Origin of the sequence: Achromobacter sp. SD115 (assembly GCF_017355315.1) — a bacterium.
Lineage (GTDB): Bacteria > Pseudomonadota > Gammaproteobacteria > Burkholderiales > Burkholderiaceae_B > Achromobacter > Achromobacter xylosoxidans_B.
Map to the genome: position 1 here is coordinate 166,199 of NZ_JADIJM010000003.1, position 55,911 is coordinate 222,109.

Below are 55,911 nucleotides of genomic sequence, written 5' to 3' on the forward strand. Positions count from 1 at the left end.
CTGGTGATCACGCGCGGCCCCAATGCGCGCAGGCAGAACCTGGGCATCTACCGCCAGCAACTGCTGGGTCCCAACAAGCTGATCATGCGCTGGCTATCGCACCGCGGCGGCGCGCTCGACTTCCGCGACCACGCCCTGGCGCATCCCGGCACGCCCTTCCCCATCGCCGTCGCCCTGGGCGCCGACCCGGCCACCACGCTGGGCGCGGTCACGCCCGTGCCCGACAGCCTGTCCGAATACCAGTTCGCGGGCCTGCTGCGCGGTTCCCGCACCGAGGTCGCCCGCGCGCTGGGCAGCGACCTGTCCGTGCCGGCCTGGGCCGAAATCGTGCTGGAAGGCCATCTGCTGCCGTCCTCCGACCCGCGCGCCATCGCGCCTGTCGTGCCCGAAGGCGTCAACCCGCCGCCGAATACCGATTACGAAATGGCGCTGGAAGGTCCCTATGGCGACCATACCGGCTACTACAACGAGCAGGACTGGTTCCCCGTCTTCACGGTGGAGCGGATCACGATGCGGCGCAATCCCATCTACCACTCCACCTACACCGGCAAACCGCCAGACGAGCCCGCGGTGCTGGGCGTGGCGCTCAACGAGGTCTTCGTGCCGCTGCTGCGCCGCCAGTTGCCGGAAATCGTGGACTTCTACCTGCCGCCGGAAGGCTGCAGCTACCGCCTGGCGGTGGTCTCGATCCGCAAGCAGTACGCCGGCCATGCCAAGCGCGTCATGTTCGGCCTGTGGAGCATCCTGCGCCAGTTCATGTACACCAAGTTCATCGTGGTGGTGGACGAGGACATCAACCCGCGCGACTGGAAGGAAGTGGTGTGGGCGATGACCACCCGCATGGATCCGGTGCGCGACACCTTGCTGGTGGAGAACACCCCCATCGACTACCTGGACTTCGCCTCGCCGGTCTCCGGCCTGGGCGGCAAGATGGGCATGGACGCCACCAACAAATGGCCCGGCGAAACCAATCGCGAATGGGGCACGCCTATCGCCATGGATGCGGACGTCAAGAAGCGGGTGGATGAGATGTGGGGGCAGTTGGGCCTTTGAGTTCCGGGCTCGCACCATAAAAAACCCGCCTGCATGGCGGGTTTTTATTGGGCAAAGCCGCAGCGTCAGCGTTGGCCGGCCGCCGGATCATCATCGCGACGCGAGTTCTGCCAGGCCTTGAACAATTGCCAGCCGACAAAGGCGCCGCCGGCGATCTTCAAGAGCTTGGAGCGCTTGCCGCCGCGCATGATCATGGCGGACAGCGATGAGCTGACGATGGGATAGCGCCGCGCCAAACTGATTGCCTGCAAGGCCCAGCGCGATGCGCCGCCCGAGGCCAAGCCCGGCAGCAGTCCCTTGAGGAGCGCGGCAGGTTCCAGCTTGCGTCCGGTTGACGCGATGCTTTGCGCCAGCGATTCGCGTTCGATGGCGGCGCGGGCGCGCAGCAATTCGATGCGCACGGCGCGGTCGACGGTGGGAGACCTTTTCGTCATGCTTCAGCCCTCCTCGCGCCGGCGCGCCTGCGCTTCGTCGTCGTCCTGCGCGTCGCGCACTCGCTCCAGCAGTTCGGCGTCGCGCCCGAGTTCTTCGAGCGTAGCGGCGAACGGCGGCGCGCCATAGACCAGCCCGTGGCGCACCGCCACCAGCAAGGCCACGCCAACCAGACCGTAGAAACCCGCCAGCAGGCCCAGGGCCAGATAGCGGTCTTCAGTGGGCCAGAACGCCACCGCGACCGTGACGGTGAAGACCAGCACCGCCAGCGTCAGGAACAGCAGCGCAGCAAACGCCATGCCCAAAAGCTTGAGCAGGCGCGCTTTTTCGTCCGCCGCTTCCAGCGCCAGCAATTCCAGGCGCGTGCGCAACAGCCCGACCACGCTGGAGGCAACGCCGAAAACAGATTTTCGTAGACCCATGGCTGAAAAGGACGCCGGGCGGGAAGCGCGGCCTTGCGCCCGCGCCGCCCGCCCGGATGTCCTGCCCTATCAGCGGCGGCTGATCAGCAAGCCGAGCAGCAGGCCGGTCACGCCTGCGATGCCGATGGCTTGCCAGGGATTGTCGTGCACGTAGTCGTCGGTCGCGCGGGCGGCCTTGCGGCCGCGTTCCAGCACGGCATCCTGTGCTTCGTACAGGGCTTCGCGCGTGCGCTTCAGGGACGTCAGCGCGCGGTCGCGCAATTCGTTGGCCTTGTCGCCCGTGCTGCTGGCGGCTTCGCGCAGCAGGCTTTCGGCGTCATTCAGGCTGGACTTGACACTGTCGATGAGTTTTTCTTTTGCGACTTCTTCGGATTTTCTCGTGGCCATTATTTGAGCTCCTGTTGTGTGTCAATGACGGAACCATCATACCAGCCGCCATGCGGGACACACGGCGCGCTTGCTACGGGGTGCTACTTGATTTGCGTAATCTCAACGGCGGACTTGACGCCGCCCTGATCGATGTCCTGCTTCATCACCAGATTGATCGCCGGACAGTACCAGTCCGTCACGGTGGTGTTCATGCCCGGGATGGGAATGGTCAGGCCCTGGAACGTGGCCATGGTGGGATCGGAGTTGCGGGTGTAGGTGATCGGATGGCAGGACTGCGAGCCCAGGGCCGTCTTTACCGACGTCTTCTGTCCCACGGTTTTCTCGCCGATGCGCACGGTGGTGCTGGGCTGGCCGCCCACCGGCGCTTCCTTGCCGATCTTCAGGCGGAAGGACGAGCCGGGCAGCTTCTGGCCGGCGCTAAGCTGGCCGTCATAGGCGAAGAGGCCCAGCATGCGCAGGTCGAACTGGCCTTCGGAAGGCTTGGGCGCCTCGCCCGCGCTGGCATAGCGCAGGAAGGTGGCCTGGCCGCCCTTGACCGTCATCAGGTAATCCAGCTTGGACTTGCCTGGCGGCAGGCCGGCATAGCTGAACGTGGCCACGCCCTGCACGCGCGCGCGGCAGTTGTCGCCATTGCTTTTTGTAACTTCGGCGAAAGTCAGGTCGGCGCCCAGCGCCAGGTTGCCGGTGCCGGTCAGTTGCACCGCGCCGCCGTCATGCATGAACTGCGCATCGCACACGCCGGCCTGCGCCGCAGCGGCCGCGCCCAGCGCGCCCACCGTAAAAACCAGGGATGCCATTTTTCGCATCGTCACAAGCCACTCCATGAATCCGGAAAAAACCGCCCGCGCCTGGCGCAGGGTTGGCTTGATACTACACCGGTTGCAAAGCCCGGCGCGTGTCGGAACGTGTCGGCGCGGCCGCGCCAGCAGCGGCTACGCAGGGGTGCCAGCAAGCGCGGCGCGGCCGATCAGCGCCTGGATCTCCGGCACGCAGGAACCGCAGCCGGTGCCGCAGCCCAGTGTGGATTTCAAGGCCGCCAGATCGCAGCCTTGACCGATGCCGGCCAGGATCGCGGCCTCGCTCACGCCGTTGCAGACGCAGACCGCGCGCGAGCGCGCCGCCCCCGCGACCCGCCCCGTCAGCAGCGCCGCCACGCTGGCCGGCGCATCGCCGCCGCCGGCCCAGGACAGCAGCGCATCCTGCGCCCGCAGGTCGCCGGCCAGCAGGAAGCCATGCAAGGCGCCGTGCGCCACCCTGACCCTGCGCATCTGGCCGCGCGCAGGGTCGTCGAAAGCCACATCGGGCTCGATCAGGCCCAGCGCATCCGCCATCGCTGCCAGCTCCTGTGCCGGCGGCGCGGCGCAGGCCGCCAGGCGCATGCGCACGCCGCCCGCGCCCACCGGCAGGACCACCGCGTAGTCGAAGCGCCGCAGCCAGGGCGCCAGCCGCGCGCGCAGCGCGGCGCCGTCGCCCTGCAGCCAGCCGGCGGCCTGCCACGCCAGGCCGGCCGGTTCCGCGGACACGGCACAGTGCTTGAGTTCAGGCTGGCGCGAAATGGGATCGGCGGCCGGATTGGTCAGCGCATTCACCCCCTGCCCGGCCATGTAGGCGCTGCCCCAGTGCATGGGCAGGAACACCTGTCCCGCTGCCAGTGACTCGTCCGCCTGCACGGGTAGCACCACACTACCCCGGCGCGAAGCCACCCTGGCCAGCGCGCCGGGCGCCAGCGCCAACCGGCGCATGTCCTCGGGATGCATGGACACCCACGGTTCCTCGACATGCTGCGTCAGAGCGCGGGCCAGGGAGGTGCGCGCCATGGTGTGCCAGTGATCGCGCAGGCGGCCGGTGGTGAGCCGCAGCGGATACTGCGGCGTAGTGGCTTCGGCGACCGGCCGGTAGTCCACGTCGCAGAACCGCGCGCGTCCGCTGGCGGTGGGGAACACCCCATCGGCATACAGGCGCGCCGTGCCTTGCCCTTGCCGGTAGGGCCATTGCTGCGGCCCGTGCGCGTGCAGTGTCGCGTAATCCAGCGCGCTGTAGTCCAGGTCCCGGCCCGCCGTCGTACGGACGTGCTCGGCAAAGACTTCGCTTTCATCCCGGTAGGCGAACAGCGCCGCCTTGTGCGGGGCCATGCGGGCGGCCAGGCGCAGCGCGACCGCCTGCGCCAGGCGCCAGTCCGGCTGCGCATCGCCTGGCGGATCGATCGCCGCGCGCACCCGGCTGATGCGCCGTTCCGAATTGGTGACCGTGCCGGATTTCTCGGGCCAGGTGGCGGCCGGCAGCACCAGGTCGGCATAGGCCAATGTCTCGGTGCCCGCGTACGCCTCCTGCACGATGACGAACTCGGCGCGCTCCAGCGCCGCGCGAACCCGGGCCTGATCCGGCAAGGACTGCGCCGGGTTGGTGGCCGCTATCCACAGCACCTTGATGCGCCCTTCCAGCACCGCGTCGAACATCTCCAGCGCGCTGGCGCCCGGCGCCTGCGGCAAGGCGTCCACGCCCCACAACGCGGCGGCTTCCTCGCGATCCGCGGGCGATGCGGGATCGCGGTGGCCCGGCAGCAGCGTGGCCATGCCGCCGGCCTCCCGGCCGCCCATCGCATTGGGTTGCCCCGTCAGCGAGAATGGCCCCGCGCCCGGCTTGCCGATCTGCCCGGTGGCCAGATGCAGGTGTATCAGCGCGGCGTTCTTGTCGGTGCCGCTGGCCGACTGGTTCAAGCCCATGGTGTAGAGCGACAGCGCCGCGCCCGCCGCGCCGAACCAGCGCGCCGCCTGGACGATGTCCGCTGCCGGCACGCCGCAGATCGCCTGCGCCGCTTGCGGCGTGTACTGCCGCGCACGCTGCATCAGCGCCTCGAAGCCCTCGGTATGGCGCTGGATGTAGCGGTGGTCCAGCAAGCCCTCCTGCTCCATGACATTGAGCATGGCGTGGAACAGGGCCACGTCGGTGCCGGGCGCCAACTGCAGATGCAGGTCGGCGAACGCCGCGGTATCGGTGCGCCGCGGGTCCGCGACGATCACCTTCATTCCCGGGCGCAGCGCCCGCGCGGCCTCCAGCCGCCGGAACAGCACGGGATGCGCATACGCCATGTTGGAGCCGGCGATCAGCACCGTGTCCGCCAGGTCCAGGTCTTCGTAGCAGGCGGGCGGCGCGTCCGCGCCCAGGGTGCGCTTGTAGCCCGACACCGCGCTGGACATGCACAGGCGCGAATTGGTGTCGATGTTGTTGGTGCCGGCCAGCGCGCGCGCCAGCTTGTTGAAAACGGCGTAGTCCTCGGTCAGCAACTGCCCCGACAGATAGAAGCCCACGGCGTCCGGCCCATGCCGCGCAATCGTGTCGGCCAGCTTGGCCGCCGCGATATCCAGCGCCTGCTCCAGCGCGATGCTGCACAGGGCCTGGCCGCGTGTCTCGCGCCATTGCGCCGACAGCACGCGCGCGTCGTCGCGCCGCACCGTGTCCGCCAACGCCAGGCCTTTGCTGCACAGCCTGCCGCGATTGGCGGGATGCTGCTCGTCGCCGCGCACGCGCAGTACCGCGCCGTCGCGCGTCTCTACCCGCACGCCGCAGCCGGTGCCGCAATAGCAGCACACCGACGCCACTTCGCGCACGCCTTGCGGCGCCGCGTCCACGATATCGATCCGGCGAGCCATGGGCGCATCCATTTCCTAATCCCCCGCCGCGCCTTCGCCCTGCATGAGCCGCTCGCGCAGGGCGCCGATGCGCCGGCCCTCGCGGATCAGCCGCACATACCAGGCGCTGTCCGCCGTGTCGCCGTACAGGCAGGCGCCCACCAGCTTGTCGTCGCGGATCACCAGCTTCTTATAGACGCCGCCCGGGGTATCGGCCAGCGTGATCGCCTCGGTCTGCTCGCCTCCCGCGAAATCGCCGGCGGAAAACAGGTCGATGCCGGTGACTTTGAGACGGGTCGAGGTCACGCTGCCTTGGTAGCGGCCGATGCCATGCAGCGCCAGGTGGTTGGCCGCCACCTTTGCCTGTTCGTACAAGGGCGCGACCAGCCCGTAGGCGGTGCCGCGATGGCTCACGCATTCGCCCACGGCGTAGATGCGGGGGTCATAGGTCTGCAAGGTATCGCTGACCACCACGCCGCGGTTCACATGCAGGCCGCAACGCTCGGCCAGTTCGGTGTTGGGCCTGACGCCCACCGCCATCACCACCAGGTCCGCCGGAATCTCTTCGCCGTCCGCGAAGCGCAGCGCGCGCACCCGTCCGCCGGTCCCGCCCAGGATCTCGCGGGTCTGGCGTCCCAGCAGGAACTTCAGGCCACGCGCCTCCAGGCCACGGCGCAACATGGCTGCTGCGCCGCCGTCCAGCTGCCGGTCCAGCAGCGATTCCCCCAGATGCACCACGGATACGTCCATGCCGCGCGCGGCCAGCCCGTTGGCGGCCTCCAAGCCCAGCAGGCCGCCGCCTATCACCACCGCGTGCCGGTAGCGCGATGACGCCTCTATCATCCGGTTCACGTCGCCGATATCGCGAAAGGCGATGACGCCGTCCAGGTCGCTGCCGGGCACCGGCAGGATGAACGGATTCGAGCCCGTGGCCAGCAGCAGCCGGTCATAAGGCGCCTCGGTGCCATCATCGGCCTGCACCACCCGGCGCGCGCGATTCACGGCGACCACCTTGCGCTCGAGCAGCAGGCGGATGCCGTGGCGGGCGTACCAGTCCTCGTCATTGAGCACAATGTCCCGTAAGCTCTGCTCGCCCGTCAGCACCGGCGACAGCAGAATGCGGTTGTAGTTGGGGTACGGCTCAGCGCCGAACACCGTGATCTCGTACAGATCGGGCGCCAGCTTCAGCAGCTCTTCCAGCGTGCGCATGCCCGCCATGCCGTTGCCGACCACCACCAGCTTCTGCTTCGCATCCATGGCTGCCTCTAGGCGGCTGCGCGCGATGCGCCGGCCTCGGCCAGCGGCTGCGGGTCCACTGCCAGGGCAGCATTGGCCTGGTGCGCCGCCTGCGAACGCTCCGGGTTGCCATGGCGGCGATGCAGGAAGTCCACCACCGCCGCGCGGCAGGCCAGATAGTCCGCATCATTGGCCAGCCGCACGCGGTCGCGCGGACGTGGCAAGGGCACCGGCAGGATCTCGCCGATGGTCGCGGCCGGGCCATTGGTCAGCATCACGATGCGGTCCGACAGCAGCACGGCTTCATCCACGTCGTGCGTGACCATGACGGTGGTGGTGCGCGTCTTGGCGACGATCTTCAGCAATTCGTCCTGCAGATGCGCGCGCGTCAGCGCATCGAGCGCGCCGAAGGGCTCGTCCATCAGCAGCACGCCCGGCTCGATCGCCAGCGCCCGCGCGATGCCCACGCGCTGCTTCATGCCGCCCGAGATCTCGCGCGGCAGCTTGTTTTGCGCCGGCAACAGGCCCACCAATTCCAGCGCGGCGCGCGTGCGCTCGTTCAGCTGCGCGCGCTTTTCCGTCGCGCCAAACACCCGTTCCACCGCCAGGTACACATTCTGGAAGCAGCTCAGCCACGGCAGCAGCGAATGGTTCTGGAACACCACGGCGCGGTCCGGGCCGGGGCCGGTGATCTCGCGCTCGGCGCACAGCAATACGCCGCTGGTGGGGCGAGTCAGGCCCGCGATGAGATTGAGCAAGGTCGACTTGCCGCAGCCGGAATGGCCGATCAAGGTGATGAACTCGCCCTGTTCCACGGTCAGGTCGATATCGCGCAGCGCCACGAATGCGCCCTTGCGGGTGTTGAACGTCTGGCCCACACGCTCGATGCGTACGTATTTCTTCATGGCGCTATTCCTCGGTATAGGTGAAACGGCGGGCCAGGGCGACCAGCAGGGTTTCCAGCAGCAGCCCCACGATGCCGATCACGAAAATCGCGATGACGATGTGCTCCACCTTCAGGTTGTTCCATTCGTCCCAGAGCCAGAAGCCGATGCCGGTGCCGCCGGTCAGCATTTCCGCCGCCACGATCACCAGCCAGGCGGTGCCGATGGACAGCCGCACGCCGGTCAGCATGTAGGGCAGCACGGCGGGCAGCAGCACCTTGGTGGTCACCTTCCATTCGGACAGGTTCAGCACCCGCGCCACGCTCAGGTAGTCCTGCGGCACGCGCGACACGCCGACCGCGGTGTTGATGATCATGGGCCAGATCGAACAGATGAAAATGGCCCAGATGGCGGCCGGGTTGGCCGCCTTGAACAGCAACAGCCCCAGCGGCAGCCAGGCCAGCGGCGACACCGGCCGCAGCAGGCTGACGATGGGCGAGAACATGGCCCGCACCGCCGCATAGCGGCCGATGGCGAAGCCCGCCGGAATCCCGATCAGCGCCGCCAGGCCGAAGCCGATCGCCACGCGTTCCAGCGATGCCAGCAGGTTCCAGCCTATGCCTTTGTCATTCGGGCCGTTGTCGTAGAACGGATCGGAAAAGAGTTCGACGGCCGCGCGCCAGGTGACGCCGGGCGTGGGAATTTCCGGTATCCGCAGCGCCACCACCTGCCACACCAGCACAAACAATGCGAAACCCGCCACGGGCCCCACCACGGCCCGCAGCGCGAACTCCAGGCGTTCACGCCAAAGGGCAATGAATTCATCGCCGCGGCTCATAGTCGTTACGCTAGACATTGCATGCTCCCTTTCAGGCCTGGACCTTGAATCCATCGGCGTAGGCCGCGGGGTTGCTGCCGTCCCAGACCACACCGTCTATGAGTTTCGAGCTGCGCATCTCGCTGGCCGGCAGCGGCGCGCCTGCGGCCTGCGCGGCCTGCTTGTAGAGGTCGATGCGGTTGATCTGTTTCGCCATCGCCAGATAATCGGGATGCGCTTTGAGCAGGCCCCAACGCTTGTGCTGGGTGAGAAACCACATGCCATCGCTCAGGTACGGGAAGTTGGCGGAACCATCGGCGTAAAAGCGCATGGCATGCTCGTCGGTCCAGCGCTTGCCCAGCCCGTCCTCGTAGCGGCCCAGCATGCGGTCGACGATGCCGCTGGCATCCGTGTTGACGTAGGATTTGGCCGCGATGGTCTCGGCGGTTTTCTGGCGGTTGGCGGGCGAGGCGTCGATCCATTTACCGGCCTCGAGTATCGCGGCCGTGACCGCGCGCGCGGTGTTCGGATGGCGCGATACGAAGTCCGCGCTCGTGCCCAGCACCTTCTCGGGGTGGTCGGTCCAGATGCCCTGCGAGGTGACGGCCGTGTAGCCGATCTTGTCGAGGATGGCGCGCGCCCCCCAGGGTTCGCCCACGCAGTAGCCATCCATGTTGCCCACGCGCATGTTGGCCACCATCTGCGGCGGCGGCACGGTGATGACCTTGGCGTCCTTCATGGGATGGATGCCGTAGGAAGCCAGCCAGTAATATAGCCACATCGCGTGCGTGCCGGTGGGAAAGGTCTGCGCAAAGGTGTATTCGCGCTTATCGGACGCCATCAATTTGGCCAGCGATTCGCCGTCGCGCACGCCCGCCTCCAGCAGCTTGTTCGACAGCGTGATGGCCTGGCCGTTCTGGTTCAGGCTCATCAGCACGGCCATGTCCTTCTTCGGCCCGCCTATGCCCATATGCACGCCGTAGACCATGCCGTACAGCACGTGCGCCATGTCCAGTTCGCCGTTCATGAGCTTGTCGCGCACGGCGGCCCAGGAGGCTTCCTTGGAAGGCGTGATCGTCACGCCGTGCTTCTTGTCCAGGCCCAGCACCGAAGCCATCACGACCGAAGCGCAATCGGTCAGCGGAATGAAGCCGATCTTGACTTCGGTCTTCTCGGGCGCGTCGGTGCCGGCGGCCCAGGCGCCGGCGCGCACCAGCGGGTCGACCAGCGACAGCAGGCTGGCGCCGGCCACCGCGCGCGCCGTGCCGCAGAGCCATTTGCGGCGTCCGGCGTTGGCGCTGAGGTCCCCGCCGGCGGCGGCGTCGGTGGAGGGGCTACGGGTCGATGGCGTCATGCATGGCTCCTGGCAAAAAAAAACGTCCCGCGCGCCATGGATCCCTATCCGGTGGCGCTGCGGAACGTCGTTGTCCCTGACCGCTGATCGCGGCGCGTTGCATCGGACCACCTTCGTTGGCAGCCCGATTCCACTGAAGCAAATGCTGTGCCAGAAAGAAAAAAACGTGCCTCGATGGTCCGCCAGGCCGTGCCTACGCTGGTGCGGCCCGGCGCCGCGTCGCGTCGCCCGGAATCGCGGAAAACCAGCCGTGAACCAAATTGGTGCGCAGCCGGTTGCGGCAGCGCACCATCCGCGTGCGGTCCGCGCTCCACCGCTGTGCGCGCCCAGCGGACAGCACCGCAAAACGCGGTGGCATGGAACTTGCATGACTGAACGCATCAGAGGGGAATCACATGCTCAAGGTCATGCTGCTCAACGATGGCGAAGGACGCGCGGCGTCGCTGCGGCAGACGCTCGCCGCGGCAGGCGTGCGCGTCGTGGCCGAAATGGCGCCGGACATGGATCTGGCCGCCGCCATTGCGCAGGCGGCGCCCGACGTGGTGCTGATCGACAGCGACGCGCCCGGCCGGGACACGCTGGAGAACGTTTGCGTGGCCAGCGAACACAGCGATCGCCCGGTCGTGATGTTCACCGACAACGGCAATCGCGAAACCATACGCAGCGCCTTGCGCGCCGGCGTCGCGGCCTACGTGGTGGGCGACGTGCCGGCCGGGCGCATCGGGCCGCTACTGACGGTGGCGATCGAACGCTTCGCCATGGAGAAGTCGCGGCGTGAAGAACTGCGCGAAGCGCAATCGCGCCTGGCCGACCGACAGTGGGTGGAGAAGGCCAAGGGCATCCTGATGAAGGCGCGCTCGATTTCCGAGGACGAAGCCCACGGCCTGCTGCGCCAACGCGCCATGCAAAGCCAGAAGCGGCTGGGCGAGGTCGCCCGGGAAGTCGTGGAGATGAGCGCCTGGCTGGGCAAATCCACTTAATAAGCTTTGGTTATATGGAACAAAGAAATCAAAAGTTGTGGGGATGAAGCCCCCTTCCTATGATCCAACGACACTATGCCGGGTACGCCCGAGGCGGGCATTCATGAAGCTTTTCCCGATTTTTGCCGATCTGAAAGACAGGCTGGTCCTGGTGGTAGGCGGCGGCGCCGTCGCCGAACGCAAGACGCTCGCGCTGCTGGAAGCCTCGGCCGACGTGCTGCTGGGCGCGCCGGAACTGACGCCCGCCCTGGCCGCCCTGGCCGCTGAAGGCCGCATTCGCCATCTGTCCGGCCGTTTCAATCCCGCCTGGCTCGACGAGGTCTGGTTGGTGGTCGCCGCCACCGATGACCGCGACACCAACGCCGCCGTGTCCGAGGCCGCCGTCGCCCGACGCATATTCAGCAACGTGGTGGACGATCCCGAACTGTCGTCCTTCCAGGTGCCTTCCATCGTCGACCGCTCGCCCGTCATCGTCGCGATTTCCTCGTCCGGCGTGGCGCCGGTGCTGGCGCGGCGCATCCGGGAACGCATCGAATCCCTGTTCGACCATACCCTGGGCCAGTTGGCCGGGCTGGCCGCCCACTACCGCAAGCGCATCCGCGCCAGCCATCCCGACCTGGGCGCGCGCCGCCGCTTCTACGATTGGCTGCTGGACGGCCCGGTGGCCGGCTTCCTGCGCCAGCAACAGCCAGCCCAGGCCGAGGCCGCGCTGGCGGCGGCATTGGCGGCGCCGCGCGCACCCGACGCCGGCAGCGTGGTGCTGGTGGGCGCAGGCCCCGGCGACCCCGGCCTGTTGACGCTGAAAGCGCTGCGTGCACTGAACGAAGCCGACGTCATCCTGCACGACCGCCTGGTCAGCAACGAGGTCATGTCGCTGGCGCGCCGCGACGCCGAACGCGTATCGGTCGGCAAGCTGCCCGGCGAGGACCACAACGCCACCCAGGCGCGCATCCACAGGCTGATGGTCGAACATGCGCGCGCCGGCCGCCGCGTGGTGCGGCTCAAGGGCGGCGACGCCTTCATCTTCGGCCGCGGCGGAGAAGAGCTGGAGTACCTGCGCGCGCATGGCGTGCGCTATGAAGTGGTGCCGGGCATCACCGCCGCGCTGGCCTGTGCGGCCTACGCCGGCATCCCGTTGACGCATCGGGAACACGCCCAGTCCGTCCGCCTGATCACCGCGCACTGCCGCGAAGATGAAGACAACCTGGACTGGCCCGCGCTGGCCCGTGAAAAACAGACCCTGGCTTTCTACATGGGCGTCGGGCAACTGGATCTGCTGACCGGCCGCCTGCTGGCTCATGGCCGCGCGCCAGACACGCCCTTCGCCCTGATCGAGAACGGCAGCCGGCCCGAGCAGCGCGTGCTGTCCGGCACGCTGGAGCAACTGCCGGTCCTGGCCGCCGAGCACGCCATCCGCTCCCCCGCGCTCTTGATCGTGGGCGAGGTGGCGGGATTGGCGTCGCAACTGCAGTGGTTCGGCCAGCACATCGAGGGGCGGGTGGAGTGCATGGCGGCCTGACGCAGTGAGCACAGGCCGACCTCGCCAGGCCAAATGAAAAACGCCAGCCGCTTCCGGCTGGCGTTTTGGCTCATTGCCGTGTCCCGACCGCTATTCCGTCTTTTGGGTGGTGCCGAAGATACGGTCGCCGGCATCGCCCAGGCCAGGCATGATGTAGCCGTGCTCGTTCAAGGCGTCGTCGATGGACGCGGTGTAGATGTGCACGTCGGGGTGCTTGGCCAGCACCGCGTCGATGCCGACCGGCGCCGCGACCAGCACCAGGGCGCGGATTTCCTTGCAACCGGCGCGCTTGAGCAGGTCGATCGCGGCGACCATGGAGCCGCCCGTGGCCAACATCGGATCGACGATCAGGGCCAGGCGCTGGTCCAGTTCGCCCACCAGGCGTTCCAGGTAGGTATGCGCTTCCAGCGTTTCTTCGTTGCGGGCCACGCCCACCACGCTGACCTTGGCGCCCGGAATCAAGCTGAGCACGCCGTCCAGCATGCCAATGCCGGCGCGCAGGATGGGCACCACGGTGACCTTCTTGCCGGCGATCTTCTCGACCTGCACCGAACCACACCAGCCCTCGACGGTGGCGGGCGCCAGCGGCAGGTCCTTGGACGCTTCGTAGGTGAGCAGCGCGCCCACTTCCTGCGACAGCTCACGGAAGCTCTTGGTGCTGAGGTCGGCGCGGCGCATGATCCCGAGCTTGTGGCGGATCAGCGGATGGCGGATTTCGTGCACGGGCATGTGCGTAACTCTCCAGAATATTGATAGACAGGGTTTTCGCCTCAGGCGGAACCATGACCGCGCGGCGCGCTTTGCGTCGCCCGTCGTCGAGCCACACCTGAGGATCGTAATCGGTTTGGAAGGGAATTGTTATTGATCGCCGGCAGGATCATCCGAAGAATTTTTCCGGCGCGGCGCGGGCATGCCTATTGTTCGGTAAGCCAGGCGATCAGGGCGTCGTCGAAGGCGCGCACGGCGCCCGCCTGTTCGTGGTTGACGATGCTGACCACCACGTAGCGCTTGCCGCTGGCGCCCAGCACATAGCCCGCGATGGAGCGCACGTCGCGCAGCGATCCCGTCTTCAGGTGGGCCATGCCCGCCGTGCCGTCGCCCTTCAGGCGGCGGCGCACCGTGCCATCCACGCCGGCGATGGCGAAGGAGGAGATGTACTCCGGCATGACGGGTGAGTTCCAGGCCACGGTCAGCATCGACGCCAGGCTGTCGGCCGACACCCGCGCATCGCGCGACAGGCCGGCGCCGTTGTCGATGACCAGTTCGGGCATGTCCAGGCCCTGCCTGGCCAGCAGTTCCTTGGCCACGACTTCGCTGCTGGAGACGGTGGCAGGCCGTCGGCCGCGCTCGGCGCCCAGGGTCAGCAGCAAGGTGCGCGCCATGACGTTGTTGCTGCGCTTGTTGATCTGGCGGATCGCCTCGGCCAGCGTGGGCGAATCATGCGAGGCCAGCACCACCGCGTCGGGCGGCACCATGCCGGAACGGACCTGGCCCTTGAAGGTGCCGCCCAGCTCCTTCCAGAGCATGCGGAACACCTCGGTGGCGTAGTCGGGCTGCGACAGCGCCAGGCGGTACAGGCTGAATTCGCCGCAGGAGCCGGCCACCTTGCCGTTCACGCGGATGGTCACGCCCTGCTGGGTGATCAACGGTTCGGTGGTCACCACCGGCGCGCCCGGGCAACGGGCGTCGCTCCATTCGACGCGGCCTTCGATCTTCAGGCCCGGCAGCGGCGGATCGATCAGCGGCACCCACTTGTTGGCGGCGGGGTCGGGCGTGAACAGCAGCCGCAGCGCGCCAAAGCCCACCATCAGCGCGTCCGGGCTGGCGTTATAGGCCCGGTCCGGAGCGCCGTCGAAGGCGCCGGGGTCGGTCGCGACCTGGCCGAAGATGCTGCGGTCGATGACCAGGTCATTGATCTGCTTGACGCCGCGCAGGCGCAATTCGCGCAGCAGCACCCACAGGTCCTGCAGCAGGAATTGCGGATCGCCCCCGGCCCGCAGGTACAGCGGGCCGCTCAGCACGCCGCGGGCGTCGGGCCGCGCGCCGGGCGCCGTCATGAATTCGGTGCGCCAGACGTAGTTGGGCCCCAGTTCGGACAGCGCGGCCCAGGTCGTGACCAGCTTCATCACCGAGGCCGGATTGCGCGACTCCTTGGCGTTCAGCGCCACCAGCCGCGGCCCGCCCACCTCCTGCACCACCAGGGACAGGGAGCTGTCGGGCAGCTTGCTGGCCTTCCAGGCATTCACCACGTTCGGCGGCAAGCCGGGAACCTGCGCCCCGGCCACTCCCGCCACCGCGGCCAGCAGCCCGCCGGCCAGCCATCGCTTCAGCCCGCCCCTACGCATATTCGCTTGTCCCGTCATGCCACGCCCACCCGGTTGCTCGTCCTGCAAAACCGAGAGCATACAAAACCTGGAAGGATTGCGGCGTGGGACACCATTTCCCCGTAGGGCCGTCCCAAGAGGAAAGCAGCCCCCTTTGGGAGGCCGCAAACACGCGCGGCGTGGGGGACTCCTCCTCCCGCCACGCCCAAAAGAGCGAAAAGCCCCCTACTTCTGCAGCCGCCACTTGCCGGAAGCCACGGTCGCCATCACCAGCGCCCGCTCATCCAGCCCGTTGTGGTCGGTGGGACTCATATTGACCACGCCGGTCGCGGTGGGCAGGTTCTTGACGTTCTCCAGCGCATCGCGCAGCGCCGCCCTGAACTCGGGCGTGCCGGGCTTGGCGGTCTTCAGCGCCACCGGGACGGCCTGCTGCAGCAGGAGGCCGACGTCCCAGGTATAGGCGGCGAACAGGGACACCGTGCCCGCGCCGTTGGCCGCCTCGTACTTCTTGGCGAAGGCCTGGGCGGTGGACTTGACGGGGTTGGTATCCGGCAGCAGGTCGGCCACCATCACCGGCCCCACCGGCACCCAGGCGCCCTCGCAGGCGTCGCCACAGACCCGCAGGAAGTCGTTGTTGGCCACGCCGTGGTTGAAATAGATCTTGCCCTTGTAGCCGCGCTCGCGCAGCGCCCGGGCCGGCATCGCGGCGGGCGTGCCCGAGGCGCCGACCACCACGGCATCAGGCGCCGCGCCCATCACCTTCAGCGTCTGGGCCACGGCGGAAGTATCCGTGGGCGCAAAGGCTTCCTTGCCCACCACCTCGATGCCGTGCTTTTTGGCCGCCTTCTCGATTTCCACCCAGAAGGTCTCGCCCAGCGCGTTGTTGAAACCGATGAAGGCCAGTTTCTTGACGCCATTGGCCGCCGCATGGCGCGCAATGCCCTCGGCCATCAGCGAATCGGAGTGCGGCGTCTTGAACACCCAGCGGCGCTTGTCGTCCACCGGCTCGATCAGCCGCGCCGACGAGGCCAGCGTGATCACGGGCGTGGTTCCGCTGGCCACGGTGTCCAGCATGGCCATGGTGTTGGGCGTGGTGGAAGATCCGACGATCAGGTCGACCTTGTTCTCCGAGATCAGCTTGTGGGAATTGCTGACCGCACGGGTGGTGTCGGAGGCGTCGTCCAGCACCACGTATTCAACCTTGACGCCCCCGATCTCGGTGGGCAGCAGGCTGATGGTGTTGCGTTCGGGGATGCCCAGCGAAGCCTGGGGACCGGTGGTGGACAGGGTGGCGCCGATTTTGACCTGGGCCAGCGCGGGCGTGGCGCCCGCTGCCAGCAGGGCGGCCAGCGCGGCAGCCATGAGGGTACGACGAGGGGTCATGCGGAGTCTCCTTGGATACGCGGATGTCTTATGCTTTGCGCCGATCCGCTACGGCGTGGAACTCTGTTTATACGGCGGGGAACCCGGCGGGCGGGTACCTCGGGGGGCCGCTGCGGGTTTGTCCGCACAGGCGCGCAGCGCGGTCCGGCTGCGTCATTGCTCGTCTCCACGTTGCCAGTGACTGACTAGCGTTGTATTTTTTAGTGATACACGTATTCTAATAAGAGACAAATTCATGTCAACAGATAGCAGCACGGGGATCCAATCAGCCGAAATCGCCCTGGACGTGCTGACCCGGCTGGCCGAACTGGGCGGCGCCCTGTCCGTGTCCGAGCTGGGCCGCAGCCTGGACATGCCGCGCGCCAAGGTCCACCGCTACCTGGTGTCGCTGGAGCGGCGCGGCTACGTGGAGCAGGATGCGGCCAGCGCCCGCTACCGGCTGGGCCCGCAGGCCCTGCACACCGGGCTGGCGGCGTTGGCCGAGGTGGATTTCGTGAAACTGGCGGCTGGCCGCCTGGATGGCCTGAGCGCCGCCATCGGCCAGACCGTATTCATTTCCGTCTGGGGCCAGCACGGCCCCACCATCGTGCAATGGCGCGACGCGCGGCTGCCGGTGACCGTCAACGTGCGGGTGGGTTCGGTGCTGCCGCTGCTCAACAGCGCCACCGGCCGGGTGTTCGCCGCCTGGCTGCCCGAATCCCTGGCCTTGCCACGGGCGCTGGCCGAGTGGGACACGCTGCGCGCCCATACCGCCGATGCGGCCCGGGTGCTGGACGCGACTGAACCGCCCGCCGATCCCGCTACCGCGCTACGCCAGCAATGGCAGGCGACCCGCCAGCGCGGCTATGCCAGCGTCAGCGGTCACCTGCTGCACGGCATCAATTCGGCCGCGGTGCCGGTGCTGGACGCGCAAGGCCATCTGGCCGGCGCCTTCACCAGCCTGGGGCTGCACGGCAGCTTCGACCTGTCGTCGGACGGCGAACCCGTGCGGGCGTTGAGCGCGGCCGCGGCGGATTGTTCGCGCCGGCTGGGATGGAGCCCGGCGCGCTGAACCGCGGGCGTGGCGGCCATCCGTCCCCCGGCCGGGCGCCCCTATCTCGCGGCCGCTTTACAATACAGGGTTGCCCCGGGCCTGCCCGGCTCGTTTTCGCCCTCTTTTTGCCGCCCTTGCCGGACGGATAGCCGCGTGACCCAGTCCCTCACCGTTGCCGATTTCAATTACGAACTGCCGCCCGAGCTCATCGCCCAGGCGCCCGCCGCCGAACGCACCGGCAGCCGCCTGCTGCACCTGGACGGCGCCGGCCAGCTGCATGACCGGCTGTTCGCCGACCTGGCCGCGCTGCTGCGTCCGCAAGACCTGCTGATCTTCAACGACACCCGCGTCATCAAGGCGCGGCTGAACGGCCACAAGATCACCGGCGGCAAGATCGAGGTGCTGGTCGAGCGCATCACCGAGCCCGACCGCGTGCTGGCCCACGTGCGCGCCAGCAAGTCGCCCGGACCGGGCATGGTGCTGCGCCTGGCCGACGCCTTCGACGCCACCGTGCTGGGCCGCGAAGGCGAACTCTTCGACATCCGCTTCCCTGGCCCGGTGCTGGATCTGCTGGACGCCCACGGCGCGACGCCGCTGCCGCCCTACATCACGCACGAAGCCGACAGCGGCGACGACGAGCGCTACCAGACGGTCTACGCCCGCGAGCCCGGCGCCGTGGCGGCCCCCACCGCCGGCCTGCATTTCGACCAGCCCACGCTGGACCGCCTGGCCGCGATGGGCGTCGAGCGCGCCTTCGTCACGCTGCACGTGGGCGCGGGCACCTTCCAGCCGGTGCGCGTGGACAATCTGGCCGACCACGTCATGCACGCCGAATGGTTCACCGTGCCGCAAGCCACGGTCGACGCGATCGCCGCCGCCCGCAGCCGCGGCGGCCGGGTCATCGCCGTCGGCACCACCAGCGTGCGCGCCCTGGAATCCGCCGCCGCCCAGACCGAAGGGCGCACCGCCCCCGGCCTGCCGCTGGCCGCCACCCAGGGCGACACCCGTCTCTTCATCACCCCCGGTTACCGCTACCGCGTCATCGACGCCCTGGTCACCAACTTCCACCTGCCCCAGTCGACCCTGCTGATGCTGGTGTCGGCGCTGGCCGGCGTAGAACCGATACGCCGCGCCTACGCCCACGCCGTCGCCGAGCGCTACCGCTTCTTCAGCTATGGCGACGCCATGTTTATCGAGTCCCCCGCCCCATGACCGGACTGAATTTCGAACTGCTCGCCACCGACGGCGGCGCCCGCCGCGGCCGCATCACGCTGAACCACGGCGTGGTCGAGACGCCCATCTTCATGCCAGTCGGCACCTATGGCAGCGTCAAGGCCATGATGCCGCACGAACTGAAGGAAATCGGCTCGCAGATCGTGCTGGGCAACACCTTCCACCTGTGGCTGCGCCCGGGCACGGAAATCATGGAAAAGCACGGCGGCCTGCATGGCTTCATGCAATGGGACAAGCCCATCCTGACGGATTCCGGCGGCTTCCAGGTATTCAGCCTGCAAGGCATGCGCAAGATCACCGAGGAAGGCGTGAAGTTCGCCTCGCCGATCGACGGCGCGCGCCTGTTCCTGACGCCGGAAGAATCCATGCGCATCCAGCGCTCGCTGAATTCCGACATCGTCATGGTGTTCGACGAATGCACGCCCTATGAAATCGACGGCCGGCCTGCCACCGTCGAGGAAGCCGCCCGCTCCATGCGCATGTCGCTGCGCTGGGCGCGCCGCTCGCGCGAGGAATTCGACCGCCTGCAAAATCCCAATGCCCTGTTCGGCATCGTCCAGGGCGGCATGTACGAAGCCCTGCGCGACGAGTCCCTGGCCGGGCTGCAGGAGATCGGCTTCCATGGCTACGCCATCGGCGGCCTGTCGGTCGGCGAGCCCAAGGAAGACATGATGCGCATCCTGGCGCACGTCACGCCCAAGCTGCCGGCCCAGGCGCCGCGCTACCTGATGGGCGTGGGCACGCCGGAAGACCTGGTCGAGGGCGTGAGCCGCGGCGTGGACATGTTCGACTGCGTCATGCCCACCCGAAACGCCCGCAACGGCTGGCTGTTCACGCGTTTCGGCGACGTCAAGATCCGCAACGCCAAGCACCGCGACGACACCCGCCCGCTGGATCCCAGCTGCGGCTGCCACACCTGCGCGAACTTCTCGCGGGCCTATCTGCACCACCTGCAGCGCGCCAACGAAATCACCGGCGCGCGCCTGAACACCCTGCACAACCTGCATTTCTATCTGACCATCATGAAGGAAATGCGCGAAGCCATCGCCGAAGGCCGCTTCGACGCCTGGCGCGCGCAGTTCGCGGCGGACCGGGCGCGGGGGGTGGATTAGAATTTCAGGACCTATATACAATAGTCGGCTTGCCCTATCCATGGCTCGCGCGGGGATGGGCGCATAAAAAACACTAGATACAAACACCCAAACAGACTAAACGCAGGAGAATTCAATGTCCGTTATCGATACCGCCAGCCTTGTCATGGCTCAGGCCGCCCCCGAGGGCAACGCGCTGATGGGCATGCTGCCCATCATCCTGATGTTCGTGATCCTCTATTTCCTGATGATCCGTCCCCAGATGAAGCGCCAGAAGGAACACCGCAATCTGATCGCCGCCCTGGCCAAGGGCGACGAAGTGGTTACCGCCGGCGGCATGCTCGGCAAGGTCACCAAGGTCAACGACAGCTACGTTACCGTCGAAGTCTCCGAACTGGCCGACAAGCCCGTCGAAGTGATCATGCAGAAGTCCTCGGTCTCGACCGTGCTGCCCAAGGGAACCATCAAGGCCCTGTAAGCGTCCCACAGGAGCCCCCATCGGGCTCTTGTGCTTGATGGCCCTGCCGCCGCCCGCCGCGCTCGCCGCCCGGGCGGCCCTTTCATCACTTTTACATGAAGTAGCCGGCAATGAACCGCTATCCCCTCTGGAAGTACATTACGGTCCTGGTCGCGGTCATCATCGGCCTGCTGTACACGCTTCCCAACTTCTACGGCGAGTCCCCGGCCGTCCAGGTTTCCAGCGCCAAGGCCACGATCAAGGTCGATCCCGCCATGCTGAACCGGGTCGATCAGATCCTGACCGACGCCAAGATCCCCAATGAAGGGGTCTACTACGAACAAAACGGCACGCTCGGCACCGTGCGCGCCCGCTTTACGTCGACCGACCTGCAACTGCAGGCGCGCGACCTCATCGACAGATCCCTCAACACCGTCGCCGGCGACCCCCACTACACGGTCGCGCTGAACCTGCTGCCCGCCTCGCCCGCCTGGATGCGCGCCCTGGGCTGGTTCGCGCCCAAGCCCATGTACCTGGGCCTGGACCTGCGCGGCGGCGTGCACTTCCTGCTGCAAGTGGACATGCAGGGCGCCCTGACCGCCCGCTATGACTCCCTGGCCGCCGACGTGCGCTCGGTGCTGCGCGACCAGAAGGTCAACGTGGCCGGCGTCGAACGCTCGGGTCTGGCAATCGCCGCCACCTTCGCTGACACGGACGACCGCGACCGCGCCATTTCCACCCTGCGCAGCCGCCTGCCCGACCTGGAATTCACCGAGCGCATGGAAAACGGCAAGCCGCTGCTGATGGCTGCGCTGAACCCGGCCGCCGTCACCCGCGTGCAGGATTCCGCGCTCAAGCAGAACATCAACACGCTGCACAACCGCATCAACGAACTGGGCGTGGCCGAACCGGTCATCCAGCAACAGGGCGCCGACCGTATCGTGGTCCAACTGCCCGGCGTGCAGGACGTGGCCAAGGCCAAGGAACTGCTGGGCCGCACCGCCACGCTGGAAATCCGCATGGTCGACGACACCCCCGCCGCGCAAGCCGCGCTGCTGGGCGGCAGCGTGCCGTTCGGTCTCGAACGCTACAACGACCGCGACGGCCGTCCCATTCTGGTCCGCCGCCAGGTCATCCTGACCGGCGAAAACCTGCAGGACGCCCAGCCCGGCCGCGACTCGCAGACCCAGCAGGCCGCCGTCCACCTGACGCTGGACTCCAAGGGCGCCCGCATCTTCCGCGACGTCACCCGCGACAACATCGGCAAGCGCATGGCCATCCTGCTGTTTGAAAACGGCAAGGGCGAAGTGGTCACGGCCCCGGTCATCCGCGGCGAAATCGCCGGCGGGCAGGTGCAGATCTCGGGCAGCATGAGCTCCGAGGAAGCCGCCGACACCGCGCTGCTGCTGCGCGCCGGCGCCCTGGCTGCGCCCATGTCCATCATCGAGGAACGCACCATCGGCCCGAGCCTGGGCGCGGACAACATCGCCAAGGGCTTCTACTCGACGCTGTACGGCTTCCTGGCCATCGCCGTCTTCATCATCCTGTACTACCACCTGTTTGGCGTGTTCTCGACCATCGGCCTGACCATGAACGTGCTGCTGCTGCTGGCGCTGCTGTCCATGCTGCAGGCCACGCTGACCCTGCCGGGCATCGCGGCCATCGCGCTGACGCTGGGCATGGCCATCGACTCGAACGTGCTGATCAACGAGCGGATACGCGAGGAACTGCGCGCGGGCGCCAGTCCGCAGCAGGCCATCCATCACGGCTTCGAACGCGCCTGGGGCACCATTCTCGACTCGAACCTCACCACGCTGATCGTGGGCCTGGCGCTGCTGGCCTTCGGTTCGGGCCCTATCCGCGGCTTCGCCGTGGTGCACGTCCTGGGCATCCTGACCTCGATGTTCTCGTCGGTGGTGGGTGTACGCGCGCTGGCCAACCTCTGGTATGGCCGCAAGAAGAAGCTCACGTCGATCTCCATCGGTGAAGTCTGGAAACCGAAGACCAACTGAACATGAGCGCGGGCGGCCCGGCCGCCCGCCACAGATAAAGCCTAAGGCGAAAAATGGAATTTTTCCGTATTCACCGCACCATCCCGTTCATGCGCCACGCGTTGGTGCTGAACATCATCAGCTTCGTCACTTTCCTGGCGGCTGTCTTCTTCATCCTTACGCGCGGCTTCCACCTGTCGATCGAATTCACCGGCGGCACGGTCATGGAAGTCAACTACGCCCAGACGGCGCAGCTTGAAAACGTGCGCGGCGTGGTCTCCAAGCTTGGCTACACCGACTTCCAGGTGCAGAACTTCGGCACCTCGCACGACGTCATGATCCGCCTGCCCCTGCAGGAAGGCCAGACCTCGGCCACCCAGAGCGAAACCGTCATGGCCGCGCTGAAGACCGCCGACTCCGGCGTCGAACTGCGCCGCGTCGAGTTCGTCGGCCCGCAGGTGGGCCAGGAACTGCTGCACAACGGGCTGATGGCCCTGCTGGTGGTGGTCATCGGCATCATGGTGTACCTGGGCTTCCGCTTCGAATGGAAGTTCGCCGTCGCCGGCGTGATCGCCAACCTGCACGACGTGGTGATCATCCTGGGCTTCTTCGCCTTCTTCCAGTGGGAATTCTCGCTGTCGGTGCTGGCGGGCGTGCTGGCGGTGCTGGGCTACTCCGTGAACGAATCCGTGGTCATCATGGACCGGATCCGCGAGAACTTCCGCAAGTACCGCAAGGCGGACGTGCACGAAGTCATCAACAGCGCCATCACCCAGACCATCTCGCGGACCATCATCACCCACGGTTCGACGCAGATGATGGTGCTGGCCATGCTGTTCTTCGGCGGCCCCACCCTGCACTACTTCGCCATGGCCCTGACCATCGGCATCTGGTTCGGCATCTACTCGTCGGTGTTCGTGGCCGCGGCCCTGGCCATGTGGCTGGGCGTCAAGCGCGAAGACCTGGTCAAGCCGGTCAAGAAGGAAGGCGAGGAAGGCGAAGCCGCCTGAGCGTTTCCCGCCATGAGAAAACCCGTCGCATCGCGGCGGGTTTTTTTTCACCATGGCTCCAGCGCCGAACTTCGCTAAGTACATCATCCATAGATGCAACTTCTCTCAAGTCCGATTGAGGGGGACTTCGTTTAGAGCTCCGCTACGTCACGCAGCCGGACACCGTTCAACTTCGCCGCAACCAGGGCATCAGACATCACCCGGTCGCAGATAGGAGGAGCACCCAAGCGCTCTTGGCGAAAGACGTGGGCATTTGCCACGGCGTCTGCTTTGAAGATCAGACTCCCTCCACCCAACACGCTGTACAGCTTTACGTCCTGGCCAGTCTGGTGGTCGTGGTCAAGCTTGATCTTCACCCGCGATAGGGCTTCGTCCAGAGCATTCAGCGTACGCAGCACATTGCAGAGGTAGTACCGCGGACCGGGGGAGCCGTCGGCAAGGGTGAAGTCGCATGGGACGAATGCGAATGCTTCGGGGTCTGCACGCAGGAAAACCTGTCTGAGTGCCTCGGAAACAACCCAGATGCCTGCCAGCACTTCAAAGTCGCGCGGCAGCCCCCCTTTCTCCGGCACGTGCACCAGATGTGGTCGTTCGGGGTACTGATCGGGTTCGCCAGTCGGTCGCTCGACAATATTCATGCTTGGGTGGATCAGTGCGTCTTCGTTCGCAAACTCCAGCCCCGAAACCTGACCATTACCTCTATCGCTTGGATCAATGAGAAAAAACCTGCCCTTGCAGGACTCGGTCTCAACTGAAACGGGAATGGCGGTCTGCTCGTTCATAGGTTTCTAAAATGAATACGGGGTGGAAAGGTTCCCGTGGGTGGGCTGATCGTAGCCGCAGGCTGGCGAGGGGCAAGGATGGCCCGAACTGAGACAGTTGAAGCGCTTCCAGCAACTTGAGACAGCTTGCCTGATCGTGGCGAATTGTGATCGTCCTTGTACGTGCTGCTTGTAGCAGTGGTACAGCATCTGGAGTGCTCCCCGCATTTTAGGACGGGAGCCCTTCGGCAAAAAGGGCGAACGCGGGCACTGTACAGCAGGCCGCCGTCGCGGTGTACGGGTACGGATCCCCGCAGATTCGCTACCATAGCCCCACCATGAAACTCGCTATCGATCACCTCGTCATCGCCGCCGCCGACCTGGACAGCGGCACGGAGTACGTCGCCGGGCTGCTCGGCATCGCGCCCGCGGGCGGCGGCGCCCATCCCCGCATGGGCACCCACAACCGCGTGCTCGGCATGGCCGGCGGCATCTACCTGGAAGTCATCGCCATCGATCCGCAAGCCCCGGCGCCCGCGCGGCCGCGCTGGTTCGGGCTGGACCAGGACGCAGTCCGCGCCCGCCTCGCCCAAGGCCCCTACCTGGCCCATTGGGCGGCGCGGGTCGAAGCCCCCCTGGACCTGACCCGCATGCAGGCCGAGCACCCCGGACGCATCCCTCCCGCCATCCCCATGGAGCGCGGCAGCCTGCGCTGGCGATTGACGGTGCCGGACGACGGCAGCCTGCCCGCCTGGCGCGAGGCCGGCCACGCGGCCGGCGACGGCCTGCTGCCCACGTTGATCCAATGGGACGTGGCGGACTATCCCGGCGTCAGCCTGCCGCGCCAGAACCTCACGCTCAAGCAGCTGTCCGGCAGCCATCCGCAAGCCGGGCTGCTGCGCCAGGGGCTGGCCTGGATGGGCGCCGACCACCTGATCCAGGTGGCGCAGGCCGATGGCCCGCCGCGCCTGAGCGCACAGATCGAAACAGCCGGCGGCCTGAAGATCCTGGCCTGAAGCCGCAGCGCATCAGAAAAAAACACAGAACATCCGGAGACCTATTCATGCCTTCCACCCGCAAGCGTTTCGACGAAGACCCCTACCTGGACCGCTGCGACGCAGTCGTGATCGCCGTCAGCCCCGAGGGCGTCGAACTGGACCAGACCGTTTGCTACGCGCGCAGCGGCGGCCAGGCGGGCGACAGCGGCACGCTGACGCTGGCCGACGGCCGCCGGCTCGCCCTGACCGACACCGTCTACGCCGACGACCGCCAGCGCATCCTGCATGTGCTGGAAGGCGATGCCGCCCCGCAAGTCGGCGACCGCGTATCGGTGGCCATCGACTGGCCGCGCCGCCACCGGCTCATGCGCCTGCACACCTGTCTGCATCTGCTGGGTTCGCTGGTGCCCGCGCCAGTGACGGGCTGCAATATCTCGCCGGACTCCGCCCGCATCGACTTCGACCTGCCCGAGTCCACGCTGGACAAGGCCGACCTGAGCGAACGGCTGAACGCGCTGATCAACGCCCGCACCGGCGTCAGCATCAACTGCATCACGCCCGAACAACTGGCGGCGGAACCCGACCTGGTGCGCACCATCGGCGCCGCGCCTCCCGCGGGCACCGCCAGCATACGCATCGTCGAAATCCCGGGCGTGGACCGCCAGCCCTGTGGCGGCACGCATGTGGCCAACACGGGCGAGATTGGCGCGGTGGCCGTCACCAAGATCGAAAAGAAGAGCCGCACCAACCGGCGCGTGGTCGTGAACTTCGCGTAAGACCGGGGCGGCCGCCATTCATGCCGGGCGCAGCGCGCGCCCGGGAGGCGGCAAGCCTATTTCTTCCACCAGCGCCACGGCGCGCGCAAGGGCCATTGATACCGGCTGCCCAGCACGCGGGGCGCCAGCACGTGTCCAACCAGCACCGCGATGCCCGCGGCCGTCATCACGTCGGACAGATAATGGTCCAGGTTGACCAGCCGGCTCATCGCCACCAGCGCGGCCAGCAACAGGAAGACCCAGCGCCAGCGCGGCGCCAGGATGCCCAGCACCACGGCCACGGCGAAAGCCGCATAGGTGTGGCTGGAGGGGAAGGAGTTGTACAGCTGGGCGCGGGAGAAGGACTCGCCCACCCCGTAAATACCTTTTTCGAAGAAGAGTTCAGGGCGCGCCCTCGCCACCGAACGCTTGAGCACCAGCACCACCAGCCCGCCCACTGCCATCGTCGACAGCATCAGCAGGCTGCCGCGCGCCATGCTGGCGTAGCTCATGCGCACTGGGTTGCGCCAGCCGCGCGCCAGGCCGACCAGGCCGATCACGTAGAAGGCCAGCGCCACGCCGATATAGGGGCCGCTTTCGCCGAGTTCGCCGATCCATTCGAAGGATTCGTTCACGCCCTCGGAGACCGACTGCTTGATCCACACGGCCAGCGGCAGGTCCACCCACAGCGCGCAGGCGCTGGCGGCCAGCGCCAGGGCGCAGCCCAGCAGCACCCAGGTCAGCGCGGAGAACGGATTGCGGAACTGATCGGGCCCGGGGCCCGCCACGGCGTCGGTCACGGGAGCGGCCGCCGAAGGCGTCAGGGGATTGGTGTTCATCGGTACCGCTACAGGGAAATGAGAAATGTTCCTGGAACCCGGAATCGGCCCAGCACGCTATCGTAACGGCCTGGACGCGCCAGACCAAGAAGCAAATTCGGGCAAGGGTTAAAATCCCGGGTTTCCTACCTTTCTGCCCCCGGGATCTACACCCGTCACGGCGACCATCATGCAAGAAACCACTCTCAAGCGCGCCGACGCCGCGCACGACGGCGCCAGCGCCGCCCTCCCCGCCGCCCAGGCCGGCTCCCCCCGCAAGCTGTACATTCGCACCTTCGGCTGCCAGATGAACGAGTACGACTCGGACAAGATGGCCGACGTGCTGCGCGGCGACCAGGGCCTGGAACTCACCGACAACCCGGAAGACGCCGACGTCATCCTGTTCAACACCTGTTCGGTGCGCGAGAAGGCGCAGGAAAAGGTCTTCTCGGACCTGGGCCGGGTGCAGCACCTGAAGAAAACCAATCCCAACCTGGTGATCGGCGTGGGCGGCTGCGTGGCCAGCCAGGAAGGCGAGGCCATCGTCAAGCGCGCGCCCTATGTCGACGTGGTGTTCGGCCCGCAGACGCTGCACCGCCTGCCGGACCTGATCAAGCGCCGCCGCGACGAAGGCCGTTCGCAGGTGGACATCAGCTTCCCCGAGATCGAAAAGTTCGACAACATGCCGCCGCCGCGCGTGGACGGCGCCACGGCGTTCGTCTCCATCATGGAAGGCTGTAGCAAGTATTGCAGCTTCTGCGTCGTGCCCTATACGCGCGGCGAGGAAGTCTCGCGCCCCTTCGAGGACGTGCTGGTGGAAGTCGCCGACCTGGCCGACCAGGGCGTGAAGGAAGTGACGCTGCTGGGCCAGAACGTCAACGCCTACCGCGGCCGCATGACGGACAGCGACGAGATCGCCGACTTCGCCATGCTGCTGGAGTACGTGCACGAAATCCCCGGCATCGAGCGTATCCGCTACACCACCTCGCACCCCAAGGAAATGACCCAGCGCATGGTGGATGCCTACGCCCGTCTGCCCAAGCTGGTGTCCTTCCTGCACCTGCCGGTACAGGCCGGCAGCGACCGCGTGCTGGCCGGCATGAAGCGCGGCTACACCACCCTGGAATTCAAGTCGGTAGTGCGCCGCCTGCGCGCCGCGCGCCCCGACCTGACCCTGTCCTCTGACTTCATCGTCGGCTTTCCCGGCGAAACCGAGGAAGACTTCGAAAAGACCATGAAGCTGATCGAGGACGTCGGCTTCGACACCTCGTTCTCGTTCGTGTATTCGCGCCGCCCGGGCACGCCCGCCGCCGACCTGCAAGACGACACGCCGCAGGAAGTGAAGCTGCGCCGCCTGCAACGCCTGCAGGCGCTGATCAACGAGCAGGCCGCCACGATCGCCCGCAACATGATCGGCACGCGCCAGCGCCTGCTGGTGGAAGGCCCCTCGCGCCGCGACCCGAACGAGCTGATGGGCCGCACCGAGAACAACCGCATCGTGAACTTCGCCGCGCCCGCGCGGCTCATCGGACAAATGGTCGACGTCATCATCACCGAAGCGCACACCAACTCGCTGCGCGCCCGGGTCGCCGACGTGGACCGTACCCCCCAAGAGGCCGAATGACCACTCCCCGCTCCCGCGCCCGTCGCAGCATGCCCGCCGTCGTCACCCTGGACGGCGACAACACCCATCTGGCCAACCTCTGCGGCCCGCTGGACGAGAACCTGCGGCAGCTGGCTGACGGCATGAACGTCAAGCTCTCGCGCCGCGGCAGCCGCGTCACCATCGAAGGCGAGCTGGCGGAACTGGCGGGCCGGGTGCTGCGCCGCTTCCATGAGCAGGCCGTGCACCGCGCCCTGTCCGTCGACGACATCCAACTGGGCCTGGTCGAGATCGGCGTCGGGCGCCAGGAAGAGAAACTCAAGGAAGAACAGGCCCGCGAGGCGGACCCGCTGCCCGCCCTGGACGACGAAAGCGACAGCATCGCCCTGCGCACCAAGCGCAGCGACCTGCGTCCGCGCACGCCGCGCCAGCGCGACTACCTGAACAACATCCTCAAGCACGACATCACCTTCGGCGTCGGCCCCGCCGGCACCGGCAAGACCTGGTTGGCCGTGGCCTGCGCCATCGACGCGATGGAGCGCGACACCGTGCAGCGCCTGGTGCTGACGCGCCCGGCGGTCGAGGCCGGCGAACGCCTGGGCTTCCTGCCCGGCGACCTGGCGCAAAAGGTCGATCCGTACCTGCGGCCTCTCTACGACGCGCTCTACGACCTGATGGGCTTCGAGAAGGTGCAGCGCCTGTTCGAAAAGCAGACCATCGAGATCGCGCCGCTGGCCTATATGCGCGGCCGCACGCTCAACCACGCCTTCGTCATCCTGGACGAAGCCCAGAACACCACGCCGGAACAGATGAAGATGTTCCTGACGCGGATCGGCTTCGGCAGCAAGGCCGTCATCACCGGCGACCCGTCCCAGGTGGACCTGCCGCGCGGCCAGGACAGCGGGCTGGCTCATGCGGTGAAGGTGCTGCACGAGGTCCAAGGCATCGCCACCACCCGATTCACCAGCCGAGACGTCGTGCGCCATCCCCTGGTCGCGCGCATCGTCGACGCCTACGACCGCGCCTCCGAAGATGAAGCCTGAACTGTCCCTGTCCGTGCAATATGGCGTCGAGGAAGCCCGCCTGCCTCGCTGGCGCCTGCGCCGCTGGGCCGAGCGGGCGCTGGCGGGCGCGGCCGACGACGGCCTGGTGACGTTCTCGGCCGCGGAGCTGAGTCTGCGGCTGGTCGGCGCGGCCGAGGGCCGGCGCCTGAACCGCGACTTCCGCGGCCGCGACTACGCCACCAATGTGCTGACCTTCGAGTACGGGGTGGATCCGCTGGGGGTTGCGCGCGGCGACATCGTCATGTGCGTGCCGGTGCTGGTGCGCGAGGCCCGCGAACAGCGCAAGGCGCTGCTGGACCACGCCGCCCACCTCACCATCCACGGCGTGCTGCACGCGCTGGGCTACGACCACATCAAGGCCCGCGACGCCAAGCGCATGGAAGCCCTGGAGACCGCCACACTGGCCGCCATGCGCATCGCCGATCCTTACGTCGCCGCCTGACCCTGCCCCTTCGGGTCAACCCTGAGAAATTGGCGGCAAATGGCGTGCAGCAAGGCGCAGATGGCGGCGGTTCCCCTCATTTTGGGGGCCGCCGTTACAAATTGCAGGCCAGTATCGGTTATGCTGGCCCCTCCATAACTTGTCCTCCCGGACGATGTCTGACCCTTACCCTGCTCCCGAAGCGACTTCTGCTCGCTCAGCCAAACCCGCCACCAAATCCCTTCTAGACCGCCTGCTTTCCCTCGTGCGCCGCCAGCCCGAGGACCGCGAAGGCATCAAGGCCGTGCTGGAAGCCGCGCACGAACGCCAGTTGCTAGACGCGGAATCCTACAAGATGATCAAGGGCGCGCTCGCCGTGTCCGAAGGCACTGTCGGCGACATCATGGTCCCGCGTTCGCGCATGGACCTGCTGGACGTCACGCAGCCCATCCCCTACCTGGTGGCCTCCGTCATCGAGACCGCGCATTCGCGCTTCCCCGTGTACGAGGGCGACCGCGACAACATCATCGGCATCCTGCTGGCCAAGGATCTGCTGCGCTGCATGCTGGAACCCGGCATCGAAGTGCGCACGCTGGTGCGGCCCGCCGTCTTCATCCCCGAATCCAAGCGCCTGAACGTGCTGCTGCACGAGTTCCGCGCCAGCCGCAACCACCAGGCCATCGTCATCGATGAGCATGGCGGCATTTCCGGCCTGGTCACGATGGAAGACGTGCTGGAACAGATCGTCGGCGACATCGAAGACGAATTCGACGAAACCGAGGAAGACTCCATCTTCCCCGAAGGCGAGAACCAGTGGCGCGTCCTGGCGGCCACCGATATCTCGCACTTCAACGAAGTGTTCGGCTGCCAACTGCCCGACGACGAGTACGACAGCGTCGGCGGCTGGATGGGCGGACAGCTGGGCCGCATCCCGCGCCGCGGCGACATTGCCGAGTTCGACGGCCTGCGCCTGGAAGTGGCCCGCGGCGACGCGCGCCGCGCCATCTGGCTGCGCGTCAAGCGCAACGCCGCGCCTCAAGCCTCACACTCTGCCGACGAATGACCCAGTCCCCGCGCAGCCGTAACCTGCGCGGCGCCGCCGGCCTGGTGCTGGCGGGCGCCGTGCACGCCCTGACTTTCTCGCCCGGGCCCTTGCCGGATTGGGCGTTGGCGGTCACCCAGGTCCTGATGCTGGCCATCGCCGCGCGCGTCACCTTGTATGCGCCTTCCGCGAAACAGGCCTGGCTGCGCGGCTGGCTGTTCGGCTTCTCCAGCTATGCGCTGGGCTTGTACTGGATCTTCATCAGCCTGCACCGCTACGGCGATCTGGCCGCGCCGCTGGCCGTGGCCGCGGTGCTGGCGCTGTCGGCCTTCCTGGCCCTGTTCCCGGCCACCGCCAGCGCGCTGGCGCGCCGCTACGCGCCGCTGTTACCGGACTCCCCGCCTGCCCGCATCCTGTCAGGCACGCTGGCCTGGGCCGCGATGTGGGCCGCGTTCGAATGGCTGCGCGCCGTGCTGCTGACGGGCTTTCCCTGGCTCAACATCGGCTATGCGCAGGTCGACAGTCCCATCGCGGGCTGGGCGCCGCTGCTTGGCGTGCATGGCATGGCCTTCCTGGCCGCCTTCGTCGCCGCTGCCCTGGCTAGCCTGTGGCAGCCCTCGCGCCGGGCCGGCGCCGGCTCGCGCCACGCCCTCGCAGCCGGCATCGCGCTGGCCCTGGCCGCTGCCGGCTGGCCGCTGTCCCGCATCGACTGGTCCACGCCGTCCGGCGATCCGCTGAACGTGCGACTGGTCCAGGGCAACATCGGACAATCCCAGAAATTCGACCCCGCCCTGCTCGACCAGAGCCTGACGCGCCACCTGGACCTGGCGGCGATGCCGCCGGCGCCGGGCGTGCCCGCGCCGCAACTGATCATCCTGCCGGAAACCGTGCTGCCGATCTTCCAGGACCAGCTCGATCCGCGCGCCTGGGCAGTCTGGCGCGACCTGGCGGCGCAGCGCAATACGACCATCGCCATGGGCGTGCCGCTGCACGACCGCGTCAATGGCCGCGACCGCTACACCAACAGTGTCATGGGCTTTGACGGCAATACGCCAGTCGAGCAGCTCGTGGCCGGCAACACCGCCATGCGCTACGACAAGCGCCATCTGGTGCCCTGGGGCGAGTACGTGCCGCCCGGCTTCCACTGGTTCGTGGACATGCTGAACATTCCGCTGGGCGACTTCGACCGCGGCGCGGTGCGCCAGACGCCCTTCGCCGTCGGCGGCCAGCACGTCGCGTTCAACATCTGCTACGAAGATCTGTTCGGACCGGACCTGCTGCCCGCGCTGCAGCCCGGCCCCAATGGCGAACCGGGCGCGACGATACTGGTGAACGTCAGCAACCTGGGCTGGTTCGGCGATTCCTGGGCCTTGCGCCAGCATCTGCAGATCGGCCGCTTGCGCACCAGGGAAACGGCGCGTCCCATGCTGACCGCCACCAACACCGGCATTACCGCCGCCATCGACGCCAAGGGCCACGTGGCGGCTCAGCTCGCGCCGCTGCAAGCCGGCGTGCTGCCGGTGGCCGTGCAAGGCATGACGGGGCTGACGCCCTATGCGCGCTTTGGCGACAAGACCGCGCTGGCCTTGATCGGCCTGGCGCTGATTGCCGCGTTCGGCAGCGGCCGCAAGACGCGCCGCGGCTGAAGCCGCCTCAGGCGAACAGATTGGCCGGCAGCGCGCCGCTCTCCCCGGGCGGGCGCAGCGGCCCTGCCCCGGCGCCCGTGCGCTCGATCGCGTCCGCGATGGCGTCCAGGTCCTCGGCGTCCAGTTCCAGCGACGCCGCGCCCAGCAGTCCATCCACCTGAGCCGCGCTACGGGCGCCGACGATGGCGCCCGTCACGCCCGGCCAAGCCAAGGTCCAGCCTGCGGCCACGGCCGCGACCGTCGTACCGTGACGCTCGGCGATAGGCTTGAACGCATCGGCCAGCGCCAGGTTGCGCTCGATGCCGGGCGAGGTGAATTCCGCGTTGCGCGCGCGCCAGTCATCCGGCGGCAAGGCGCGGGCGCGCGCCACGCTGAAGCCACCGGTCAACAGGCCTGACTGCATCGGGCTGTAGACGATCACGCCCGTGCCGTTCCTCTCGCACCACGGAATCAGGTCCGCGCCCGCCGCCCGCTGGATGGCCGAGAACGGTGGTTGCAGCGTATCCACATGGCCCAGGGTTTCGGCCTGCTGCAATTGCGCAAGATTGTGGTTCGACAGGCCCACCGCCCTGACCTTGCCTTCCTGTTTCAGGTCCAGCAGTTCCTGCCAGTACACCTCCAGGGGCGTGCCGTCGCCCGCCGGCCAGTGCATCTGGTAGAGATCGATGCGCTCCACGCCCAGCCGGCGCAATGAATCCTCGATTTCGCACCGGATGCTGGCCGGCGCGCCGGTACGCCGCGGCATCGCCTGCGGCTGCTCCACCGACCAAGTCAGGCCGCATTTGGTAAAGACATAGGGCCGCGCGTCCGGCGTCATCTGCGCCAGCGCGCGGCGCACGATCTCCTCGGAATGTCCCAGCCCGTACACCGCCGCGGTGTCGATCCAGTTGATGCCGCGCTCGACCGCGCGGCGGATCGCGGCCACCGAATCGGCGTCGTCCTGCGGTCCCCAGCCCACCGCCCAGCCGTTGCCGCCGATGGCCCACGCGCCCAGCCCGATGCGGGTGATGTCCATGCCGCTCTGCCCCAGCGGCCGCGTGGGAAACGAAGTCTTGTTGCTCATGGCGATGTCCGTGTGCGCCGATCCGGTGTGGAAAACTTTCCAGATCGGCGAAAAAATTTTCCGCTCACGATAGCATTCTCACAAGCCTTTGATTTACTTGAATTCTGCATCAATCACCCCGCCCAAGCCTGCGCAAAGAAAGAGCAAAAATGAGCGAAAAAGCCCTTCCAGCCCCCATTTTTTCGCGACTTTTTGGCTTTTTGCCGCGAAGCGACTTGCACACCCTATTTAGTTCGTGCATAATCTCGTTTCTTCGCCAACGGCACTAAACAAAACCGGCAACGAACTACGAAAAAGCACTCGGTAAAACGCGTGTTCACCTTCGTAAAACGTTGAACGGGCTGATTAGAAAGACGGGGGTATAGCTCAGCTGGGAGAGCGCTTGCATGGCATGCAAGAGGTCAGCGGTTCGATCCCGCTTACCTCCACCAGTCAACGGCGAAGGATGCAGTACCAGTTTGCAAGTCCAAGTCCCCTTCGTCTAGAGGCCTAGGACATCACCCTTTCACGGTGAGTACAGGGGTTCGAATCCCCTAGGGGACGCCAGTCTTTCTGGCAGCAGTATGTAGTGATGCAGTTGAAGTGACTATGTTTTGAGTACGCCGCTGCGGAGCGGTAGTTCAGTTGGTTAGAATACCGGCCTGTCACGCCGGGGGTCGCGGGTTCGAGCCCCGTCCGCTCCGCCAAAAGCTCTCGCTCAGAGTCTTTCAAGAGCTCCGTTTTCGGGGCTTTTTTGCTTTATATAGTGTGAGACCTTGTTGTCTGAAGTTTGGGGCATCGAGGATCCTGGGGGGTATAGCTCAGCTGGGAGAGCGCTTGCATGGCATGCAAGAGGTCAGCGGTTCGATCCCGCTTACCTCCACCAGTAAGCAGTACGGTAGTAAAGTAGTTCTGTTTCGTTCAGGTCCCCTTCGTCTAGAGGCCTAGGACATCACCCTTTCACGGTGAGTACAGGGGTTCGAATCCCCTAGGGGACGCCAGTCTTTCTGGCATGTAGTACCAAGCTGCCTTGACACCGCAGTGCATTGAAGAAGTCAGAGTAAACCGCTGCGGAGCGGTAGTTCAGTTGGTTAGAATACCGGCCTGTCACGCCGGGGGTCGCGGGTTCGAGCCCCGTCCGCTCCGCCAAGCACATCACGCAGTTCGCAAGCGCCTCAGCCTTGCCAGCCATCAAAAGCTCCGGTTTCCGGAGCTTTTTGCATTTCTGCCCGCATCATCAAGCGGCAGCCATCTTCCCCGCCATTCCCCCCTACCCTCAGTCTCGTCCATTTCGCCATCTGGACAGCCTTTCAGTGCGCCTTCATTCTCTTTGCGTCGTGCCCTGCGAAAAGAAGAGGACTACGTGACCGCGAACACCGCCGCTCCCCATCCGCACCGCCAGCATCTGCAACGCATCATCGCGGGCCTGAACGAAGGCATCATCCTGCTCGAGGCGGACGGCGCCATCGCCTGGGCCAATGCCAGCGCGCTCACGCTGCATGGCGCCTCCACGCTGGATGAACTGGGCGGCACGCCAGCCGGCTATCGCAAGCGCTACACCCTCAGCTACCGCAACCATCAACGCGTGCCGGCGCGCCAGTATCCGCTGGATCTCCTGGCCGCAGCCGAAGCATTCGACGAACTGCTGCTGGACCTGGCACGCAAGGACGACGAGGAATTCCGACGCAACGTACGCGCCAGCGGCCTGCACCTGGACGGCGGCGACGGGGCCGATTACCGCGTCCTGATCCTGCATGACCAGACCGGGCAGATCAACGCCGAAGAACGCTTCGAACGCGCCTTCGGCGCCAATCCCGCGCCCGCCCTGATCTGCCGCCTGTCGGACCTGCGCTACGTGAAGGTGAACCAGGGCTTCCTGGAAATGACCGGCTACGCGCGCGATGCCATACTGGGCAAGTCGGCCTACGAACTGGACGTGCTGGACGGCGACGGCGACAAGGACAACGCGGTCGCCAGGCTCAACGAAGGGCAGACCATCGCGCAGCGCGAAGGCGCGCTGAAACTCGCGGATGGAAGCGTGAAGTTCGTCATCGTCGCGGGCCAGCCCATCGACATGCAGGGCGAGCCATGCATGCTGTTCACCTTCATCGACCAGGAAGGCCGCAAGCGCACCGAACTGGCCTTGCGCGAAAGCGAGGAGCGCTTCTCGAAGGCGTTCCGCCTGGCGCCCGTACCCATGGCCGTATGCGAAGCCGAGACGCTGCTCGCGCTGGACCTGAATGACGCCTTCGCCGCAGCTACCGGCGCGTCGCCGCAGGACGGCATCGGCCAAGCGCTGACCGGACTGGGCCTGCAGCTCCCTGAAGATCTGGAGGCCAGCCTCCGGCGCGGCGAAGGCCTCCGCAACCGCGATGTGGCGTTGGCGGCCAGGGACGGCAGCCCGCTGGATTGCCTGCTGTCGGCCGAACCCGTGACCATAGGCGGCCAGCCACGCGTGCTGCTGGCGATCCAGGACATCACGGAACGCAAACGCTCCGAGATGGAATTGCTGACGGCGATCGAAGCCGTCATGCAGGACACGTCCTGGTTCAGCCGCAGCGTCATCGAAAAGCTCGCGCAACTGCGCGAACCCGCGCCCGCCACGCGCGACGTGGCCGAGTTGGCGCAACTCACCTCGCGCGAACGCGAGGTGCTGGGCCTGATGTGCCAGGGCCATGACGACGACGGCATCGCCCGGCAACTGAAGCTGTCGCGCAATACGGTGCGCAACCACGTGGCCACCATCTACAGCAAGATCGGCGTGCACCGCCGCAGCGCAGCCATCGTGTGGGCGCGGGACCGCGGCATCACCGGACACGAGCGCACGCGGGCGCGCGACAAGCGCGGGCAAGGCTGAAGCGTCGTAAATTTACAATTAGATGCAAAATAATGGGCGTTCAGGTGTCCCCGAAGATGTGGCCCACTTAGACCCCGGCGCCTGCCAAAATCTTCCATTTTCAGCAAAAATAACTACAACAGGCGGCCAATTTCCGCCAGACCGACTGCATTGCGCAAACCCTGCGCAGCTTCTTACGATCCGCCGATCCCGCCCTTGCCTGCCAAGTGCCGCGATCCCGCAAGACCGAAAGGAGCCATCCATGCAGACCGCCTACATTCCCGTCCCGACCATCGCCAAGCCGGCCGCCGCTCCCGCCTGGAGCGCCGCCGACATCATGGCGCTCTACGAACTGCCGTTCATGGATCTGGTGTTCCGGGCCCAGCAGACGCACCGCGCCCATTTCGATCCGAACGCCATCCAGCTGTCCAGCCTGCTGTCGATCAAGACCGGCGGCTGTCCCGAGGACTGCGCCTATTGCCCGCAGTCCTCGCACTACGACACCGGCCTGGACGCCGACAAGCTGATGCCGCTGGCGGACGTGGTGGCCGCGGCCCGCAAGGCCCAGGACGGCGGCGCGCAACGCTTCTGCATGGGCGCCGCGTGGCGCAGCCCCAAGCCGCACCACCTGGAGGCCGTTGCCGAGATGGTCAGCGCGGTGAAGGCCCTGGGACTGGAGACCTGTGTCACCCTGGGCATGTTGCGCGAGGGCCAGGCCGAACAGCTCAAGAACGCCGGCCTGGACTACTACAACCACAACCTGGACACCTCGCCCGAGTTCTACGGCAAGATCATTTCTACCCGCACCTACCAGGACCGGCTGGACACGCTGGACCGGGTGCGCGATGCCGGCATCAGCGTGTGCTGCGGCGGCATCGTGGGCCTGGGCGAATCGCGCCGCGAACGCGCCGGCCTGATCGCCCAGCTGGCCAGCATGGAGCCCTATCCCGAATCCGTGCCGATCAATAATCTGGTGCAGGTGGAAGGCACGCCGCTGGCCGGCGTGGAAGCCCTGGATCCGTTCGAATTCGTGCGCACCATCGCCGTGGCCCGCATCGCCATGCCGCGCGCGGCGGTGCGCCTGTCCGCCGGCCGCGAAGCCATGGACGACGCGTTGCAGGCCCTGTGCTTCATGGCGGGCGCCAACTCCATGTTCTATGGCGACGCCCTGCTGACCACCGCCAATCCGCAGATGGAAGCCGACCAGCGCCTGCTGCAGCGCCTGGGCATGCGCATCGACGCCGCCCAGCACCAGCACCACGACGCCACGGCATGCCGCTGACCCCGGGCCTGCTTTACCTGCTGGCCAGCGTCGCCTGCAGCGTGACCGTGGCCGTGCTGCTGAAGCTGGCGCGGCGCTACCAGGTGGACGTGCGCCAGGCCATCGCCATGAACTACGCGGTCGCCGCCCTGCTCTGCTGGGCGGTGCTGCGCCCGGACCCGGGCGCGCTGCTGGCGCCGCAAACGCCCTGGCTGGTGCTGGCCGCGCTGGGCGTGCTGCTGCCCAGCGTGTTCCTGGCGATGGCGGCGGCCGTGCGCCATGCCGGCATCGTGCGCAGCGACGCGGCGCAGCGCCTGTCCTTGTTCATCCCGTTGCTGGCGGCCTTCCTGCTGTTCGGCGAATCGGTCAGCGGCCGCAAGCTGGCCGCGATCTTGCTGGCGGCCAGCGCCTTGTACTGCCTGCTGCGCCGCCCCGCCCGCGCACAAGTGCCTGGCGAAGACCCCGCCGCGAGCAGCCGCGCCCTGTGGTTGTGGCCGCTGGTCGTGTGGGTAGGCTATGGCGTGATCGACATTCTGTTCAAGCAGATGGCGCGCGCAGGCACCGCCTTCGCGGGCGGGCTGCTGCTGGCCTTCGTCATCGCCGGCCTGCTGATGCTCGCCTATCTTTTGGGAAGTCGGGTGCGCTGGCAGCTGCGCCACCTGGCGGCTGGCGCAGCGCTGGGCTTGGCGAACTTCGGCAACATCCTGACCTACATCCGCGCGCACCAGTCGCTGCCCGAGCATCCCGCGCTGGTGTTTGCATCGATGAACATGGGGGTGATCACCCTGGGCACGCTGGTCGGCGCGCTGGTCTTCCGCGAACCCCTGACCCGGTTGAACCTGCTGGGCATCGCGCTGGCGCTGGCCGCCATCGTGCTGATGGCGCCCTGGTAAGGGCGCCATCCCGGCCTCAGGTGCCGGTACGCCTCTGGCGGCCGTCCCCGGCCGCGTCGTCTGTCTGGTCCACGCCGGCCTCGCCAGGCTGCTCCTCCGCAGGCGGCTCGGCTGCCGCCACCGGAGCCACGTCGGGCTGCACCATTTCCATGGCGATGTCCGTCGCCGGATCCACTCGCGGATCCAGCACCGCCGCAGCCGGCGAACTCTGCAGCGTGTCCGGCATGGGCACGAAATGCGTGGGAGCCTCTTCCACCTGGTGCGCACCCGTGACGCGGGTGGGACGCACGTGCCAGACCAGGATCAGGGCGCAGGCGGAAATGAAGACGTAGTACATGCTGGGTCCGGCCAGGGACATCAGCACCCCGGCAATCATCGGGCCGATGCAGGCGCCCACCCCGTAAGTCATGAGCAGCACGGCCGACAGGCTGACCCGGCGCTCGGACTCCACGTGGTCGTTGGCAAAGGCCGCGCCCAGCGGATACAGGGTGAACTGCAGCACGCCAAAAACACAGGACATGGCCACCAGCGCCCAGTACGGCAGGACGATCCAGCCCCACATGACCACCGGCAGCAGCACCAGCAAGAGCGCGTTGAAGCGGATCAGGCCGGCGCGGTTGATGCGGTCGGACAGCCAGCCCATGGGCCATTGCGACAACAGACCCGCGGTCACCGCGGCGGCCACGAAAATCGCCGCCTGCGAGGTGGACAGGCCGTGCTTGGCGCCGTAGACGGCCGCCAGGCCGTAGAAGGCGCCGGAAAGATTGCCCGCCACGAACAGCACCGTCATCGACAGCGGCACGCGCCGCATGAAGAAACGGATGTCCAGCGGCGCCGGCAGCGGCGTGGGCGGGTGCGAACGCGCGGTGACGGCGATCGGCACCAGGCATAGCACCAGGCACATGGCCACCAGGGTCAAGGGCCGCAGATCCAGCGTGGCATAGGCGGTCAGGGCCAGTTGCCCCAGCACGGTGCCCAGGCCGGACACGACCATGTAGACGGAAAAAACGCGCCCGCGCTGGTGGTTTTCGGTCTGCTCGTTGAGCCAGCTTTCGATGACCATGAACTCGGTCACCATCACGATGCCCGAAATGACGCGGAACACCAGCCACAGCGGCATGGAGTCGACCAGCGTCTGGGCCAGGATCATGCTGGTGGCCACGGCCGCACAGGCGACGAACGCCCGGATGTGGCCCACGCGGATGATGAGTTTGTGCCCGAGACGGGCGCCGCACACCAGGCCCAGGTAGTAGCCGGCGATCAGGGCGCCGATCCACACCTCGCTGACAGACTGCGCTGTCAGCCTGAGCCCCATGTAGGTATTGAACAGACCCGTGCCGATGAGCATCAGCAAGGTCGCGAAGTAAAGCGACGAGAAGGAGGAGATGGTGGCGAGCATGGCGTCGGCAACCGCTGCTGGCGGCAGCGCAACAGGCCGCGAAAGCGGCCCGCTGCACTAAGCGGTAAAACAGGAACTGCGTGGGATCAGACTTGCGACAGCATCGTGGCGGCGTCGCTGACTTCGAACTTGCCGGGGCCTTCGATGTTCAGCTGCTTGACCACGCCGTCGACGATCAGGGCCGAGTAGCGCTGCGAGCGCACGCCCATGCCGCGCTGGATCAGGTCCAGCTCCAGGCCCAGTTCCTTGGTCCACAGGGCGGAACCATCGGCCAGCATGCGGACCTTGCCGTCCGTCTTCTGCTCGCGGCCCCAGGCGCCCATGACGAACGCGTCGTTGACCGACACGCACCAGATTTCATCGACGCCCTTGGCCTTCAGGGCAGCGGCCTGTTCCACATAGCCGGGCAGATGCTTGGCCGAGCAGGTGGGCGTGAAGGCGCCCGGCAGGGCGAACAGCGCAATGGTCTTGCCACGCGTCAGATCGGCGACCTGGAACGCGTTGGGCCCCAGCGAGCAGGCGGCGGTTTCGGTTTCGATGAATTCGGTCAGGGTGCCGTCCGGCACGCGATCGCCGACTTTGATCGTCATGTAGATCTCCAGGAATGGGGGCAATGCACTGGGGCAGGAGCGCCCCACAGCCTCCATCATAGTTCTTGCGCGGCCGCCTTGCTGGCCGTCAGGCCCCCGGGAAAAAAAGATGCACAGTCTGAAACGACTCCATACCGTGCCTACACGGGTTCGAAACGGCTGATTGCCATAATGTTGTGGTTGCAATCACCGCCCGCGCACGCCGCGCAGCCGGCTGGCGGGCATCCAGCGGAGAGTCATCGATGCGCAAGATCTTGACCGGTCTGGCCCTGGCATTGGCCACGACCGCCACGGCCTGGGCGGCTCCGGATGCCGCCGAGCAAGCCCAATACGATTCCTTCGTCGTCGCCGCCGGCGCCTCCAACGGCGCCGCCCGCGCCTGCGGCGCCTCCGAACCCGACCTGGCCCAGCACCAGGCCACGTCCCGCAAGAACCTGCTGCAGTATGCGCAGGAATATGGCTTTTCGGCGGGCGGCTATGACGGGCTGTTCCAGCAGGGACAGGGCCAGGGAAAGACGATGATGGAGGAAATGAAGCGCTCGGGGGTGGATGGATGCCGGGGGGTGCTGGGTAGTTTTCAGAACGAGAGGGTGATGGAGTACGAGGATATGAAGAGTGCGTTGGCTGAGGTCAGTGATGGCTTGCCTGGAGAGAAGGCGCAGTAATTTTTGGCCGCGTAGGGGTTCTTCAGACGCCTGTCGCGGCAGGAGCCTGGGCCGCGCGGGGCAACGATTGCGGTCCGGAGCCTTCGCTCCGGACTGCCCCGTCCTCATCCTCGTTGCCGCCTGCGGCGGCTGCCTTCGGATTCCGTCGGGCTTATCGACGCCCCGCGCGGCCCAGGCTCCTGCCGCGACAGGCTCCGGCATTTGAAACTTGACGGCGGCTGGGACGATCTGTGTGCTTGGGGTTCTCGCCACGGATGGGGTTAGGCGATGGCTCTTGCGGGGCCCGCCCCCGGCCGGCCGCGCGGGCGGCCTCTGGGGGCTTACGCGGTGTATTGCGATTGACGATGACGCTGCGCGCTGGCGGAGGATCGGTTCAGACACCTACAGCAGGTGGCCATGACGACCGTGATTTCTCGCGCTCCCGCCCGTCATTGTTTGGAATGGGGGGAGTGCCAGTATTTGGCCTTCGACGCCAACAGACCACGCGCGAGCGAGATCTGACATTTCCTCCATCGCCACTTGAACTCCGACGCTGGATGGGTGGCGCGCGCGCGTGGTCTGCATGCGCAAACGACTACCCGCCGCGCGCCACCCATCACCGCCCCTCCCCCCTGACGGCAACGCCAGAAGAAACACAATCGGCGCATTCGCGCCAGCGATCACAATCACACTTTAAAAAATCATGTATGTGTTACTCGGCCGCCCGCGCGGCCGAGTAACACGGGCAGCCCAAGACTCGCCCCCGACCACAGCTCTAGCAGCGCAAGTAGCCACGCCGCCCGCGCCGACGGGCGACCTACGAAGCGCGCCATGCAGCCCAACTAGCACGTATGTGACACAAACAACTACGTACGTGCAACACCAACAACCCCAGATCCGATCAAAGCCCGTTCTGCTTGAACCAATCCAACATCCGCGTCCAAGCCTGCTCAGCCTCCGCCTTCCGATAAGACGGCCGATAATCCGCATGAAACGCATGCGGCGCATCCGGATACACATCGATCCGCGAAGCCTTCGCCGCCGCCGGCCCCTGCGCCAGTTCCAGCCGCATCTTGTCCACGTCCGCCATCGAAATCCCGGCGTCCTTGCCGCCGTAAGCCCCCAGCACCTTCGCCTTCAGTTCATTCACCTGGCTCAGCACCGACTTGGGCTTCAGGTCCGAAGGCTGCCCGGCCAACTGGCCGTACCAGGCCGCCCCGGCCTTGAGCTTCGGGTTGTGCGCGGCGTACAGCCAGACCTGGCGGCCGCCCCAGCAAAAGCCCACGATGCCCAGCCGGTCCGGATTGCCGCCGTTGGACGTGGCCCAGGCCGCGGCCGAATCCAGGTCGGACATCACCTGCGCGTCCGGCACCTTGCCGATGACTTCCGCCTGCAGCTTGGGGATCTCGGTGTACTTGGACGGATCGCCCTGGCGCGCGAAGAGTTCGGGCGCAATGGCCAGGTAGCCCTGGTGGGCCAGCCGGCGGCACACATCCTGGATGTATTCGTGCACCCCGAAAATCTCCGACACCACCAGCACGGTAGGCAGGTCCTTCTTGCCCTTGGGCGCCGCCCGGTACGCGGGCATCTTGCCGTCCTTGACCGGAATGTCCACCTTTCCGGCCACCAGTCCATTGGCGTCCGTGGTGATCGCGGTCTGCGCCACGGCCTGCCCGGCCGCCAGCGAAAAACCCGTCGCCACCGTGGTGGCCATGAAACCCCGCCGGTTCAGCCGCAAGGGCGGAAGCAGGCTGTCGAAGTGCGCGTCCTGGTCATTCATCGAGAATCTCCTGGCAAAAAGCTGGCAGGGGCGACCAGCGGCCGCCTCCCAAACCAGCCTGGTTCACTTCAGGGAGAAGTCCACGCGCGAGGGTTGCCCCTCGTCCTTGATGCCATCCGCGTCCAGTTGCGGCGCAACGATGAACACGCGATCCGCGAGTCCTTCCTGGGCTTGCAGCTTCTCATAAACCGCCTGCGCGCGCGCATCGGCCAGTTGGCGCAACTGCTCGTCGCCCACGGGCGCCACGCTGCGCAGCATCTCCTCCATCTGCGCCGCCGGCACGGACTTGGACATGCCGATGAAGTTGCGCGGCTTGTCCTTGATGTCCGTGTCGTCGTAGACCTCTTCCAGGTACTTGGCGCGCTCCGCGCCCGATACCTCGACGCCCGCCGGGTTCGGCTTCTTGCCGCGCGGCGCGACGTCGGCAGCCTTGGCGGCGCGGATCTTGGCGTCGACCCAGGCCTGGCGCAGGCCTTCCATGTCGGTCTTCGGGTCGGCACGGCCGCTGATGTCCATCTTCAGGGCCGGACGGTCCGTCAAAGCCTTGATCAGCGTGTCGATGCGCTGCTGGCTGTCCTCGGTCAGCGCCGCGCTGCCGGGCGCGAACTCGACGTAGGACAGCTCCTCGCCGCCGCCAAAGGCCGAGGCCAGCAGACTGAACGGCGAGGTGACGGCCTTGACCACCAGGTTCAGCAGCACACGCACCACGATGCCGCCCACCGAGAACTCCGGGTCGTCCAGTGAACCGGAGATCGGCAGGTTGATGTCGATGTTGCCGCGCGAATCCTTCAGCAGCGCCACGGCCAGCAGCACCGGCAGCTTGGTCGCGTCGGGGCTGTTGGTCTTGTCGCCGAAGGTCAGCTGGTTGAGCACCACGTGGTTGGTCGCCTGCAGCGCGCGGTCCTTGATCTTGTATTCCAGGTCCACCGACAGCTTGCCGCGCTTGATGGGGTAGCCCACGTACTTGGCGGAATAGGTGTTGAAGCGCGGCAGGTCCACGCCCTTGGCCGAGGCCTTCAGGTCCAGCGACAGGTACTTGGCGAAAGGCTGCACCACGCCGCTGATCGACAGCGGCGCCGTGGTGTAGACGCGGCCGGTGACCTTGACCTTGGCGGGCTGGGGATTGGTGGACGATACCGCCGTGATCGAGCCTTCGATACTGGACAGCTCAGCCACGTAGTTGGGTTTGACGAAGCGGTCCGTGAATGTCATGCGGCCACGGTTCAGGGTGACGCTGTTGACCGAGATGTCCGGCATGCCCCCGCCCTTGGCGGCAGCCGCCGCAGGCGGCGGTGCGGCACTGCGGCCAGGGGTCTGCGTGTCCTGGGTGATGGACCCACCGGCCTGGCCTGGGGCCGCCACCAGATCCATGACGTTCAGGCGGCCTTGCGCATTGAGCAGCACGCGCCCGTAGAAATCCTCGAGCGCGATATCACCCAGCTTGGCGCCGATCTTGTCGCCCGCCACCGAAATGTCCATGCCGCTGAAGCCCAGGCGTTTCCAGTTCAGGAAATCGTCCTGGTTGACCCGGTCCTGCAGGTCCACGCCGGTGACTTCGACGCCGCCCTTCCAGCTGGCCTTCATCGGAGCCGAGCCCGCCGCGGCGGCGAACTCCGCGTTGCCCTTGGCGCCCAGCGTAATGGCGCGCACCGTGGCGTTCAGGCTGGAGGCGGCGTACGGCGCGAAGGACGCGACGTTCAGTTCCGACAGGTCCACCGAGGTTTTCACGGTCAGCGGCTGCGGCGTGAATGCGCCCTTGAGATCCAGCTTGCCGTTGCCCTGGATGCCGGCAGCGGCCAGGGTGAAATTGCTTTGTCCCGGCCCCATGGCCAGGCGATCGGCAGTCACGCGCAAGCTCTGCAGCGCAATGTCCACGGCCGGCTTGAGGGATTCATCGCGGGCCTTGAACTGCGTGAGATCGGCCTGCACGGCGCTGGCCGACGCGTCCACGGCGCCGTTCTTTTCCAGCACATGGACCTGCGCGCTGGCGGCCAGGCGGCCGTCCAGCAATAAGATCGGCGCCGCGTTGCGCACGGCCGGCGCCAGGGGCGCCAGCGCAATGTTGCCCAGACGCACACCCAGTTCCAGCGACAGCGGCTTGAGGACCAGTGGCCCCTTGGCGCGCAGCCAGCCACCGTCGGTGCTGTTGTCCATGGTCAGCCACAGATTGATGGGCTGGCCCGGCACCTGCGGCAGGGCCACGCCCTCGACCGTCGCGGCCAGGCCGGTCATCACGTAATCCAGCTTGCTGACCGCGTCGGTGACGTAGACCTCGCCTTCGTGCAGATTGAAGGCGTCCAGTTCGACCTTCCATTCCGCCGGCGCGGGCGCCGGCTGGGGGGCTGCGGCGTCGGCGGTGGCGGGCGCTGCGGGAGTCGTGGCGGACGGAGTGGCGGGAGCGCTGGCCGCTGCGGTAGCGTTTGCGGCGGCAGACGCGTCGGATGGCGTCGCGGCAGGCGTGGAGGTTGCCGCCGGCGCGCCCGCGGATGCAGCGGGCACGGCCGGGGATGCCGCGGCAGCGGCAGGCGCCCCCGTCGCCGCGGCGGCTGCAGGAGCGGCGCCCTTGGCGGCGGATCCCGGCGTTGCCGTCTCGGCCGGCGCGGCCTTGGCCGCAGCAGCGGCCGGGCCGGCCTTGCCCGCCTTGGCAGGATCCAGTCCGCTGGCTTTGCGCAGCTTGTCAGCCACCGGCGTGGCGGTCGGCTCGACCCCGCCCAGCCGCTTCAGCCCGGCAACCACGTCCAGCCAGTTCAGATTCTGATTGGCGTAGCGGCGCACATGGATCTGCGGCGCCCACAGCCCCACCTCGCCCACATAGGCGTGGCGCGCAATGGGTTCCAGTTCCAGGCGGGTGACCGTCAGCGCGCTCCAGGCGGCGAGGTTGGCGCCGGAAGTGTCGCGCAGATCCAGCCGGCGCAGGCCCAGGTCGCCGACCACGCGGATCTTGGGCGACGCGTCCTTGGGCTGTTCGAACACCACTTGCAGGTTCGAATCCAGCAACGCGCTCTCCACCTTGAACGGCAGCGGCATGGGCCAGACATCCGCCCACTTTTCCAGCTGCAGGCCGTTGAAGGCCACGCGCAGCGTCGATGAGGGCACCTTGTCGAACGGCCGCGCCACGCCGGTCAGGTCAAAGGGGCTACCGTTGATGCGCAAGTGCACGCGCGGCTGCACGTCGATGTCGGTGGCGTAGCCGAAAGTGGAAATGAACGGCACGCCCACGCCCACTTCATCGACGACCTGCTTGCGGCCGGTGACCTTGTCGTCCAGCGTGATCGAGCCGTTCTCGATCACCATGTTGTTCAGCGAAAAGCGCGGCAGCCCTTCGTCCGGCTTGGGCGGTTCCTCGGGCTGGGCGGCCGTCAATTCGGCCACTCGTTGCTGAATATCAGAGAAATTGAATCGCGTGACGTCCTCGCGGACGATGGCGATGTTAGGCTCGCGCAGCGTCATTCGATCGACGACCGGCGCAAACCAGAACAGGGAAGTCCAGGCCGCGCTGACGTCCAGCTCGGCCAGCGTCAACAGCGGCGTCTGCGAATCGGGCTGGGCCACGGCCAGATCGCGCGCCCGGACGGTCAGCGTGAAGGGATTGAAGCTGATGTCGCCGACGGAGACGTCCCGCCCGATCATCTTGGAGACGTCCTGCACCAGGACGTTGTGCAGCACTTTGGGGACCTGCCAGGCGGCAACCCCGAAAAGGATAAGTACGAATGCCGCGATACCCAGAAGAATCTTGCCGACCCGGCGGGTTAACCGAAGCTTGGGCATCCGCAAGGGCATTGCGCGTCTCCTGATACGAATTGAAGGGCGAGCGTTTCCGTCCTTCTAATGACTACAGGCGCGATTATCGCGCCCCCTGCACCGCTCGTCTATCATAGGCGTATCGATGGGCCGATCCGGCCAGCCGGGACCGCCCTTTTCAATCATTAACAATTATCGCTCCCGATTCCCATGTCCACGCCCACCCCAACCTTGAGCCACCTGGATGAAGCCGGACAGGTCCGCATGGTCGACGTCATCGCCAAGACGGACACCGAGCGCGTGGCGATCGCCACCGCCAGCGTGCGCATGAACGCCGTCGCCTACGGCCTCCTGACCCAGCCGGGCCAAGGCAAGGGCGAAGTCCTCAACACTGCCCGCGTCGCCGCCATCCTGGCCGCCAAGCGCTGCGCCGACACCATCCCGCTGTGCCACAGCCTGCCGCTGGCCTTCGTCGGCGTCGAGTTCGCGCTGGACGACGCCGGGCATCGCATCGACGTGCTGGCCACCTGCCGCACCAGCTACAAGACCGGCGTGGAAATGGAAGCCATGATGGCCTGCAGCGTTGCCGCGCTGACCATCTACGACATGTGCAAGGCTGCCGACAAAGGCATCGTCATCGAGCAAGTTCGCCTTAAGTACAAGGCAGGAGGAAAAAGCGGTGAATGGCGCAACGATTAATCTTCTTTACTTCGCGCGCGTCGCCGAACTGGTCGGCAAGCGCTCCGAAGCCTGGCCCCTGGAGGCCGAGTCCACCGGCGCGCAGCTGCTTGCCGCGCTGGGCGAACGCTACCCCCAGCTGGCGCCCTCCGCGCGCCTGAAGCTGGCCATCAACCAGACCCACGCCAAGCCGTCCGCGCCCATCCGGGCGGGCGACGAGGTCGCGGTATTCGAACCCGTCACCGGAGGTTGAACGCCATGATCAGCGTCCAGGAAGCCGATTTCGACGGCGCCGCGCTCACGGCCGCGCTGCGGGAAAGCGCCGGCCCGGGCGTGGGCGGCATCGTCACGTTCGTGGGCTATGTGCGCGACTACGCGCCCGACACGCCCACCGACACGCTCTTTCTCGAACACTACCCGGGCATGTGCGAAAGCGAACTCGAAGAGATCGCCGCGACCGCCCGCGCGCGCTGGCACCTGGACGGCACGGTCATCGTGCACCGGGTCGGCGCGCTGCACCGCAACGCCCAGATCGTCTTCGTGGCGGCGGCCAGCGCCCACCGTGGCGACGCCTTCCGCGGCTGCGAATACATCATCGACGCGCTCAAGACCCGCGCGCCCTTCTGGAAGCGCGAAACCCTGGCGGGCGGCAGCAGCTTCTGGGTGGAGCAACGCCAATCCGACCAGGACCGCACGCAGTCCTGGGATGAAGACACCACCGTCTAGAAATAGAAGAGGAAAATCCATGAGCGACGAAAGCCTTGTTTCGCTGGCCTGCGCCGTGCTGACGGTCAGCGACACCCGCAGCGCGGGCGACGACACCTCCGGCAACCTGCTGGCCCATAGCCTGGCGCATGCCGGCCATCAGTGCGTGCGCCGCGACCTGGTCAAGGACGACATCTATCAGATCCGCCGCGTCATCAGCGACTGGATCGCCGATCCCGAGGTGCAGGTGATCCTGACCACGGGCGGCACGGGCTTCTCGCATCGCGACCACACGCCCGAGGCCATCATGCCCCTGCTGGACCGCGAAATCCCCGGCTTCGGCGAACTGTTCCGCCAGATCTCCTACACCGAGATCGGCAGCTCCACCATCCAGTCGCGCGCTCTTGCGGGTTCGGCCAACCAGACGCTGATCTTCTGCCTGCCCGGGTCCAACAATGCGTGCGAAACCGCCTGGTCGCAGATCATCCGCGAACAGCTGGACAGCAGCCATCGCCCCTGCAATTTCGCCACCCAATTCAAGCAACGCGAAGAAGACAACTGACCCATGCTGGATTTTGATCAAGCCCAGACCCTGCTGGCCAATGCCGCGGGTCCGCTGCAACGCAGCGAAGAGGTGAGCCTGGCCGATACCGCCGGCCGCGTGCTGGCCGCCGACCTCAGCGCCACCGTGGACATCCCGCCGGCCGACAACAGCGCCATGGACGGCTATGCCCTGCGCGTGGCCGATTGGGGCGCCGGCGTGCGCCTGCCCATCCAGCAGCGCTGCTATGCCGGCGAAATGCCCGAGCCGCTCAAGCCCGGCCACGCCATCCGCCTGTTCACCGGCAGCCTGATCCCGGAAGGCGCGGATACGGTCGTCATGCAGGAAGACACTACCGAAGCCAACGGCCAGGTGGAAATCTCGCGCGCGCCCAAACCCGGCCAACACATCCGCCGCCGCGGCGAAGACACCATGGCCGGGGCGCCGCTGCTGGCCGCGGGCACCATGCTGGAAGCGGCTCACGTGGCGTTGCTGGCCTCGCAAGGCCTGGCCCGCGTGCGGGTCGTCGGCCAGTTGCGCGTGGGCATCCTGACCACCGGCGACGAGCTGGTGCTGCCCGGCCAGCCGCGCGCGGCCGAACAGATCTACAACTCCAACGGCCCCATGCTGGCCGCGCTGGCGCGCGGCATGGGCGCCCTGCCGGTGCACGTGCTGCACGCCCGCGACACCGAGGCCGACCTGCAGGCCGCCTTCAAGACGCTGCTGGCCGATTGCGACCTGGTGGTTAGCGTGGGCGGCGTGTCGGTGGGCGAACGCGATCTGGTCAAGCCCGCGCTGGCCTCGCTGGGCGGCGAGCTCGCGCTCTGGAAGGTGCGCATGAAGCCGGGCAAGCCGGTGGCGCTGGCGCAGATCGACGGCAAGCCCGTGGTCGGCCTGCCCGGCAACCCCGTGTCGGCCTACGCCGTGTTCACCCTGCTGGTGACGCCGCTGATGCGCCGCATGCAGGGCCGCGACACGCTGTTCCCGCCGACCAGCCAGCTGCCGCTGCGCACCGAGCATCCGCGCCAGGACAGCCGCGAGGAATTCCTGCGCGTGCAGCGCCGCCTGGCCGACGACGGCAGCGCCGAACTGGTGCCTTACGGCCACCAGGGTTCAGGCGTGATCAGTTCGCTGCCCTGGGCCACGGGCCTGGCCCGCCTGCCGGCCGACGTGCCAGTGCAGGACCAGGACAGAGTCGCCTACTACGACCTGCGTCACTGGCTGGCGTAGCGCTCGGCAGCCGCCAGTTCCTCTGGCGTGTTGACGTTCATGAAGGCATCGGGCGCGTCGTCGAAGCAGGCTTCGACCGCGCCCACTCTCGCCTGCCACAGTCCCACCTTGCGGTCCCCGGCTCGCAGGTACTCCAGCAGATTGGGCAACAGCGACGTGCGCAGGGCCATGCAGGCCGAATGCCGCTGCCCGCCGGCCATCGCATAAGCCATCGGCGCCTTGGCGGACTCTGCCGCGCCGACCAGGCGCGCGGCCAGGTCTTGGGGTAGGAAGGGTGTATCGCAGGGAACCACTACCAGCCAGGCCTCCTGCTGCGTCGCTGCCAAACCTGCCGCGATGCCCAGAAGCGGCCCTTGCCAGGCCCCCAATTCGGCTTCCCCGTCCTGCACTACTTCGCCGTAGCGGGCATAGAGGTCCAGGTGGCGGTTGGCGCTGATGACCAGGCGCGATACCTGCGGCGCCAGCCGGCGCGCCGCGTGCGCCACCATGGGTTCGCCGTGCAGCATCACCAGGCCCTTGTCCTGTCCGTTCATGCGCGCGCCCTGGCCACCCGCGAGGATCAGGCCCGCAATTCCCTTGCTGGCAGGCGCTTCAGCCACCGATGTAGCTCATCTCGATCTTGCGCGCCGGATCGGCCATGTTGCGGCCGCGCAGCTCGGAATAATGGTCGTTGCGGCCCGCCCAGATGCCCGCGATGATGCCGGCAAGTTCGGCATCGCTGGCGCCGTCGCGCAGCGGGGCGCGCAGGTCGTAGCCGTCGTGCGCGAACAGGCACAGGAAGAGCTTGCCTTCCGGCGACAGGCGCGCGCGCGTACAGCCGCCGCAGAAGGCGTGGGTGACGCTGGAGATGACGCCGATCTCGCCGCCGCCGTCCAGGTAACGCCAACGTTCGGCTACGCGGCCCATTTCGCCACTGGCCACCGGCTCCAGCGGGTAGGCCGCGCCGATGCGGTCCAGCACTTCCTGGCTGGGCACCACCTCGGCCAGATTCCAGCCGTTGGTGTTGCCCACGTCCATGTATTCGATGAAACGCAGGATGTGGCCGGAATGGCGGAAGCGTTCGGCCATGGGCAGGATCTGGCCGTCGTTCAGGCCGCGCCGCACCACCATGTTGACCTTGACCGGCGCCAGCCCGGCTTCAGCTGCTGCGTCGACGCCGCGCAGCACGTCATCGGGCGTGAAGCCGCTGTCGCTCATGCCCTGGAACATGGCCGGATCCAGCGCGTCCAGGCTGACGGTCACGCGCGTGAGTCCGGCGCTCTTGAGCGCGGCGGCCTTGCGCGCCAGCATGCTGCCGTTGGTGGTCAGGGTCAGGTCCAGCGGACGGCCCGCAGGCGTGCGCAGTTCCGCCAGTTGGCCCACCAGGTTCTCGATGTGCTTGCGCAGCAGCGGTTCGCCGCCGGTCAGGCGGATCTTTTCCACACCCAGCTGCGTGAAGATGCCGGCCAGGCGGCTGATTTCCTCGAACGACAACAACGCCGCATGCGGCATGAAGGTGTAGCTGCTGTCGAAGACTTCGCGCGGCATGCAGTAGGTGCAACGGAAGTTACAGCGGTCCGTGACCGAGATCCGCAGATCGCGCAGGGGACGCGTGCGCGCGTCCAGCGCCGGCTGTCCGTGCGGCGGCAGTTCGCCGGGCACGGCAGGGGCCAGCGGACCGGTCCGGCGATCGGCGAGGAAAATCACTTTGCTCATGGGGACATCATATCCCGGCGCATCGCGTTCCGCGCTCATGGAAAAGCCTCCTGCAGGGACTGCAGCCGGCCCGTATCCTGGGCGTCATATCCCGCCAGCTGGCTGACGTAGCCGACGTAGTCGGGACTGCGCATGATGGACAGCAGGTCGCGCATGGCCGGCGTTTCCAGCGAGGACTTGCGGATGGCGAAGAAGTAGCGCTCGCGCACCAGCGGGATGAAGTCCAGGCCGAAGCGGCAGGCGGCCGTCTCCACCCCCACGCCCGTGTCGGCCATGCCGCTGGCGATATGCGCGGCGATGGCCATGTGGGTGAATTCATTGGTTTCGTAGCCCTGGACCTCGCTGATCGAGACCCCCGCCCGCTGCAGCATCAGGCCCACCAGATAGCGGGTGCTGGAACCGATCTGGCGGTTGACGAAGCGCACGTCGGGCCGCGCCAGGTCCGCCATGCCGCGTATCTGCTTGGGATTGCCGGCGGTGACGAACAGGCCGGCATTGCGCACCGCCAGATGGATCAGCATGTATTCGTCCGCGTGCAGCCATTGCGCGTAGCGTTCCATGATGGGCGCTTCGAAATCGCCTAGCGGCACCTGGAAGCCCGCCAGGTCGCACTCGTGCCGCTCCAGCGAGGCCAGCGCCTCGATGGCGGTGCGGTAGCGCAGTTCCAGGCCCGGCTTGCGGTTGCCCATGTGCTGCATCAGCGATTCCACGGCAAAGCCGTGGCTGGCGTGCAGCCGCAGGTGCGGGCCGCTTTCGGGCAGCAGGCGCTCCAGCTCTTCCTGGAGCTCCGACGCCATGCTGTCCAGCGTCGGCATCAGGCGCGCCTCGATACGGCGGTTGGCCCACAGCAGGCGTTGCGCGAAAGGCGCCAACTGCGTGCCCTGGCGGCGGTTGGTGATGAGCAATTGCGTGCCGAAGATGGCCTCGAAACGGCGCAGCACGCCCCAGGCGTGCCGGTACGACAGGCCACAGGCGCGACAGGCGCCGGCGATGTTGCCGGTGGCGTCGATCGCCGACAGCAGCGCCAGCATGTCCTGCAGCGGCACGGGCGCCGGGTCGTCGTCTCCGCCCAGGCTCCATTGCGGCCGCAAGCCGATACGGAACTTATATGTCATTTATTTCTTATTGAAGACGGTGAATTACCCCGCTAGAGTACACAAATAATGCGGCTGGAAGGGTTTTTATATGCTTTTAAAAACATATAACCCAACAGAATCCAGCCCGACCCAACAGCAACACAGGAGGAGACCGACGTGCATCAGCGCGAGGCAACATCCGATCTGGCGTCCAGCGGCGGCGCCCGCGGCGGCCAGATGGCCCTGGACGCGGCCCAAGCGTCCCCCACCCCGGCCATCGCGGCCACCGCCCGCATACTCGCCCGGTTGAAGGACCAGCCCGGCCCGCTGCTCCCTGTGCTGCATGCGGTCCAGCATGAACTGGGCTGTATTCCGGCCCCGGCGGTGCAGACCATCGCCGAGGCCCTGAACCTGTCCCGCGCCGAGGTCCACGGCGTCATCACCTTCTATCCCCATTTCCGCAGCGAACCCGCGGCGCGCCATACCCTGGAGGTCTGCCGCGCCGAAGCCTGTCAGGCCATGGGCGGCGAACACCTCGCCGCCCATGCGCGCACGGCGCTGGGCTGTGATTTCCACGCCAACAGCAAGAACGGCGATTTCACCCTGGAGCCGGTGTACTGCCTGGGCCTGTGCGCCCAGTCGCCGGCGGTGATGATCGACGGCCGGCCCCATGCCCGCGTCACGCCGGAAAAGCTGGACCGTCTGCTGGCCCGCACGCTGGAGGGCCAATCATGAGCTCCCCCATCGTCATCTACGTGCCGCGCGACGCCGCGGCATTGGCCATGGACGCGGACACGGTGGCGCGCGACATCGAACGCGCCGCCGACGCCCGCGGCCTGTCGGTGCAGATCGTGCGCAACGGTTCGCGCGGCCTGCTGTGGCTGGAACCTCTGGTCGAAATCGCCACGCCGCAAGGCCGCATCGCCTACGGGCCGGTGCAGCCCGAGGACGTGGCCGCGCTGTTCGACGCGGACTGGCTGGCCGGCGGCGAGCACCCGCTGCGCCTGGGCCTGACCGAAGAAATCCCCTACCTGAAGCAGCAGGAACGCCTGACCTTCGCCCGCGTCGGCGTGACCGACCCGCTGTCGTTGCAGGACTATGCCGCCCATGGCGGCCTGCAGGGCCTGCAACGCGCCCTGACGATGGAGCCGGGGCAGATCGTCGATGAAATGGTGGCTTCGGGCCTGCGCGGCCGCGGCGGCGCGGCGTTCCCCACCGGCATCAAATGGAAGACGGTGGCCGGCACTCCCGGCGACCAGAAGTACATCGTCTGCAACGCCGACGAAGGCGACTCCGGCACCTTCGCCGACCGCCTGCTGATGGAAGGCGACCCCTATGTGCTGATCGAAGGCATGACCATCGCCGGCCTGGCGGTGGGCGCGACCTACGGCTACATCTACGTGCGCTCCGAATATCCGCAAGCCATCGACACCCTGGAAGCCGCCATCGCGCGGGCGCGCAGCGTGGGCTGGCTGGGCGAGGACGTGCACGGCAGCGGCCGCCGCTTCGACCTGGAAGTGCGCAAGGGCGCGGGCGCCTACATCTGCGGCGAGGAAACCTCGCTGCTGGAAAGCCTCGAGGGCAAGCGCGGCGTGGTCCGCGCCAAGCCGCCGCTGCCGGCGATCTCGGGCCTGTTCGGCAAGCCCACCGTGATCAACAACGTGATTTCGCTGGCGACCGTGCCCATCATCCTGGCCAAGGGCGCGGCCTACTACCGCGACTACGGCGTGGGTCGCTCGCACGGCACGCTGCCGTTCCAGCTGGCCGGCAATCTCAAGCACGGCGGCCTGGTCGAGAAAGCCTTCGGCCTGAGCCTGCGCGACCTGCTGTACGGCTTTGGCGGCGGCAGCGCCTCCGGCCGCCCGCTGCGCGCGGTGCAGGTGGGCGGCCCGCTGGGCGCCTATCTGCCGGAATCGCAGTGGGATGTGCCGCTGGACTACGAGGCCTACATCCAGATCTCCGCCATGGTCGGCCACGGCGGGCTGGTGGCCTTCGACGACAGCGTCGACATGGCGCGCATGGCGCGCTACGCGATGGAGTTCTGTGCCATCGAGTCCTGTGGCAAATGCACGCCTTGCCGCATCGGCTCCACGCGCGGCGTGGAAACCATAGACAAGATCGTCGCGGGCGGCCCTGGCCGCGAACAGCAGGTGCATCTGCTGCGCGACCTGTGCGACACGATGCTGGGCGGATCGCTGTGCGCGCTGGGGGGCATGGCGCCCTACCCGGTGCTGTCCGCGCTGAACCACTTCCCGCAGGACTTCGGCATCGAGTCCTCCCAGTCTGCCGCGCACGCGGCCTGAACCCGAGACCGACATGCTAGAAACCGTCATCAAGCGCGATCGCGACCTGGGCACGCCGGCGCGCGAGTCCGCCGTAACCGTCACCCTGACCATAGACGGCCAGGAAATCACGGTGCCCGAGGGCACGTCGCTGATGCGCGCGGCCGCCGAGGCCGGCATCAACATCCCCAAGCTGTGCGCGACCGACAGCCTGGAACCCTTCGGCTCGTGCCGCCTGTGCCTGGTGCAGATCGAAGGCCGCCGCGGCTATCCCGCGTCGTGCACCACCCCGGCCGAGAACGGCATGGTGGTCTACACCGAAACCCCCAAGCTGCATGACCTGCGGCGCGGCGTGATGGAGCTGTACATCTCCGACCACCCGCTGGACTGCCTGACCTGCCCGGCCAACGGCGACTGCGAACTGCAGGACATGGCCGGCGTAGTGGGCCTGCGCAACGTGCGCTACGGCTACGACGGCGCCAACCACCTGAAGAGCGAAAAGGACGAGTCCAATCCGTACTTCACCTATGACGCGTCCAAGTGCATTGTCTGCAACCGCTGCGTGCGCGCCTGCGAGGAAACCCAGGGCACCTTCGCCCTGACGATCTCCGGCAAGGGCTTCGAATCGCGCGTATCGCCGGGGCAGGACCAGCCTTTCCTGGACAGCGAATGCGTGTCCTGCGGCGCCTGCGTGCAAGCCTGTCCAACCTCCACCCTGCAGGAAAAGACCGTCATCATGATGGGCCAGGCCGAACACTCGGTCGTGACCACCTGCGCCTACTGCGGCGTGGGCTGCGGCTTCAAGGCCGAGATGAAGGGCCAGGAAGTGGTGCGCATGGTGCCCTGGAAGGATGGCCAGGCCAACCGCGGCCACTCCTGCGTCAAGGGCCGCTTCGCCTGGGGCTACGCCACGCACAAGGAACGCGTGCTCAAGCCCATGATCCGCAAGCACATCACCGACTCCTGGAAGGAAGTATCCTGGGACGAGGCGATCAACTACGCGGCCTCCGAATTCCGCCGCATCCAGGACCAGTACGGCCGCGACGCGGTCGGCGGCATCACCTCGTCGCGCTGCACCAACGAAGAGACCTGGCTGGTGCAGAAGCTGGTGCGCGCGGCCTTCGGCACCAACAACGTCGACACCTGCGCACGGGTCTGCCATTCGCCCACAG

The 55,911-nt window shown here is 67.0% G+C and carries 49 protein-coding genes, 6 tRNA genes and 1 pseudogene (2 of these 56 only partly in view); 34 read left to right on the plus strand and 22 right to left on the minus strand.

Annotated elements, in window-relative coordinates; translation table 11 throughout:
• Positions 1 to 1,053, plus strand: partial view of a 4-hydroxy-3-polyprenylbenzoate decarboxylase gene (gene ubiD, locus IPU70_RS05435; RefSeq protein ID WP_207465570.1) — the 3' portion only. The gene continues 492 nt to the left of window position 1, outside the view; 1,053 of the gene's 1,545 nt are visible here — the last part of the coding sequence; the start codon falls outside the window, past its left edge; the stop codon is at positions 1,051 to 1,053.
• A gap of 65 nt (positions 1,054 to 1,118) precedes the next feature.
• Here ubiD and IPU70_RS05440 read toward each other — a convergent pair whose 3' ends face one another.
• The 9 genes and pseudogenes from IPU70_RS05440 to IPU70_RS05480 form a co-directional block, all read right to left on the minus strand.
• Complete coding sequence (locus tag IPU70_RS05440; protein WP_207465571.1) at positions 1,119 to 1,487, minus strand: hypothetical protein; 369 nt, start codon at positions 1,485 to 1,487, stop codon at positions 1,119 to 1,121.
• 3 nt (positions 1,488 to 1,490) lie between these two features.
• On the minus strand, positions 1,491 to 1,907 hold the full coding sequence (locus tag IPU70_RS05445; RefSeq protein WP_043544378.1) for a phage holin family protein: 417 nt from the start codon (positions 1,905 to 1,907) through the stop codon (positions 1,491 to 1,493).
• Positions 1,908 to 1,976: 69 nt separating this feature from the next.
• Positions 1,977 to 2,294, minus strand: coding sequence for a YqjD family protein (locus IPU70_RS05450; RefSeq protein WP_013395739.1), 318 nt, complete (start codon positions 2,292 to 2,294; stop codon positions 1,977 to 1,979).
• 83 nt (positions 2,295 to 2,377) lie between these two features.
• A complete protein-coding gene (locus IPU70_RS05455) occupies positions 2,378 to 3,103 on the minus strand; it encodes a hypothetical protein (RefSeq protein WP_013395740.1) in 726 nt (241 codons plus the stop codon).
• Between the two features lie 126 nt (positions 3,104 to 3,229).
• A complete protein-coding gene (locus IPU70_RS05460) occupies positions 3,230 to 5,947 on the minus strand; it encodes a nitrate reductase (protein ID WP_242702332.1) in 2,718 nt (905 codons plus the stop codon).
• An 18-nt stretch (positions 5,948 to 5,965) separates the two neighbouring features.
• Positions 5,966 to 7,183: pseudogene (locus IPU70_RS05465) on the minus strand (NAD(P)/FAD-dependent oxidoreductase); the annotation flags it as partial.
• A gap of 8 nt (positions 7,184 to 7,191) precedes the next feature.
• Complete coding sequence (locus IPU70_RS05470; protein WP_207465576.1) at positions 7,192 to 8,067, minus strand: ABC transporter ATP-binding protein; 876 nt, start codon at positions 8,065 to 8,067, stop codon at positions 7,192 to 7,194.
• 4 nt (positions 8,068 to 8,071) lie between these two features.
• Complete coding sequence (gene ntrB, locus IPU70_RS05475; RefSeq protein WP_207465578.1) at positions 8,072 to 8,902, minus strand: nitrate ABC transporter permease; 831 nt, start codon at positions 8,900 to 8,902, stop codon at positions 8,072 to 8,074.
• 13 nt (positions 8,903 to 8,915) lie between these two features.
• Complete coding sequence (locus tag IPU70_RS05480) at positions 8,916 to 10,217, minus strand: CmpA/NrtA family ABC transporter substrate-binding protein (protein ID WP_207465580.1); 1,302 nt, start codon at positions 10,215 to 10,217, stop codon at positions 8,916 to 8,918.
• Positions 10,218 to 10,612: 395 nt separating this feature from the next.
• On the opposite strand from IPU70_RS05480, the gene IPU70_RS05485 reads away from it, so the two are divergent.
• Entirely contained in the window at positions 10,613 to 11,197 is a 585-nt protein-coding gene (locus tag IPU70_RS05485) for an ANTAR domain-containing response regulator (protein ID WP_207465582.1), read from the plus strand.
• Positions 11,198 to 11,300: 103 nt separating this feature from the next.
• Positions 11,301 to 12,716, plus strand: a complete 1,416-nt coding sequence (gene cysG, locus IPU70_RS05490; RefSeq protein WP_207465584.1) for a siroheme synthase CysG — start codon at positions 11,301 to 11,303, stop codon at positions 12,714 to 12,716.
• A 90-nt stretch (positions 12,717 to 12,806) separates the two neighbouring features.
• Here cysG and upp read toward each other — a convergent pair whose 3' ends face one another.
• From upp to IPU70_RS05505, 3 genes are all read right to left on the minus strand, one after another.
• Positions 12,807 to 13,445 (minus strand): uracil phosphoribosyltransferase, encoded by a 639-nt coding sequence (gene upp, locus IPU70_RS05495; protein ID WP_207465586.1) that lies wholly within the window; start codon positions 13,443 to 13,445, stop codon positions 12,807 to 12,809.
• Positions 13,446 to 13,630: 185 nt separating this feature from the next.
• Positions 13,631 to 15,079, minus strand: a complete 1,449-nt coding sequence (gene dacB, locus IPU70_RS05500) for a D-alanyl-D-alanine carboxypeptidase/D-alanyl-D-alanine-endopeptidase (RefSeq protein ID WP_371818868.1) — start codon at positions 15,077 to 15,079, stop codon at positions 13,631 to 13,633.
• A gap of 186 nt (positions 15,080 to 15,265) precedes the next feature.
• Positions 15,266 to 16,423, minus strand: coding sequence for an ABC transporter substrate-binding protein (locus IPU70_RS05505; protein WP_207465590.1), 1,158 nt, complete (start codon positions 16,421 to 16,423; stop codon positions 15,266 to 15,268).
• A gap of 235 nt (positions 16,424 to 16,658) precedes the next feature.
• On the opposite strand from IPU70_RS05505, the gene IPU70_RS05510 reads away from it, so the two are divergent.
• From IPU70_RS05510 to secF, 6 genes are all read left to right on the plus strand, one after another.
• Positions 16,659 to 17,474 carry an IclR family transcriptional regulator gene (locus IPU70_RS05510; protein WP_207465592.1) on the plus strand — a complete coding sequence of 272 codons (816 nt, stop codon included), beginning with the start codon at positions 16,659 to 16,661 and terminating at the stop codon, positions 17,472 to 17,474.
• Positions 17,475 to 17,609: 135 nt separating this feature from the next.
• The gene (gene queA / locus IPU70_RS05515; RefSeq protein ID WP_207465594.1) at positions 17,610 to 18,668 is read left to right on the plus strand and encodes a tRNA preQ1(34) S-adenosylmethionine ribosyltransferase-isomerase QueA; all 1,059 of its coding nucleotides are present in this window, start codon (positions 17,610 to 17,612) and stop codon (positions 18,666 to 18,668) included.
• Positions 18,665 to 19,801, plus strand: a complete 1,137-nt coding sequence (tgt, locus tag IPU70_RS05520) for a tRNA guanosine(34) transglycosylase Tgt (protein ID WP_207465597.1) — start codon at positions 18,665 to 18,667, stop codon at positions 19,799 to 19,801. The genes queA and tgt overlap by 4 nt, the downstream gene beginning before the upstream one ends.
• A 115-nt stretch (positions 19,802 to 19,916) precedes the next feature.
• Positions 19,917 to 20,258 carry a preprotein translocase subunit YajC gene (yajC, locus tag IPU70_RS05525; RefSeq protein ID WP_207465598.1) on the plus strand — a complete coding sequence of 114 codons (342 nt, stop codon included), beginning with the start codon at positions 19,917 to 19,919 and terminating at the stop codon, positions 20,256 to 20,258.
• Between the two features lie 110 nt (positions 20,259 to 20,368).
• Complete coding sequence (gene secD, locus IPU70_RS05530) at positions 20,369 to 22,249, plus strand: protein translocase subunit SecD (protein WP_207465600.1); 1,881 nt, start codon at positions 20,369 to 20,371, stop codon at positions 22,247 to 22,249.
• 53 nt (positions 22,250 to 22,302) lie between these two features.
• The gene (gene secF, locus IPU70_RS05535) at positions 22,303 to 23,238 is read left to right on the plus strand and encodes a protein translocase subunit SecF (protein WP_207465602.1); all 936 of its coding nucleotides are present in this window, start codon (positions 22,303 to 22,305) and stop codon (positions 23,236 to 23,238) included.
• Positions 23,239 to 23,369: 131 nt separating this feature from the next.
• Here the strand turns inward: secF and IPU70_RS05540 are convergent, their stop codons facing one another.
• A complete protein-coding gene (locus tag IPU70_RS05540; RefSeq protein WP_207465605.1) occupies positions 23,370 to 24,020 on the minus strand; it encodes an imm11 family protein in 651 nt (216 codons plus the stop codon).
• 317 nt (positions 24,021 to 24,337) lie between these two features.
• On the opposite strand from IPU70_RS05540, the gene IPU70_RS05545 reads away from it, so the two are divergent.
• Together IPU70_RS05545 and IPU70_RS05550 are read left to right on the plus strand one after the other, a co-directional pair.
• Positions 24,338 to 25,015, plus strand: coding sequence for a VOC family protein (locus tag IPU70_RS05545; protein ID WP_207465606.1), 678 nt, complete (start codon positions 24,338 to 24,340; stop codon positions 25,013 to 25,015).
• A 47-nt stretch (positions 25,016 to 25,062) separates the two neighbouring features.
• Positions 25,063 to 25,773 carry an alanyl-tRNA editing protein gene (locus IPU70_RS05550; protein WP_207465608.1) on the plus strand — a complete coding sequence of 237 codons (711 nt, stop codon included), beginning with the start codon at positions 25,063 to 25,065 and terminating at the stop codon, positions 25,771 to 25,773.
• Positions 25,774 to 25,829: 56 nt separating this feature from the next.
• On the opposite strand, the gene IPU70_RS05555 is transcribed toward IPU70_RS05550, so the two are convergent.
• Entirely contained in the window at positions 25,830 to 26,591 is a 762-nt protein-coding gene (locus IPU70_RS05555) for a phosphatase PAP2 family protein (RefSeq protein WP_207465609.1), read from the minus strand.
• Between the two features lie 169 nt (positions 26,592 to 26,760).
• Here IPU70_RS05555 and miaB point away from each other — a divergent pair, with 169 nt between their 5' ends.
• The 5 genes from miaB (at position 26,761) to lnt (ending at position 32,346) form a co-directional block, all read left to right on the plus strand.
• Positions 26,761 to 28,194 (plus strand): tRNA (N6-isopentenyl adenosine(37)-C2)-methylthiotransferase MiaB, encoded by a 1,434-nt coding sequence (miaB, locus tag IPU70_RS05560; RefSeq protein ID WP_207465611.1) that lies wholly within the window; start codon positions 26,761 to 26,763, stop codon positions 28,192 to 28,194.
• Positions 28,191 to 29,216, plus strand: a complete 1,026-nt coding sequence (locus IPU70_RS05565; RefSeq protein WP_207465612.1) for a PhoH family protein — start codon at positions 28,191 to 28,193, stop codon at positions 29,214 to 29,216. Before miaB ends, IPU70_RS05565 begins: the two co-directional genes overlap by 4 nt.
• Positions 29,206 to 29,679: an rRNA maturation RNase YbeY gene (ybeY, locus tag IPU70_RS05570; RefSeq protein WP_207465614.1), complete on the plus strand. Its 474-nt coding sequence runs from the start codon at positions 29,206 to 29,208 to the stop codon at positions 29,677 to 29,679. Before IPU70_RS05565 ends, ybeY begins: the two co-directional genes overlap by 11 nt.
• Positions 29,680 to 29,833: 154 nt before the next feature.
• The gene (locus IPU70_RS05575) at positions 29,834 to 30,721 is read left to right on the plus strand and encodes an HlyC/CorC family transporter (RefSeq protein ID WP_207465624.1); all 888 of its coding nucleotides are present in this window, start codon (positions 29,834 to 29,836) and stop codon (positions 30,719 to 30,721) included.
• Positions 30,718 to 32,346, plus strand: coding sequence for an apolipoprotein N-acyltransferase (gene lnt, locus IPU70_RS05580; protein ID WP_207465626.1), 1,629 nt, complete (start codon positions 30,718 to 30,720; stop codon positions 32,344 to 32,346). The genes IPU70_RS05575 and lnt overlap by 4 nt, the downstream gene beginning before the upstream one ends.
• Positions 32,347 to 32,353: 7 nt before the next feature.
• On the opposite strand, the gene IPU70_RS05585 is transcribed toward lnt, so the two are convergent.
• Positions 32,354 to 33,409 carry an aldo/keto reductase gene (locus tag IPU70_RS05585; protein ID WP_207465628.1) on the minus strand — a complete coding sequence of 352 codons (1,056 nt, stop codon included), beginning with the start codon at positions 33,407 to 33,409 and terminating at the stop codon, positions 32,354 to 32,356.
• A gap of 355 nt (positions 33,410 to 33,764) precedes the next feature.
• On the opposite strand from IPU70_RS05585, the gene IPU70_RS05590 reads away from it, so the two are divergent.
• The 9 genes from IPU70_RS05590 to IPU70_RS05630 all read left to right on the plus strand — a co-directional run bounded on the left by IPU70_RS05590 (position 33,765) and on the right by IPU70_RS05630 (position 38,378).
• Positions 33,765 to 33,840, plus strand: a tRNA-Ala gene (locus tag IPU70_RS05590).
• A gap of 39 nt (positions 33,841 to 33,879) precedes the next feature.
• A tRNA-Glu gene (locus IPU70_RS05595) sits at positions 33,880 to 33,955 on the plus strand.
• A 63-nt stretch (positions 33,956 to 34,018) separates the two neighbouring features.
• Positions 34,019 to 34,095 (plus strand) — tRNA-Asp (locus IPU70_RS05600).
• A gap of 103 nt (positions 34,096 to 34,198) precedes the next feature.
• A tRNA-Ala gene (locus tag IPU70_RS05605) sits at positions 34,199 to 34,274 on the plus strand.
• A gap of 39 nt (positions 34,275 to 34,313) precedes the next feature.
• Positions 34,314 to 34,389 (plus strand) — tRNA-Glu (locus IPU70_RS05610).
• A gap of 71 nt (positions 34,390 to 34,460) precedes the next feature.
• Positions 34,461 to 34,537, plus strand: a tRNA-Asp gene (locus IPU70_RS05615).
• 214 nt (positions 34,538 to 34,751) lie between these two features.
• Entirely contained in the window at positions 34,752 to 36,245 is a 1,494-nt protein-coding gene (locus IPU70_RS05620) for a PAS domain S-box protein (protein WP_207465630.1), read from the plus strand.
• 241 nt (positions 36,246 to 36,486) lie between these two features.
• A complete protein-coding gene (gene bioB, locus IPU70_RS05625) occupies positions 36,487 to 37,506 on the plus strand; it encodes a biotin synthase BioB (RefSeq protein ID WP_207465631.1) in 1,020 nt (339 codons plus the stop codon).
• Entirely contained in the window at positions 37,503 to 38,378 is an 876-nt protein-coding gene (locus IPU70_RS05630; RefSeq protein ID WP_207465994.1) for an EamA family transporter, read from the plus strand. Before bioB ends, IPU70_RS05630 begins: the two co-directional genes overlap by 4 nt.
• A 16-nt stretch (positions 38,379 to 38,394) precedes the next feature.
• Here IPU70_RS05630 and IPU70_RS05635 read toward each other — a convergent pair whose 3' ends face one another.
• Positions 38,395 to 39,777, minus strand: coding sequence for an MFS transporter (locus IPU70_RS05635; protein ID WP_207465633.1), 1,383 nt, complete (start codon positions 39,775 to 39,777; stop codon positions 38,395 to 38,397).
• Positions 39,778 to 39,863: 86 nt separating this feature from the next.
• Entirely contained in the window at positions 39,864 to 40,367 is a 504-nt protein-coding gene (locus IPU70_RS05640; protein ID WP_207465635.1) for a peroxiredoxin, read from the minus strand.
• 242 nt (positions 40,368 to 40,609) lie between these two features.
• Here IPU70_RS05640 and IPU70_RS05645 point away from each other — a divergent pair, with 242 nt between their 5' ends.
• Positions 40,610 to 41,032, plus strand: a complete 423-nt coding sequence (locus tag IPU70_RS05645; protein ID WP_207465637.1) for a hypothetical protein — start codon at positions 40,610 to 40,612, stop codon at positions 41,030 to 41,032.
• An 880-nt stretch (positions 41,033 to 41,912) separates the two neighbouring features.
• On the opposite strand, the gene IPU70_RS05650 is transcribed toward IPU70_RS05645, so the two are convergent.
• Both IPU70_RS05650 and IPU70_RS05655 read right to left on the minus strand, forming a co-directional pair.
• Positions 41,913 to 42,791: a dienelactone hydrolase family protein gene (locus IPU70_RS05650; RefSeq protein WP_207465639.1), complete on the minus strand. Its 879-nt coding sequence runs from the start codon at positions 42,789 to 42,791 to the stop codon at positions 41,913 to 41,915.
• A 63-nt stretch (positions 42,792 to 42,854) separates the two neighbouring features.
• A complete protein-coding gene (locus IPU70_RS05655; protein WP_207465641.1) occupies positions 42,855 to 46,571 on the minus strand; it encodes a DUF748 domain-containing protein in 3,717 nt (1,238 codons plus the stop codon).
• 171 nt (positions 46,572 to 46,742) lie between these two features.
• On the opposite strand from IPU70_RS05655, the gene moaC reads away from it, so the two are divergent.
• The 5 genes from moaC to glp are packed head-to-tail and all read left to right on the plus strand — an operon-like array spanning position 46,743 to position 49,686.
• Positions 46,743 to 47,231, plus strand: coding sequence for a cyclic pyranopterin monophosphate synthase MoaC (gene moaC / locus IPU70_RS05660; protein WP_207465643.1), 489 nt, complete (start codon positions 46,743 to 46,745; stop codon positions 47,229 to 47,231).
• Positions 47,212 to 47,463 (plus strand): MoaD/ThiS family protein, encoded by a 252-nt coding sequence (locus IPU70_RS05665; protein WP_013395785.1) that lies wholly within the window; start codon positions 47,212 to 47,214, stop codon positions 47,461 to 47,463. The genes moaC and IPU70_RS05665 overlap by 20 nt, the downstream gene beginning before the upstream one ends.
• A gap of 5 nt (positions 47,464 to 47,468) precedes the next feature.
• Positions 47,469 to 47,936, plus strand: coding sequence for a molybdenum cofactor biosynthesis protein MoaE (locus IPU70_RS05670; protein WP_207465645.1), 468 nt, complete (start codon positions 47,469 to 47,471; stop codon positions 47,934 to 47,936).
• 19 nt (positions 47,937 to 47,955) lie between these two features.
• On the plus strand, positions 47,956 to 48,477 hold the full coding sequence (moaB, locus tag IPU70_RS05675) for a molybdenum cofactor biosynthesis protein B (RefSeq protein ID WP_013395787.1): 522 nt from the start codon (positions 47,956 to 47,958) through the stop codon (positions 48,475 to 48,477).
• Between the two features lie 3 nt (positions 48,478 to 48,480).
• Positions 48,481 to 49,686: a gephyrin-like molybdotransferase Glp gene (gene glp, locus IPU70_RS05680; protein WP_207465647.1), complete on the plus strand. Its 1,206-nt coding sequence runs from the start codon at positions 48,481 to 48,483 to the stop codon at positions 49,684 to 49,686.
• Here glp and mobA read toward each other — a convergent pair.
• Genes mobA through IPU70_RS05695 form a run of 3 tightly spaced genes read right to left on the minus strand, consistent with a single transcriptional unit; the run spans position 49,671 to position 52,496 of the window.
• Positions 49,671 to 50,285 carry a molybdenum cofactor guanylyltransferase MobA gene (gene mobA, locus IPU70_RS05685; RefSeq protein ID WP_207465649.1) on the minus strand — a complete coding sequence of 205 codons (615 nt, stop codon included), beginning with the start codon at positions 50,283 to 50,285 and terminating at the stop codon, positions 49,671 to 49,673. The genes glp and mobA overlap by 16 nt on opposite strands.
• Entirely contained in the window at positions 50,278 to 51,381 is a 1,104-nt protein-coding gene (gene moaA, locus IPU70_RS05690) for a GTP 3',8-cyclase MoaA (RefSeq protein WP_207465651.1), read from the minus strand. The genes mobA and moaA overlap by 8 nt, the downstream gene beginning before the upstream one ends.
• 35 nt (positions 51,382 to 51,416) lie before the next feature.
• Positions 51,417 to 52,496: a substrate-binding domain-containing protein gene (locus tag IPU70_RS05695; protein WP_013395791.1), complete on the minus strand. Its 1,080-nt coding sequence runs from the start codon at positions 52,494 to 52,496 to the stop codon at positions 51,417 to 51,419.
• A 138-nt stretch (positions 52,497 to 52,634) separates the two neighbouring features.
• Between IPU70_RS05695 and IPU70_RS05700 the strand changes: the two genes are divergently transcribed.
• The 3 genes in view from IPU70_RS05700 to fdhF are tightly spaced (at most 13 nt apart) and all read left to right on the plus strand, a layout consistent with a single transcriptional unit that may run on beyond the window.
• Positions 52,635 to 53,192, plus strand: a complete 558-nt coding sequence (locus IPU70_RS05700; RefSeq protein WP_207465653.1) for a formate dehydrogenase subunit gamma — start codon at positions 52,635 to 52,637, stop codon at positions 53,190 to 53,192.
• Positions 53,189 to 54,760 (plus strand): NADH-quinone oxidoreductase subunit NuoF, encoded by a 1,572-nt coding sequence (locus IPU70_RS05705; RefSeq protein ID WP_207465655.1) that lies wholly within the window; start codon positions 53,189 to 53,191, stop codon positions 54,758 to 54,760. Before IPU70_RS05700 ends, IPU70_RS05705 begins: the two co-directional genes overlap by 4 nt.
• 13 nt (positions 54,761 to 54,773) lie before the next feature.
• Positions 54,774 to 55,911 carry the beginning of a formate dehydrogenase subunit alpha gene (gene fdhF / locus IPU70_RS05710; RefSeq protein WP_207465657.1) on the plus strand. Its footprint extends 1,739 nt past the window's final position, so 1,138 of the gene's 2,877 nt are visible here — the first part of the coding sequence; it begins with the start codon at positions 54,774 to 54,776; the stop codon falls past the right edge of the window.

What these genes read in the sequence shown, in the direction of transcription:
- dacB (WP_371818868.1), bottom strand. Translation starts at nt 15,079, where the DNA reads ATGACGGGACAAGCGAATATGCGTAGGGGCGGGCTGAAGCGATGGCTG.
- yajC (WP_207465598.1), top strand. Translation starts at nt 19,917, where the DNA reads ATGTCCGTTATCGATACCGCCAGCCTTGTCATGGCTCAGGCCGCCCCC.
- cysG (WP_207465584.1), top strand. Translation starts at nt 11,301, where the DNA reads ATGAAGCTTTTCCCGATTTTTGCCGATCTGAAAGACAGGCTGGTCCTG.
- IPU70_RS05585 (WP_207465628.1), bottom strand. Translation starts at nt 33,409, where the DNA reads ATGAGCAACAAGACTTCGTTTCCCACGCGGCCGCTGGGGCAGAGCGGC.
- IPU70_RS05540 (WP_207465605.1), bottom strand. Translation starts at nt 24,020, where the DNA reads ATGAACGAGCAGACCGCCATTCCCGTTTCAGTTGAGACCGAGTCCTGC.
- IPU70_RS05505 (WP_207465590.1), bottom strand. Translation starts at nt 16,423, where the DNA reads ATGACCCCTCGTCGTACCCTCATGGCTGCCGCGCTGGCCGCCCTGCTG.
- secF (WP_207465602.1), top strand. Translation starts at nt 22,303, where the DNA reads ATGGAATTTTTCCGTATTCACCGCACCATCCCGTTCATGCGCCACGCG.
- tgt (WP_207465597.1), top strand. Translation starts at nt 18,665, where the DNA reads ATGACCGGACTGAATTTCGAACTGCTCGCCACCGACGGCGGCGCCCGC.
- IPU70_RS05470 (WP_207465576.1), bottom strand. Translation starts at nt 8,067, where the DNA reads ATGAAGAAATACGTACGCATCGAGCGTGTGGGCCAGACGTTCAACACC.
- upp (WP_207465586.1), bottom strand. Translation starts at nt 13,445, where the DNA reads ATGCCCGTGCACGAAATCCGCCATCCGCTGATCCGCCACAAGCTCGGG.
- ntrB (WP_207465578.1), bottom strand. Translation starts at nt 8,902, where the DNA reads ATGTCTAGCGTAACGACTATGAGCCGCGGCGATGAATTCATTGCCCTT.
- IPU70_RS05460 (WP_242702332.1), bottom strand. Translation starts at nt 5,947, where the DNA reads ATGGCTCGCCGGATCGATATCGTGGACGCGGCGCCGCAAGGCGTGCGC.
- secD (WP_207465600.1), top strand. Translation starts at nt 20,369, where the DNA reads ATGAACCGCTATCCCCTCTGGAAGTACATTACGGTCCTGGTCGCGGTC.
- IPU70_RS05565 (WP_207465612.1), top strand. Translation starts at nt 28,191, where the DNA reads ATGACCACTCCCCGCTCCCGCGCCCGTCGCAGCATGCCCGCCGTCGTC.
- ybeY (WP_207465614.1), top strand. Translation starts at nt 29,206, where the DNA reads ATGAAGCCTGAACTGTCCCTGTCCGTGCAATATGGCGTCGAGGAAGCC.
- IPU70_RS05575 (WP_207465624.1), top strand. Translation starts at nt 29,834, where the DNA reads ATGTCTGACCCTTACCCTGCTCCCGAAGCGACTTCTGCTCGCTCAGCC.
- bioB (WP_207465631.1), top strand. Translation starts at nt 36,487, where the DNA reads ATGCAGACCGCCTACATTCCCGTCCCGACCATCGCCAAGCCGGCCGCC.
- IPU70_RS05555 (WP_207465609.1), bottom strand. Translation starts at nt 26,591, where the DNA reads ATGAACACCAATCCCCTGACGCCTTCGGCGGCCGCTCCCGTGACCGAC.
- IPU70_RS05455 (WP_013395740.1), bottom strand. Translation starts at nt 3,103, where the DNA reads ATGCGAAAAATGGCATCCCTGGTTTTTACGGTGGGCGCGCTGGGCGCG.
- lnt (WP_207465626.1), top strand. Translation starts at nt 30,718, where the DNA reads ATGACCCAGTCCCCGCGCAGCCGTAACCTGCGCGGCGCCGCCGGCCTG.
- IPU70_RS05485 (WP_207465582.1), top strand. Translation starts at nt 10,613, where the DNA reads ATGCTCAAGGTCATGCTGCTCAACGATGGCGAAGGACGCGCGGCGTCG.
- glp (WP_207465647.1), top strand. Translation starts at nt 48,481, where the DNA reads ATGCTGGATTTTGATCAAGCCCAGACCCTGCTGGCCAATGCCGCGGGT.
- IPU70_RS05440 (WP_207465571.1), bottom strand. Translation starts at nt 1,487, where the DNA reads ATGACGAAAAGGTCTCCCACCGTCGACCGCGCCGTGCGCATCGAATTG.
- moaA (WP_207465651.1), bottom strand. Translation starts at nt 51,381, where the DNA reads ATGAGCAAAGTGATTTTCCTCGCCGATCGCCGGACCGGTCCGCTGGCC.
- IPU70_RS05645 (WP_207465637.1), top strand. Translation starts at nt 40,610, where the DNA reads ATGCGCAAGATCTTGACCGGTCTGGCCCTGGCATTGGCCACGACCGCC.
- IPU70_RS05640 (WP_207465635.1), bottom strand. Translation starts at nt 40,367, where the DNA reads ATGACGATCAAAGTCGGCGATCGCGTGCCGGACGGCACCCTGACCGAA.
- IPU70_RS05695 (WP_013395791.1), bottom strand. Translation starts at nt 52,496, where the DNA reads ATGACATATAAGTTCCGTATCGGCTTGCGGCCGCAATGGAGCCTGGGC.
- IPU70_RS05550 (WP_207465608.1), top strand. Translation starts at nt 25,063, where the DNA reads ATGCCTTCCACCCGCAAGCGTTTCGACGAAGACCCCTACCTGGACCGC.
- miaB (WP_207465611.1), top strand. Translation starts at nt 26,761, where the DNA reads ATGCAAGAAACCACTCTCAAGCGCGCCGACGCCGCGCACGACGGCGCC.
- IPU70_RS05670 (WP_207465645.1), top strand. Translation starts at nt 47,469, where the DNA reads ATGATCAGCGTCCAGGAAGCCGATTTCGACGGCGCCGCGCTCACGGCC.
- IPU70_RS05545 (WP_207465606.1), top strand. Translation starts at nt 24,338, where the DNA reads ATGAAACTCGCTATCGATCACCTCGTCATCGCCGCCGCCGACCTGGAC.
- IPU70_RS05655 (WP_207465641.1), bottom strand. Translation starts at nt 46,571, where the DNA reads ATGCCCTTGCGGATGCCCAAGCTTCGGTTAACCCGCCGGGTCGGCAAG.
- IPU70_RS05445 (WP_043544378.1), bottom strand. Translation starts at nt 1,907, where the DNA reads ATGGGTCTACGAAAATCTGTTTTCGGCGTTGCCTCCAGCGTGGTCGGG.
- IPU70_RS05705 (WP_207465655.1), top strand. Translation starts at nt 53,189, where the DNA reads ATGAGCTCCCCCATCGTCATCTACGTGCCGCGCGACGCCGCGGCATTG.
- IPU70_RS05510 (WP_207465592.1), top strand. Translation starts at nt 16,659, where the DNA reads ATGTCAACAGATAGCAGCACGGGGATCCAATCAGCCGAAATCGCCCTG.
- IPU70_RS05650 (WP_207465639.1), bottom strand. Translation starts at nt 42,791, where the DNA reads ATGAATGACCAGGACGCGCACTTCGACAGCCTGCTTCCGCCCTTGCGG.
- moaC (WP_207465643.1), top strand. Translation starts at nt 46,743, where the DNA reads ATGTCCACGCCCACCCCAACCTTGAGCCACCTGGATGAAGCCGGACAG.
- IPU70_RS05450 (WP_013395739.1), bottom strand. Translation starts at nt 2,294, where the DNA reads ATGGCCACGAGAAAATCCGAAGAAGTCGCAAAAGAAAAACTCATCGAC.
- IPU70_RS05635 (WP_207465633.1), bottom strand. Translation starts at nt 39,777, where the DNA reads ATGCTCGCCACCATCTCCTCCTTCTCGTCGCTTTACTTCGCGACCTTG.
- moaB (WP_013395787.1), top strand. Translation starts at nt 47,956, where the DNA reads ATGAGCGACGAAAGCCTTGTTTCGCTGGCCTGCGCCGTGCTGACGGTC.
- IPU70_RS05480 (WP_207465580.1), bottom strand. Translation starts at nt 10,217, where the DNA reads ATGACGCCATCGACCCGTAGCCCCTCCACCGACGCCGCCGCCGGCGGG.